Consider the following 56,031-nt stretch of genomic DNA (forward strand, 5'->3'; position numbering starts at 1 on the left):
GCCGAGGAGGTAGGCGGTGGCGACCACCGAGATCAGGGCCTGCTCGGCCCGGCGGCGGCGTTCGAGGAGCCAGTGCGGGAAGTAGCTGCCCTGCCTCAGCTTGGGGACGGCGAGCTCGACCGTGCCGGCGCGGGTGTCCCACTCGCGCGGGCGATAGCCGTTGCGGTGGTTGACTCGCTCGTCGCTGGCCTGCCCGTATTCGGCGTTGCAGAGGGTGTCGGCCTCCGCGGACATGAGCGCGTCGGCGAACGTCTTGACCATCGCGCGCAGCAGGTCCGGACTCGCCGAGGCGAGATTGTCTTCCGAGAGGGCGCGCAGGGGCAGACTGTCGGGTGCGGTCATCGTGCTGATCTCCTTCAAAGACTTGGTCGTCTTGAAAGATCAGCCGGTGGCCGTTCTCATATCCGGACATTCACTCCGACGCCGGGCCAAACGCCCGGATCAGGTGGGAGCCCGTACACCACTTCCCAGGACGCAACCCGGACGGTAGCCACCCACCCCGGTGAGCCACCGGTCAACCACCCAACGCAGGCGGGCTTAGCCGCGTCCGGGCGGCCCACCGAGGTGCCCGCCCAATAAGGCACCGGTCAACCGCGCAGTGCCAGGCGGAGCTTGGCCGCGTCCGCGCGGCCCGCCGCCGCGAACGGCGGCTACCCGCCCCGGTAAGGCACCGGTCAACCCCCCAATGCCAGCCGGGGCTTGGGCGCGTCCGTGCGGCCCGTCTGCGGGCGGCGGCTGCCTGCCCGGTAGGGCGCCGGCCAGACGGCGGACGGGCCCGTGTAGCCCTGCTCGGCGGCCGCGTGCAGGGTCCAGTGCGGGTCGTACAGGTGCGGGCGGGCCAGCGCGCACAGGTCCGTCCGCCCAGCCAGAATCAGGGAGTTGACGTCGTCCCAGGAGGAGATCGCGCCGACCGCGATCACCGGTACGCCCACCTCGTGGCGGATCCGGTCGGCGAACGGCGTCTGGTACGACCGTCCGAACTCGGGGCGTTCGTCGGCCACCACCTGCCCGGTCGACACGTCGATCGCGTCGGCGCCGTGCGCGGCGAAGGCACGGGCGATCTCCACGGCCTCGGCGGCGGTCGTACCGCCCTCGGCCCAGTCGGTGGCGGAGACGCGCACGGTCATCGGACGGTCCTCCGGCCACACTCCGCGGACGGCGTCGAAGACCTCCAGCGGGAAGCGCAGGCGCTTGTCCAGTGAGCCGCCGTAGGCGTCGGTGCGCCGGTTGGTCAGCGGGGAGAGGAAGCCGGAGAGCAGATAGCCGTGGGCGCAGTGCAGTTCGAGCAGGTCGAAGCCGGCCCGGGCGGCACGCCAGGCGGCGGCGGTGAACTGCTCACGGATGTCGGTGAGCTGGGCCCGGGTGAGCCGGCGCGGGATCTGGCCGTCCGGCCGGTAGGGCAGCGGGGAGGCGGCCACCAGCGGCCAGTTGCCCCGCGGCAGCGGCTCGTCCATGCCCTCCCACATCAGCCGGGTCGAGCCCTTGCGTCCGCTGTGGCCGAGCTGCACGCCGATCGCGGTGTCCGGGGCCTGCCGGTGCACGAAGTCGGTGATCCGCCGCCAGGCGTCGGCCTGCCGTCCGGTCCACAGGCCGGCGCAGCCCGGGGTGATCCGGCCCTCGGGGCTGACGCAGACCATCTCGGTCATCACCAGGCCCGCGCCGCCGAGGGCCCGGGCGCCCAGGTGGACGAGGTGGAAGTCGCCGGGAACGCCGTCGGTGGCCGAGTACATGTCCATGGGCGAGACGACGACCCGGTTGCGCAGGGTCAGTCCGCGCAGCCGGAACGGGGTGAACATCGGGGGTGTCCCGGGCGGGCAGCCGAACTCGCGCTCCACGGCGTCGGTGAAGCGGGGGTCGCGCAGCCGGAGGTTGCCGTGGGTGACGCGGCGGCTGCGGGTGAGCAGGTTGAAGGCGAACTGGCGGGGCGGCTGGCCGAGGTAGCGGTCCAGGTTCTCGAACCACTCCAGGCTGGCCCGGGCCGCGCGCTGGGTGGAGGCGACGACCGGTTTGCGCTCCTCCTCGTAGGCGGTGAGCGCTTCGGGCAGGGAGGGCTGTTCGTCCAGGCAGGCGGCGAGCGCGAGGGCGTCCTCGACGGCGAGCTTGGTGCCGGAGCCGATGGAGAAGTGGGCGGTGTGGGCGGCGTCGCCGAGCAGCACCAGGTTGCCGTGCGACCAGCGCTCGGTGACGACCGTGCGGAAAGTGGTCCACGCGGACTTGTTGGAGCGCAGCGGCCGCCCGCCGAGCGCGTCCGCGAAGATCTTGGCGCAGCGCTCGACGGACTCCTGCTCGTCCATGGTGTCGAAGCCGGCCGCGCGCCACACCTCCTCGCGCATCTCGACGATGACCGTCGAGGCGTCCGGCGCGTACGGATAGCCGTGCAGTTGCGCCACGCCGTGCTCGGTCTCGGCGATCTCGAAGCGGAAGGCATCGAGGGCGAAGTCGGTGGCCAGCCAGATGTAACGGCAGCGGTGGCCGGTCACCCGGGGCCGGAAGACGTGGGCGCAGGCCTCGCGGGTGGTGCTGTGCACGCCGTCGGCGGCGATGACCAGGTCGTACGTCCGCGACAGCCGCTCCGGGTGTGGCGCCTCGGTGCGGAAGCGCAGGTCGACGCCGAGCGCGCGGCAGCGTTCGTGCAGGATCCGCAGCAGGCGCCGTCTGCCGAGCGCGGCGAAGCCGTGGCCGCCGGAGGTGTGCCGGGTGCCCCGGTGCACGATGTCGATGTCGTCCCAGCGCACGAACTCCCGGCGCAGGGCCTCGTACACCACCGGGTCGGCGTGTTCGATGCCGCCGAGCGTCTCGTCGGAGAGCACGACGCCGAACCCGAAGGTGTCGTCGGGCGCGTTGCGCTCCCAGACGGTGATCTCACGGGCCGGGTCGAGCCGTTTCAGCAGGGCCGCGGCGTACAGGCCGCCGGGTCCGCCGCCGATGACCGCGACCCTCGTGGCACCGGTCACCCCCGGTCACCTCCCCCGCCACTTCGGGGGTCGCTTCTCGGTGAAGGCCGCGTGGAACTCGGCGTAGTCCTCGCCGTTCATCAGCAGGGCCTGGGTGGAGGCGTCCAGTTCGACCGCGGCGGACAGGGGCATGTCCAGTTCGGCGGTGAGCAGGGCCTTGGTCTGGGCGTGGGCGAGGGCGGGGCCGTCGGCCAGCCGGCGGGCCAGGGACCGCGCGGCCTCGTCGGCGCTGCCCTCGTCGGTGAGGTGGCTGATCAGGCCGATCCGCTCGGCCTCGGCCGCCCGCACCGGCTCGCCGAGCATCAGCAGCCGGGTGGCGTGCCCGAGCCCGACCACCCGGGGCAGCAGATAGGCGGCCCCCATGTCGCCGCCGGACAGGCCGACGCGGGTGAAGAGGAAGGCGAACCGGGCGGTGGGGTCCGCGACCCGGAAGTCCGCCGCCAGGGCCAGGACCGCTCCCGCCCCGGCCGCCACCCCGTGCACCGCCGCGATCACCGGGAACGGGCATTCCCGTACGGCCCGCACGACCTGTCCGGTCATCCGGTTGAAGTCGAGCAGCTCGGCCGTGTTCATGCTCAGGGTGGCGCCGATGATCTCGTCCACGTCGCCGCCGGAGCAGAAGCCGCGGCCCTCGCCGGCCAGTACCAGGGCGCGGACGGCCCGCTCGCGGGACAGTTCGGCGAGCAGGTCGCGCAGATCGGCGTAGGCGCCGAAGGTGAGCGCGTTGAGCTTGTCGGGGCGGGCGAGGGTGACCGTGGCGACACCGTCGGCGCGCTCGACGCTCAGATGGCGCCAGTGGGAGGTGCGGTCGGTGGAGCCGGTGAAGGGACTCATGACGTAGGGCCTCCTCGGGGGGACTGCCACGAACCGCTGCCGCGCCGGCCTCTGCCTCGACGGCTCTCCCCACCGAAGCTATCACTCATTCATGACTGTCGTCACGAGTACGCGATACAGTCGCGCCACTGTGACCGGTACCCGTCATTTGGTCACGGCTCGTCGATAGGGAGGTAACGACGGGAGCGGCCGTGGGAGGACGGCCGTCCCTCGGGGTAAGCCGACCGTGCCGGGCCCGGCGGCCCCGAGGACGAGGCCGCCGGAAGTCCCCGCGGACGGCCCCCGTACCATTCCCCTCGTTGAAAGCGGGACAACCTGGTGGTCATCACCGGGACGCCCCCCGCCACGAACGGACACACCTTGCACGAACCCCCTTCAGCCCCTGCCCACCCGTCGCCCGGCCATCGCCCCTCACGGAGGCACTTCGTGCCGCCCCTTCCGTCCTGGCGCGTCGCGCTGCCGCACTCGGCGGCCGCCGTGCCGGTGGCCCGCGCCCTGGTCCGTACGGCGCTGACCGAGCTGGAGCACACGGCCGACAGCGACACCGCGGAGCTGCTCACCGCGGAGCTCGTCGCGAACGCGGTGGAGCACACCACGGGCCGGGGTCCGATAGAGCTGGTGGTGGAGCTGCTGCCGACCGGCTGCCACGTCGAGGTGCACGACCCGGACCCGGACCCGCCCGGCGGGCTGACCCGGCCGGGCCTCACGGCCCCGGACCCCTGGCAGGAGCACGGGCGCGGCCTGTTGCTGATCCGCGCCCTCAGCTCCGCCTGCGGGCACCGCCCGACCGCGTCGGGCAAGGCGGTGTGGTTCAGGCTGTCCGTTCCGCCTCGGCTGCGCCCGGCGTGACCTCCGCGGCCCCGGCCCGCGCCGCCAGCCGGGAGTGCCGGCGTCCGTAGCCCACGTACACGAGCAGCCCGGCCACGAGGAAGCCGGCGAACTGGAGCCAGGTGGTCCAGCCGGTCTCGTACATCAGGTACAGGGAGCAGCCGACGCCGAGCACCGGCAGCACCGGGTAGAGCGGCACCCGGAAGGTGCGGGCGAGGCCCGGCTCGCGGCGGCGCAGCGTGATCACGGCGATGTTGACGACACCCATGATGGCGAGCGTGCCGATGGTGCACAGGTTGACCACGACGTCCAGCGACGCGAACGCCGCGGGGACCGCGAAGACCACGCCGACGATCAGGGTGCCGGCGACGGGCACCGAGGTGCGCGGCGAGACCTTCTGGAGGACGGGCGGCACGAGCCCGTCGCGGGACATCGACATCAGGATGCGGGACTGGGCGTACGTCACGGTCAGCACCACGGAGGCGATGGCGACGACCGCGCCGAAGGCGATGACGGCGCCGCCGACCGAGGAGCCGGTGACCGTGTTGACGACGTACGACAGCGCCGCGGGCCGGCCGCCGACCTGGTCGCCGCCGATGGCACCGGTCGCGGCGAGCGCGACCGCGCAGTACAGCAGGGTGACCAGGCCGATGCAGACGAGGATCGCGACCGGGATGTCCCGGCGCGGGTTCCTGGCCTCCTCGCCGGCGGTGGTGATCGCGTCGAAGCCGATGTAGGAGAAGAACGCGGCCGTGGTGCCCGCGCCGATGCCGCCGAGTCCGGCGGGCGAGAACGGGGTGAGGTTGCCGTGCTTGAAGGCGGAGAACCCGATGGCGCAGAAGGCGACGAGGATGACGAGCTTGAGCACGGCCATCGCGGCGGTCGCCCGGGCGCTCTCGCGCACTCCGCGCACCAGCAGCACGCAGGCCATGGCGATGACGAGGACGGCCGGCAGGTTGACGATCCCGCCGTCGCCGGGGCCGGCGGAGAGGGCGGCCGGGAGCTGCCATCCGGTGAGGCTGTGCAGCAGTTCGTTGACGTACTGGCTCCAGCCGACGGCGACCGCGGAGATGGAGATGCCGTACTCCAGCAGCAGGCACCAGCCGACCAGGAAGGCGGTGGTCTCGCCGAGGCCCGCGTACGCGAAGGAGTACGACGACCCGGAGACGGGGATCGCGCCGCCCAGCTCGGCGAAGGAGAAGGCGGTGAACACGCAGGTGATCGCGGCCAGGACGAAGGAGACGACGACGGCGGGACCGGCCTGGGCGACCGAGTCGGACAGGCCGACGAAGATGCCGGTGCCGACGATCGCGCCGATGCCGAAGCAGACGAGCTGGAACAGGCCCATCGTGCGCTTGAGGCCGTGGCCCGCGCGGTCGGCGCCGGACTCGGCGACGAGGAGGGCCGGGGACTTGATGCGGGGAGCGGACATGCGGGGGTGGTGCTCGTTTCTGGTGGTGCGGGGCGGCCTCGGGGATGCCCCCTGCCTGTGGGAGCTGGGGGGAGGTCGCGTTACGGCGGCGGAAGGGGTGGCTCCGGGCCGCGGGTCCTGTGGGCGGCCGGTCAGGCCAGGGTGGCGACCATGATCGCCTTGATGGTGTGCAGACGGTTCTCCGCCTCGTCGAAGACGACCGAGTGGGCCGACTCGAAGACCTCGTCGGTCACCTCCAGGAAGGTGCGGCCGTGTCGCTCGTGGATCCCGCGGCCGACCTCGGTGCCGAGGTCGTGGAAGGCCGGCAGGCAGTGCAGGAACTTCACGTCCGGGTTGCCGGTGGCGCGCAGCACGTCCATCGTCACGGCGTACGGGGCCAGGGCCTCGATCCGCTCGTCCCAGACCTCCTTGGGCTCCCCCATGGAGACCCAGACGTCGGTGGCGACGAAGTCGGCGCCGCGCACTCCCTCCTCCAGGGACTCGGTGAGGGTGATGCGCGCACCGCTGGAGGCGGCCAGCTCGCGGGCCCGGTCGACGATCCCCTGGGCGGGCCAGTGGCTCTTGGGGGCGACGAGCCGTACGTCCATGCCGAGCAGGGCGCCGGTGACCAGGTAGGAGTTGCCCATGTTGAAGCGGGCGTCGCCGAGGTAGGCGAAGGCGGTCTCGCGCAGCGGCTTGGCGCAGTGCTCGGTCATGGTGAGCACGTCGGCGAGCATCTGCGTGGGGTGCCAGTCGTCGGTGAGCCCGTTGTAGACGGGGACGCCGGCGTGCGCGGCGAGTTCCTCGACGGCGTCCTGGCTGTCGCCCCGGTACTCGATCGCGTCGAACATCCGGCCGAGGACTCGGGCGGTGTCCTTCACGGACTCCTTGTGCCCCATCTGCGACCCGGACGGATCGAGATACGTCGTCGAGGCGCCCTGGTCGGCGGCGGCGACCTCGAACGCGCAGCGGGTGCGCGTCGAGGTCTTCTCGAAGATCAGGGCGATGTTGCGGCCCCGCAGGTACGGCGTCTCGGTCCCGGCCCGCTTGGCGGCCTTCAGCTCGGCGGCCAGCCCGACCAGGCCGCGGAACTCCTCCTCGGTGAAGTCCAGCTCCTTGAGGAAGTGGCGGCCGGTGAAACCGGTCGGGACGTGCACCATCGGGGAGCTCCTGGGGACGGTGGGACGAGTGCGGACTATGGAAGTCTATACGATGTTCCACATTTATATACAGGACCTCGCCGGGGTCCGGGATGCGAACCGCCCGGGTCTGTTGAACTCTGGAAGTCGGGGCCCGTCTCGGCCTCCTGTGTCAGCTCAGCCGCCGGGACCCGCGCGGGCCTCCGCGTCGCCCGAGGATGCCCTGCGGGATTCTCTGCCCGATCGAGGTGGTACCCGTGGATCTCAGGATGTCGGTCGAAGACCGGGAAGAATTCCTTGCCGGCCTCCACGTGGGAATCCTGGGGGTGACCGATCCTCGGAACGGCGGTGGGCCGTTGCTGGTTCCGCTCTGGTACTCCTACCGCCCCGGCGGGCTGGTGGCGATCGAGACCGGGCGGCAGGCGCTGAAGGCCCGCCTCGTCCGCGACGCCGGGCGGTTCAGCCTCTGCGTGCAGGACGAATCGGCCCCGTACCGCTATGTGAGCGTGGAGGGGCCGGTGGTGGGCGTCGAGGATCCGGTGCCCCCGGCCGAGCACGAGGCGCTGGCCCACCGGTACCTGGACGCGGACGCCGCGACGGCGTACCTGGCGGCCAACCAGGAGCAACTGGCCGACGACATCCTCATCCGCATGCGGCCCGAGAGGTGGAGGACGGCCGACTTCTCCGCCTTCGCCGCGGAGTTCGACACCTAGTCCTCCGTGCGGCAGGTGCTCCACGTGCAGCACAGACGGGACATCCCATGGTCACTGACCCGATGACGCCTCCGGTGGCGCCGGCGTGGAACGCGGGCACGCTGTGGTACCCGCACGATCGCTGTCTGCACGAGCTGTTCGACTCCCGGGCCGCGCTGCGCCCCCGGGCGACCGCCTCCGTACAGCACGGCCGCAGCATGAGCTACGGCGAGCTGAAGGACCGCTCCGACGCGCTGGCCGCGCGGCTGCTCGGCTCCGGGGTGCGGCGCGGTGACGGGGTCGGTGTGTGCGGGAGCCGGTCCCTGGAAGCCCTGGTCGCCTTTCTGGGCATCCTCAAGACCGGTGCGGCGTACGTCCCGCTCGACGACGCCTCCCCACCCGGACGGCTCCAGGCGATGGCGGAGGACGCCGGGGTGCACACCGTGGTGACGCTGCCCGGCAGTGTCTGCCGCATCCGGCGGGTACGGACCCGCATCGCCCTGGACGGGTCGGCGCCGGCCGCGCCGGCCGCGCTCCCGCGGACCGGGGTACTGCCCGGGGACTGCGCCTACGTGATGTTCACCTCCGGCTCGACCGGCCGTCCCAAACCCGTGGCGGTCCCGCACTGCGGCGTGGTCCGGCTGGCCGCCTCCGATCTGGTGTGGCAGCGGCCGCGCCCCGGTGAGCGGGTGCTGCACGCCTACGGCCTCTCCTCGGACGCCTCCACGATCGAGATCTGGTCCACGCTGCTCGCCGGGGCCTGCGTGGTGATCGCCGATCAGGAGGAGTTGCTGTCACCGGCCGCCCTGGAGTCCCGGCTGCTGTCCGAGCGGGTCAGCATCGCCTACCTGACCACCGGGGTGTTCCACCACATCGGGCGCACCCGGCCGTCGGCACTGCGGTCCCTGCGGTTCGCCTCGGCCGGCGGCGAGGCGATGGACCCGGAGCTGGCCCGCGCGATCCTGGCGGCCTGCCCGGACACCACCGTGGTCAACTTCTACGGTCCGACCGAGAACAGCGTGGTCTCCACCGCGCACCTGGTGGACGGTCTGCCTCCCGAGGCGACGGCGGTGCCGATCGGCCGGCCGCTGGAGAACTCCACCTGCTACGTGCTGCGGGCGGACGGCACGCTCGCGGACGCCGGTGAGGAGGGCGAACTCCTCGTCGGCGGGGACGGGCTCGCGCTGGGGTACCTCGGCGACCCCGAGCTGACCGCCGAACGCTTCGTCGACAACCGCTTCGAGCCCGGCACGCGGCTCTACCGCACCGGTGACCGGGTGGTCCGGCGCGCGGACGGCGTACTGGAGTACCGGGCGCGGGTGGACCGTCAGATCAAGCTGCGCGGGCACCGCATCGAGCCGGACGAGGTGGAGGCGCGGCTGCGGGCGGACGACGCAGTCGGCGAGGCCGTCGTCGAACTGGAGGGCGACAGCCTGATCGGGTACGTGACACCGGCCCGGCCCGGCCGGACGCTGCCGCTGGACCGCATCCGCGGCGGGCTCACGGCATGGCTGCCCGCGGCCGCGGTGCCCGCGCGGCTGGTGGAGGTGGGGCGGTTCCCGGTGACCGCGGGGGGCAAGGTCGACCGCCGCAGGCTGCGCCTGCTGGCGGGCGCGGACGGGGCCACCGCCCCGGCGCCCGGCCACCGCCCCGTGCCGGGTCCTCAGGAGTCGGCGGCGCGCGTGTGGCAGGTGGTGCTGGGCGTGCACCCGGCGCCCGGGGACAGCTTCTTCGACATCGGCGGCGACTCCCTGCTGGCGGCCGAGACCGTCACGCGCACCCTGGCCGCCTTCGGCCTCGACGCCCGGCACGGCCGCACCCTGATCCACAGTCTGCTGCGCTCCCCCACCCTGGAGGACTTCGCGGCCGCCGTCACCGCCCTCACCTCCGTCGAGGGACGGCGGGCCGAGGCCGCCCCCGACGCCGGGGCCGTGGACTTCCGCGCCGAGGCGCGGCTGGGCTTCACCCTGCCGCCGCCGCGCGGTCCCGAGCCGGACTGGCGGCACCCCCGGGAGGTGCTGCTCACCGGCGCCTCCGGCTTCGTCGGCGCCTTCCTGCTGGACCGGCTGCTGCGTCGCACCGACGCCCGGGTGCACTGCCCGGTGCGCGGCCGCGACGCCGCGCACGCCCGGCAGAAGGTGATGCGGAACCTGGCCCGGTTCGGCCTCGCCACCACGGCCGCCGACCGCGTCGAGTGCTTCCCGGCGGACCTCGCCGAGCCCGGCCTCGGTCTGGAACCGGGCCGCGCCGAGGAACTGGCCGACGCCCTCGACCTGGTGATCCACGCCGCCGCACAGGTCAACTTCCTCTATCCGTACGAGGCGTTGCGCCGCGCCAACGTCGAGGGCACCCGACAGCTCGTAGGTCTGGCGGCCGAACGCGCCGTGCCCGTGCACTTCTTCTCCACCATCGCGGTGCTGGCCGGCTTCGGCACCGCCGGCGTACGGCACGTGGACGAGGACCTGCCGCTCGACCACGCCGACCAGCTCACCATGGGCTACGCCGAGAGCAAGTGGGTGGCCGAGGAGGTGCTGCGCGACGCCGCGTGCCAGGGCCTGCCGGTGGCGGTCCACCGGCCGTACGAGATCACCGGTGACCGGCGCACCGGCGCGTGCAACACCGACACCGCGATCTGCTCGCTGTTCAAGACGATCACCGAGACCGGGCTGGCCCCCGACATCCCGCTGCCGCTGGACTTCGTCCCGGTGGACTTCCTCACCGAGGCGGTGGTGCACATCGCCACCGCGCACCGCGCCGACCACCGGACCTACCACATGACCAACCCCCGCCCGGCGAGCCTGCGCGACATGCTCGACCGGATGGACGCGGGCGGCCACCGGATCCGGCGGCTCCCCTACGAGGAGTGGGTGGACGACCTCGTCCGCCATGTCGCGCGGCACCCCACGAGCCCCACCGCCCCGTTCGTCTCCCTGTGCGTGGATCGCTGCAAGCAGGCGGACATGTCCGTCAAGGAGATGTACTTCGAGGGCACCTTCCCGGCCGTGGGGCGGGCCAACGTCGAGCGTGACCTGGCCGGCACGGGGCTGCGCTGCCCGCCCGTCGACGCGGCACTGCTGGACCGCTACCTGGAGTACTTCTACGCCACCGGCTACATCGAGCGCCCCTAGCCGCACGTCTGCGGTCGAGCGCCCGTGGCCGACGCCACCTCAGCACAGGAGCGAGCATGACCCCATCCCCACCCGGCGCGCAGGCACCCGGCCCCGAGGCGGACGTCCTGGACTTCCCTCTCCCGCCGCCGGGCACCATGGGGCCGCCCGAGACGTGCGCGCGGCTGCGCGAGAGCCGTCCCGTGGCCAGGGTCGGGCTGCTGATGGACGCGACCGCCTGGTACGTCACCCGGTACGAGGACGTCCGGGCGCTGCTCGCCGACCCCCGGCTGATCAGGCCGACCATCAACGACTGGCCGCCCCGTCCCGGCCCGGCCGCCGACGAGGGACCCCGCCTGGTCACCATGGCGGAACTGGACGGCCCCCGGCACCTGGCGCTGCGCAGGTCCGTGGCCTCGGCGTTCAGCTCCGGAGCCGTCCGGGAGCGGCTGCCGCGCATCCGCGAACTCGCCGACCGGCTGCTGGAGGAGTTCGCGGAGGGCGGCCCTCCCGGAGACCTGGTGGCCGGGTTCACCGAGCCGTTCCCGCTGCTCGTGCTGTGCGACCTGGTGGGCATCCCCTCCGGGGACCGGGACTGGTTCCTGCCGGTCCTGGACTCGGCCCTCGACGGCATGGTGACCGCCGAGGAGGGGCGCAGGGTCACCGACCTGCTGCGCGCGTACGTGACCGAGCTGATCGCGCGGAAGCGGAGCCGGCCCGGCGACGACGTCCTGACCCTGCTGGTCCGCCAGTGCGAGGACGGGACGCTGACCGACGAGGAGGTGACGGCCTTCGGGCTGTCCATGCTCACGGTCGGCTTCGGCATCAGCGGCTTCTTCCTGGCCGACTCGGTGCACGCCCTGCTGCACCGGCCGGACCAGTGGGCCCGCCTGCGCGACCACCGCGACCTGATGCCGGGCGCGGTGGAGGAACTCCTGCGGTACATGCCGGTGATGAACGGCACCGTGCTGCTGCTGGCCACCGAGGACGTCGAGGTGGGCGGGCAGACCATCCGAGCCGGCGACGCCGTCATCCCGGTGCTGGCCTCCGCCAACCGCGACGGGAGCGTATTCGCCGACGCCGCCCGGCTCGACCTGTGTCGCGCGGACAACCCCCACCTCACCTTCGGCCGGGGGACCCACAACTGCGTCGGCGCGCACCTGGCTCGCGCCGAACTGACCGTCGGACTGGAGGCATTGCTCGACCGCTTCCCACAACTGCGTCCCGCCGAGGGGCAGGAACCCCTCTGGGACGACCAGTCCGTCACCAAGTCACCGCTGACCCTCCCGGTCGGCTGGTGATCCGACCCGCAGGCACCAGGGGAGGTCCACCCGTGGACACCACGCCGGAACCCGCCGTCGACGTGCCCGTCGTGCCCGACGTGCCCGTTATCGATCTGCCCCTCCCGCCGCCGGGCACCATGGGTCCGCCCGAGGAGTACGGCCGGCTGCGCCGGGAGTGCCCCCTGGCCAGGGTCAGGCTGCCGATCGGTGCCACCGCCTGGTACGCCACCCGCTACGACGACGTCAAGGAACTGATCGCCGACGCCCGGCTGATCAGGCCGAGCATCACCGACTGGCCGCCCCGCCCCGGCCATGTCCCCGGTGACGAACCGGGCCTGGTCACGATGATGGAACTGGAGGGCCCCCGGCACGCCGCCCTGCGCCGGGCCCTGAGCGAGCCGTTCAGCGTCCGGTCCGTGCGGAGCCGGTTGCCGCGCATCCGGCGGTCGGCCGACCGGCTGCTGGATCCGTTCGTCGGCAGCGACCAGCCCGGCGACCTGGTCGTCCGGTTCCTCGAGCCCTTCCCCGTCATGGTGATGTGCGATCTCGTCGGCATCCCCTACGAGGACAGCGACTACTTCCTGCCCAGGGCGGACGCCGCGCTCGGGGCCATCCTCACGCTGGAGGAGGGCCGCGAGGCCACCTCCCAACTGCGCGAGTACATCACCTCGTTGCTCGCCCGGAAGCGGCGCGAGCCCGGCGACGACATGCTCACCCGGCTCGTCGACGAGTGCGAGCGCGGCGCTCTGGACCACGAGAGCGCGGTGAACTTCGGGCTGTCCATGCTGGTCGCCGGCTACCGCACGAGCACCATGTTCCTGGCCGACGCCGTGCTGACCCTGCTGACCCTGCCCGGCGCGTACGCACGCCTGCGCGACCACCGCGACCTCATGCCGGGCGCGGTGGAGGAACTCCTGCGGTATGTCCCGGTGATGAACGGCGTCGTCGTCCTCCAGGCCGTCGAGGACGTCGAGTTGCACGGCCGGACCATCCGAGCCGGCGACGCCGTGCTGCCCGTGCTCGCCGCGGCCAACCGCGACGAGCACGTGTTCACCGACGCCGACCGGCTCGACCTGTGCCGCGCGGACAACCCCCATCTCACCTTCGGCCGAGGGGCGCACAACTGCATCGGCTCCCACCTGGCACGCGCCCAGATGACCGTGTGCCTGGAGGCCCTGTTCGACCGCCTCCCGAACCTGCGCCTGGCCGAGGGCCACCAACCCATCTGGGAGGACGAGTCACCGAGCAAGTCACCGCTCACCCTCCCGGTCCACTGGTGAGCGCCGCCAACTGATGAGCGGCTCCTTGCCGAAGTCACCCGCGGTCGGCCGGCTCAGGCCACCGGCTTGCCGTAGACGGCCATCTCGTAGATGGAGTACCCCCAGGTCGTGCGGCGCTTGACGCCCTGCATCCGGATGTAGGACACCGGCTCGTCGCCCGTCAGCCGGATGACGTCGGTTCCGCACTCGGCCGGGGCCATGGTCGCGGCGGTGGTCCAGTTGACACCGTCCGCGGAGGTCTCCAGCCGGTACCGCTCGGCGCACGCGGATTCCCAGGCGAGGGTCACGGCCGCGACCTTCGCGGGTGCGGCGAGCTTGATCTGCGCCCAGGCGTCGTCCTGGTAGCCGGAGGCCCAACGGGTGCCCATGTCACCATCGTTGATGTACCGGGCGGCCAGCCGGTCCAGGTCCTGCTCCACGCTGGACGCGGTCGCGGTGCCCGCCGGTGCCAGGTTCTCCGTGCCGCCCGCCACGTCCCACAGGCCGAGGCGCACATCGGCCTGGACGAGGAAGGCGTCCAGGACGCCGTCACCGATCTTCGGCTGGACGCTGCCCCAGGTGTTGCGGGCCGGTTCCACCCGTACGGCCGCCGCCTTGCGCTGGAGGTCGCGGGAGGTGGTGAGCAGTTGCTGCGCACGGTCCGCGTCGCCCGCCTGCCGGGCCGCGAGCGCGTCGGCCATGGCGACGGCCGCCCGCCCCCACTGCTCCGTCGCCTTCAGCCAGGGCTCCGCGTCGGCCACGAAGCCCGCCTGCACCGCTCCCCCGCGTATGACGGCGGGCGCGTCGGCGATGGCGGCGGCGTACTCGCGCAGCTCGGCCAGTGCCGCGGTGCGCCGGCCCGCGTCCCACTCCTGCCAGAACCGCTGGACTCGGGCGTCGAGCGCCGGGGCCTGCGGCTGCCACGGCCTCGCGCCGAAAGTGGGGGCGAGGTGGTTCAGATCGGCGAAGACGGCCAGTGCCCCGGTGGCCGCGCGGTCGCCCCCGGCGAGGTAGGACAGGGCGCGGGGCCAGTTCGACGCCGCGTCGTAGGCCCGGTCGTTCCAGGTGAAGTCGGCGGTTCCGAACACCGCGACCTTGCTGGCGTAGGGCTGGTTCATGGGGTTGGCGACAATGCCGCTGAGATGGTCGCCGAGCCCCGCCTCCCGCTTGTCGTAGGGCGCGAGCAGGAGCCGCCCCCGGGTGTTGCCGAAGTCGTTGACGGGATAGTTGTCCCAGACGAAGACCTTCCGGCCGAACAGCTTCGACACCGCGTCCGCCTGGCTGTTGGTGATGGAGGGCGGGACGACGTCGGTCCCGGTCCACATCACGACGACCTTCGGGTCCAGCGTGGCCCGCATGGTCTGCTTGTACGCGGTGTCGGTCAGGTCGCCGTACTCGGTGGGCACCATCTGAAGGGCCTGGGTGCCCTCGTGGGTGTCCACGAAGGTGCGCTGGACGTCGTTGAGGAGGTCCACCTGCGCCCTGGCGGCGGCTGCCTGGCCCGGTGCGCCGAACTTCTCCCGGTCGCCGTCGCAGTTCCACCGGGTGTAACTGATGTCGTCCAGCGGGATGGAGAAGGCCCGCCCGCCCAGGTCGTACACCGCCTGGAGCTTCGCCTTGAGCGCCGCGCGGTCCGCCGGGTCGGAGTAGCAGATGGACCCGCCCGGGGACACGGCGAAGGTGAACCGGACGTGGTTGGCGCTCGCGCGCCGCACCAGGGTCCCCAGCTCGGCGAGTTTGTCGGCCGGATACGCCTCGCGCCACTTGTCCCTGTGGTACGGGTCGTCCTTGGGTGCGTAGACGTAGGTGTTGGCCTTGACGTCGCCGTAGAAGTCCATCTGGTCCAGCCGCTCGGCGGCGGACCACGGCTCACCGTAGAAGCCTTCTATGGTGCCCCGCAGCGGCATCGACGGGTAGTCACTGACCTCCACGCCCGCGACACGCCAGCCGTCGTCGCTGCGGACGAACAGCTGCCGCAGGGTCTGCACGGCGTAGAACTGCCCGGCCGCGTCCGCGCCGCCGAGCGCAACCTGGCGCTGCGTCTCGCCCGTGCCGACCCGCAGCGCGTAGCCCTCCGCGTGCTGGGGGACGCGGGTGTCGCCGAGCGCCTTGGCGATGTCGGGTCTGGTGGCGGGACCGAGGCGTACGGTGAGCAGTCCCGCGGGGACGGCCCGGTCCGGGGTGACGACGTCGACGCGGTCGGCACCGTGGGCCCGCAGCTCGCGCACGAGACGGTCCCGGGCGGCGGTGTCCGTGCCGTCGTCGGCGACGACGACCACCCGCCCGGTGACGTTGGCGTCGGCCCCGGCACGGGAGAGGGACTGCGGGACGGGTGAGACGGCGGGCAGCCCCTGCCCCGGCGCGGGAGCGGGTTCGGCGTGGGCCTGCGGGACCAGTGCGAGGGTTCCGGCCGTCAGTCCGGCGGCCAGGAGGCAAGAAGTGAGCAGCGAACGGCGTTTCTTCATGGATGCGTCCAATTCCTCGGAGCGGAGCCACCGTTGGCGGCAGCCTTCGTCGGCGCCGCCGGTCCTGCCGGCGCGCCTGGGGACGGCCTTGCCGCACGGGTGGCCTGGACGGCGTTCCCGGTGGTGCTCAACAGCGCGGTGAGACAGGCGGGTTGACCGCCGGCCGCGCCGGCGCACGACAGATCGAGCCTCCTCACTCCTCTCCGGGGCAGCACTCACCGGAACCGCAGTGGACGATGACTTGCGGGCGTCACGCTCGCACAGGCAACCAGATGTTGTCTAGACCACTCGCACCGAGTCGTCCGCCGGAAGTGCCTTGCACCCCAGGTCGGAACCCCGATTCCAAGTACGCGCGGCGCGCTCCGCGGCGCGACGCGAGGGACAAGTCGGTGCGCTGGATTGATACATGCGGGTGTCCGTGTACGCGCCACGAGGGCGCCTACGGGCGTCCGGGCGGCGAAACCGGGGAGATCACCTTCATCCTCGGCACCAGCATCCCCAAAGGACCGTGGAAGGCGGACGTCACCCTGCGCAGCGGGCTCCTTGAGCACACCGCCACCGGGCGCCTCTCCTTCCCCGACGCAGGAGACGGGCGGCCGGTGCAGGCGATGATCGCCTCCGTCGGTTCCCACCGCGTGGTCTGGGCCGGGGGCGGCGCCGCCCTCGCGGCGCTCGGCCTGCGCAGACGCGGCCGGAACACCCCCTCCTGACCACATACGCCACAGCACCGACGGACATCCGTGCACACTCGTATCCTGCTCGCCACCGCCCTGCTCACGGCGGTCGTCCAGCCCACCCCGTCGCCCTCGGCCTCCGCGCCGACCACGTCCGTGGAGAGCCCCGGCGCGCCAAGCGCGACGGCGACGGGACCGGGATCCCCCGCCACGACCACCGCGCAGAGGTCGCCGGACGCGTCCCCGGCCTCGCCGGGGGCGAAGCCGCCCCCCACCCGTGCCCGGGCAGTCGCGGACCTGACGATCAGCGTGCCGGTCTCCGCCAACCTGGGCGCGGGCTCGCCCGGCAGCACGCACAGCGCGCAGCTGGGCACCGTCACCGTCACCGGCCACCAGGAGACCCAGTGGAGCGTCACCGTGACCGCCACGGCACTGACCACCACCGGCGGCACGATCCCCACCAGCGACATCGCGTACTGGTCGGGGCCCACCACCGGCGAATCGTCCCCTGGAACGTGCCGGCCCGGACAGAGCAGTGCCGGCAACCAGGTCACGCTGAGCGCGCCGCGCACGGCGTTCTCCTATTCCGGGCCGAACGGCAACGAGAGCTGCAGCTGGGACCCGACCGTGGTCATCACCGTGCCCGCCAACGCGGCCGTCGGCCAGTACACCGGCACCATCACCCACTCCGCCGCCTGACCACTCACTCGGCGTGGACCACCTCCCCCGCGACCAGGGTGAGCACCGACCGGGTGCCGGACACGTCCGTGTCCGGGGCGAAGAGGTCCCGGTCGAGGACGGCGAGGTCGGCGGCCATGTCCTCGCGCAGCAGGCCGACTTCGTCGTCGTTGCCGTTCACCCAGGCCGAGCCGGCCGTGTAGGCACGCAGGATGTCGGTCAGCTCCAGCCGTTCGTGCGGCACGAACGGGCGGTCGGCGCCCGGCCATCCGGTGTGCGCCGAGCCGGGCGGTTCGGTGCGGTGCACGGCGACGTGCATGGCCTGCCACGGGTCGGCCGTGGTGACCGGCCAGTCGCTGCCCCCGGCGAGCCGGGCGCCACTGTCCAGGAGCCGGCGGAAGGGGTACTGCCGGCCGGCCCGCCCCTCGCCCAGCAGCGGATTGGTCAGCTCGTCGGTCTGCTGGTGGTGGGTCGCCCACAGCGACTGGACGTTGGCCGTCACCCCCAGCGCGGCGAAGCGGCCGATGTCCGCGTCGTCGACCAGCTGCACATGGGCGATGTGGTGGCGCCGCTCGCGCGCTCCGTTGGCAGCGGCCGCGGCCTCGACCGCGTCGAGGCACTCGCGCACCGCCCGGTCGCCGATCGCGTGGAAGTGCACCTGGAAGCCGGCGGCGTCCAGACGGGTCACCGCCTCGGCGAGCAGCGCGGCCGGCACGTTGGAGTGGCCGAGGTTGCCGGTGGCGCACCCGCAGGAGTCCAGGTACGGCTCCAGCAGGGCTCCGGTGCCGTTCTCCAGGACGCCGTCCTGCATCACCTTCACGGCACCGGCCCGGAAGCGGCGGCCGGGCTCGCCGCGCCGCGCCACCAGGTCGTCGAGCTGTTCCGGGCCGCGGTCGCGGTCCCACCACAGGGCGCCGGTGACCCGGGCCTTCAGCAGTCCCTCCGCGTCGGCCCGCCGGTAGGCGGCGAGCGTGTCGCCGGCCCCGCCGTACGCGCCGACGATGGCGTCCTGCCAGCCGGTGACGCCGTACCGGAAGAGGTGGGCCTGCGCGTGGCTCAGCGCCGCGAGCTGGTCCTCGACGGTGTCCGGCGGGAGCAACCGGGCCACCAGGTCCATGGCGCTCTCGTGCAGCACCCCGGTGGGCCGGCCGGCCGCGTCGCGCTCGATCCGCCCGGCCGGCGGGTCGGGGGTGGCCGCGTCGATCCCGGCGCGCTCCAGCGCCACCGAGTTGACCCACGCCGAGTGGTGGTCGGCGTTGGGCAGGAACACCGGCCGGTCCGGCACGGCCGCGTCCAGCGGCTCCCGGGTGGGCCAGCCGCCGGGGAAGCAGTCCATGCTCCAGCCGCCGCCGAGGATCCACGGCCGGCCGGGGTGGGCGGCCGCGTACTCCCGGACGGCCGTGAGGCAGCCCTCGGCGTCGGTGGCGCCGGTGAGGTCGCAGCGCAGCGCCTCCAGGGCGCCCCAGACCGGGTGGATGTGCGCGTCCTGGAGGCCGGGCACCACGGTCCGGCCGGCCAGGTCGAACATCTCGGACGGGCGGCCGGCGGCCCGGCGCACCTCGGCGTCGGTGCCGACGGCCGTGATCCGGCCGCCGGCCACGGCGACGGCCGTCGCGTGCGGGCGCCGCGGATCGCCGGTCCACACCCGGCCGCCGTGCAGGACGAGGGTCATGCGCCGGTCCCGTGGGTGCGCACCACGTACACCTTGCGGAGGGTCTCGTGGACCTGCCAGGTGCCGCGCCAGCCGGCCGGCATCGCCAGGGTGGCGCCGGGACCCAGCTCGACGTCCTCACCGCCCTCGGTACGGACGGTGGCGGATCCGGTCAGCACCTGGCAGACCTCGTCGTAGCCCTCGCGGGTGGCGGTGAAGTGGCCGGGGTCGCACTCCCAGACGCCGACCTCGACCAGTCCGTCGGGGGACTGCCACAGGGTGCGGGTGGTCTCCCGCTGGCCGGTGGTGCTGGTCGGCTTGGGCGTCGCCGGGGGCAGGTCGGCGCTCGCCGCGTCGGCGAGGAAGGCGACGGCGGGGACGAGGGTGCTGGCGGTGGTGGCGGTGGTGGCGGTAGCGCCGGCGGTTTCCATCGGGGCTGCTCCTTTCAGCGTCCGCTGATGACGTTGGCGACGCGTGCGATGACGGAGGTGCGCTCCAGACCGGAGTTCTCGTGCCGGTCGGCGGCGCGGTAGGCGACGTAGAGGCTGCGCACGCCGAGCCAGCGCAGCGGCTCCGGCTCCCAGCCGCGCACCTTGCGGCCGACCCAGGGCAGACGGGTCAGGTCGGTCTTCTGGCCGAGGATCAGGTCGCGCAGGGTGCGGCCGGCGAGGTTGGTGGTGGTCACGCCGTGCCCGACGTAGCCGCCGGCCCAGCCGAGGCCGGTGTCCCGGTCCAGGTGGACGGTGGCGCACCAGTCGCGCGGCACGCCCAGCACGCCGGACCAGGTGTGGTCGATCGCGACGCCCTCGGTGGCCGGGAAGTGCTGCCTGAGGATGGCCTGGAGCTGCGCCTGGGTGGCGTCCCGGGTCTCGCCGCGCTGGTCGACGTGGGAGCCGAACATGTACGGGATGCCGCGCCCGCCGATGGCGATGCGGCCGTCGGTGGTGCGCTGGATGTAGCAGTAGGAGTTGGCCTCGTCGCCGATGAGTTCGGCGCCGCGCCAGCCGATCTCCTCCCACACGGAGGCGGGCAGCGGCTCGGTGACGATCATGCTGCTGTTCATGGGCAGCCAGACCCGGCGGTGGCCGCGCAGTCCGGCGGTGAAGCCCTCCAGCGCCCGGATGACGTACGTCGCCCGGACGGTGCCGTGGGTGGTGACCGCCTCGCGCGGGCGGATCTCGGTGACCTCGGTGCCCTCGTAGACGGCGACGCCCATCCGCTCCACCACGTCGGCCAGGCCCCGGACCAGCTTGGCGGGCTGGATGCGGGCGCAGTGCGGGCTCCACTGGGCGTAGCGGGCGCCGGCGATGCGGACCCGCTCGGCGAGCCGGTCCGCGTCGAGTTCGACCAGGTCGTCCTCGCCCCAGCCCTCGGCGCGCAGCGTCGGCAGCCCTTCACGCAGCCGCCGCTCCTGCGCGGCGTTGGTGGCGACGTGCAGCAGTCCGTCCTTCTGGATGTCGGCGTCGATGCCCTCCTCGGCGGCGACCCGGATGACCTCGTCGACGGAGGAGAACATCTCCCGCTGCAGGGCGACGGCCGGCTCCCGGCCGTGCGACTTCGCGTAGCGGCGCATCTGGCCGGGCGGCTCGGCGCTGAGCCAGCCGCCGTTGCGGCCGGAGGCGCCGAAGCCGGCGAACTCCTTCTCCAGGACGGCGATCCTGAGGTCGGGCTGGGCCTTCTTGAGGTAGTAGGCGGTCCACAGGGAGGTGTAGCCGCCGCCGACGAGTGCGACGTCGACGTCCAGGTCGCCGGGCAGGGCGGGGCGGCGGGCGGGGACGCCGCTCTCCCGGAACCAGAAGGAGACGTCGCCGTTGACGAAGGTGGGGCTGGTGGCGGGGGTGGTGCTCATCGTCCGCTCTCTTCCGCGGCGGCGACCGGGATCCGGTCGCCGGAAGTGGGTGGGTGGGTGGTGCCGGAGGGGTCGTCGAGCAGGACGCCCCGTTCGACGTCCCAGACCACGGTGACCTCGTCGCCGTGGCGGACGCCGGACAGCCGGTCGGCCTGCTCGCGGGCGAGCAGCACGGTGCCGTCGGGCAGGGCGAGTTCGAGCTTGCGGCCGGAGCCCAGGTAGATCTCCTGGGTGACACGGGCGGGCAGCGCGTTGGCCGCGGGGGCGACCGGCTCGGCGGCCGGCTGGACCCGCAGGTGCTCGGGGCGGACCACGACGGCGGCCGCGCCGCCCTCGGGACGCCGTCCGGCGACGCGTACGGTGCGGTCGCCGACCCGCAGGCAGGAGTCGTCGCCGTCCGGCTCGACGCGTCCCCGGACGGTGGAGGACTCGCCGAGGAACTCGGCCACGAAGAGGCTGCGGGGCTTTTCGTAGAGTTCGCTCGCGGTGCCGACCTGCTGGATGCCCCCGTCGTCGAAGACGGCGATGCGGTCCGACAGGACCAGCGCCTCCTCCTGGTCGTGGGTGACGAAGACGAAGGTCGAGCCGACCTCCTGGTGCACCCGCTTGATCTCCAGCTGGAGGGATTCGCGCAGCTTCTTGTCGAGTGCGCCGAGCGGCTCGTCCATCAGCAGCACGCTCGGCTCGTACACCACGGCCCGGGCCAGGGCGACCCGCTGCTGCTGACCGCCGGAGAGTTCGCGCGGTCTGCGGTGGCCGTAGCCGCCGAGCCGTACGGTCTCCAGGGCCGCCTCGACCATCTCGGCGCGGCGGGCCTTCGGCACCTTGCGCTGTTTGAGCGGGAAGGCGACGTTCTCCGCGACGGTCATGTGCGGGAAGAGCGCGTAGTGCTGGAAGACCATGCCGATGTCGCGCCGGTGCGGCGGCAGGTCCTGCATCTGTCTGCCGCCGATGGTCAGCGTGCCCGAGGTGGCGGCGGTGAACCCGGCGATGATGTTGAGGGTCGTGGTCTTGCCGGAGCCGCTGGGGCCCAGCAGGGTCATGAACTCGCCCGGTTCGATGACCAGGGAGACGTCGTCGACGGCGACGGAGTCCGCGTACTCCTTGCGCACCTGCGCCAGTTCGATACGGGCTCCGCGCGCCTTGATGAGGCTGGTGTCAGCGGACACGGTTCCTCCTGGCGGTGGCGAAGGTGGCGGCCATCACGAGCACCGTGGTGAAGACGATGATCAGGGTGGCGGCCGCGGCGATGGTGGGGTCGGTGTCCCGGGTCACGCTGGCGAACATCTGGACCGGCAGGGTCTGCAGGTAGGGGCTCTGGATGAACAGCGAGACCACGACCTCGTCGAAGCTGGTGACGAAGGCGAACAGGGCACCGGAGACGACGCCCGGGGCGATCAGCGGCAGGGTCACCTGCCGAATGGCACCCCAGCGGGTGGCGCCGCAGATCAGTGCGGCGTCCTCGAGGCGCCGGTCGAAACCGCGCAGGCTCGCCGTCACCGGGATGATCACGAACGGCAGGGCCAGCACGGTGTGGGCGGTGACGAAGCCGAGCAGGGTGCCCAGCAGGTTGTACTGGAGGAAGAGCGCGTACACGCCGATGGCGACCACCACGGTCGGCACGATCATGGGGGCCAGCAGCAGCCCGTACGACGCCTTCACCCAGCGTGAGCCGGACCGGGTGAGCGCGATCGCGGCGGCGGTGCCCAGGACGGTGGCCACCACCGCGACCAGGGCGCCGACCTGGAGCGAGGAGAACAGCGCCTCGGTCCACCGGGGGTCGGTGAAGAAGTTGGCGTACCAGCGGGTGGACCAGCCGCTCGGCGGGAACACCAGGGACGCCTTGTCGGTGAAGCTCAGCGGGATCACCACGAGCGTCGGCGCGATGAGCCACAGGCCCACCAGCGCGCTGAACGCCCACAGCGCGATCCGCGCGGGTGCGGTCCTCATCGGGCACCTCCCCGCTTGCGGGTGAAGCGCAGGACGACGCCGACCAGTCCCAGCAGGACCAGCGTCACCGCCAGCAGCACCACGCCCATCGCTCCACCGCGGCCCCAGGCGAGCAGCCCGTTGACCTGGGTGAAGATCTGCTGCGAGATCAGCGCCTGGTCGGGCGAGCCCAGGAGGGCCGGGGTGACGTAGAAGCCGAGCGAGGTGATGAACACGGTCAGCGCGCCGGCTCCGACGCCGGGCAGCGACAGCGGCACGAAGACCCGCAGGAACGCGGTGGCCGGGCGCGCCCCCATGCCCTGCGCGGCGTCGAGGAGCCGGCGGTCGATGCCGCTCATCACCGCGTACAGCGGCAGCACCATGAACGGCATCAGCACCTGCGACATGCCGATCACCACCCCGGCGTTGGTGCGGATCAGCTGGAGCGGGCCCAGCCCCACGGTGCCGAGGATCTGGTTGACCACGCCGCTGTCCTGGAGCAGCACCACCCAGGCGAAGGTGCGCACCATCAGGCTGGTCCAGAACGGCAGCAGCACCAGCAGGGTGAGCCAGATCCGCGCCCGGGCGCCGACCACGGTCATCAGGTAGGCGTACGGGTAGGAGAGCACCAGGGTCACCAGGGTGACGACGGCGCCTACGGCCAGCGTGCGCACCAGCGTGGCGAGGGCGACGTCGCTGGTGAAGAACCAGGAGTAGTTGCCCGCGCCGGGTGTGGGCTCGCTGACGCTGCGCCAGGCCATCAGGCCCAGCGGCACCAGGAAGAGCACGGCCAGCAGGACCAGCGCGGGCAGCAGCAGCCATCCCCACCGGCCGCCGGCGCCCTTGCGGGGCCGGCCGCCGGTGGCCGGGGAGGCGATCTCGATCAGGGCTGTCATGGGTTACCGGGCCAGCCAGTCGGACCACTTCTGGATGATCTGCTCCTGGTTCTTCGCCCACCAGGCGTTGTCGACCTCGAGTGCCTGGGCCTGCCGCTCGGAGGTGGTGGTCAGGTACTGCGTGGCGAGCGTGTCGAGCTTGGGCTTTGCGTCGGTGTTGATCGGCGAGTAGGAGGTCAGCTCGGTGAGCTTGGCCTGCTGGGTGGCGCCCAGGTAGTAGTTGATCAGCGCCATGGACGCCTCGGGGTTCTTGGCGCCGATGGGGACGGCGAGGGAGTCGGAGACCGGCAGGAACTGGTTCCACTGGGGGGCGAAGTGGGCGCCGTTCTTGACCGCCGAGTAGGCGCGGCCGGACCACACCATGGCCATGGAGACCTCACCGGACTCCAGCAGTTGCTGGGAGCGGGCGCCGGTGTCCCAGAAGACCAGCGAGGAGCGGACGCTCGTCAGCTTCTTGAGGGCCCGGTCGACGTCCAGCGGGTACAGCTGGTCGGGAGCGACCCCGTCGGCGATCAGCGCCGCCTCCAGCGCGCCCGGGGCCGCGTCCGACGCGAAGCCGGGAATCGCCCGCTTGCCGGGGTACTTCTTGGTGTCGAGGAAGTCCGCCCAGCCCTTCGGCGGGTTGTCGCCGAACTTCTTCTTGTCGTACATCAGGACGACGCCGTAGCTCATGGCCGGCACGGAGCACTTGTCCTCCGTGCCCTTGGGCAGCTTGGAGGTGTCGACGATCTTGCTGTCGAGCGGCATGAACATCTTGCCGCACTGGCGCTTGGCCCAGAGGGTGTCGGCGTCCACCACGTCCCAGGTGATGTTCTTGGCGTCGACCTGGGCCTTGACCTTGGTGTAGTCGGTGGGGCCGTCGGAGAGCACCTTCGCTCCCGACTCGGCGGCGAACGGCTTGACGGCCGCGGCCTCCTGGCCGTCCTGGTAGATGCCGCCGTAGGAGGCGAAGGTGAGGGTGACGCCGTCGAGCGCGCCCTTCTTCACCTGGCCGGCCACGGCCGGTCCGGGGCCGAGGTCGACGTCGGCGGCGGCCGGGCCGGTGCCGGCGCAGCCGGTGAGGGTCAGCAGCAGGGCGCCGGCGGCAGCGGCACACCCCATGATTTTACGTGATATTCCGGGCATGACTGTCTCCAAGAAGGACGGTGAAGACACAAGGGGACCGAGAGGGCACGGCGCGGAGGCGCACGGCGGCGGGCCCGCGCGGGCATGGCGCGGCGGTGCGCCGCGCGGCGGAGGCGCGGTGAGGAGGTGCGGCGGCGCCGCGGGCAGGAGTGGTGAGGAGTACGGGTGGTGAGGGGTCTGGGCGGGGCGGGATCAGTCCGGCGTCGGCGGGCTGATGATCCAGAGGATTTCGGCAGGAGCCCCGTGGCGGTTGACCACGCGGTGCGGCGCCGAGGAGCGGTATTCGATACTGTCGCCGGCCTCCAGGTCGTGGTCCTGGCCGTCGAGTTCGACCCGCACGGCGCCGCTGATCACCAGGAGGATCTCCTGGGAGTCGCCATGGGTGTAGGCATCGTCACCCGTCGATGCCCCCGGGTCGAACTCCCCCGCGTACACCTCCAGATGGCTGAGCGGACGCTGCGAGATGAGGAACTTGCGACTTCCCGGGGCGGTTTGCAGCATCGGCCGGTCGGCCCGCCGCACCACCCTCGGACCCGGCGCGCTGTCCTGGTCGAACAGATCGGCCACGGTGAGGCCGAGCGCCGCGGCGATCCGCCGCAACATTCCGATGGAGGCGTTCGCCTGCCCGCGTTCCAGCTGGCTGAGGAACCCGGGGCTGGCCTGGGCGGCCTCCCCCAGAGCCCGCAGGGACATCCGCCGCATCGTCCGGTACTCCCGGACACGGACCCCCAACGCCGCGTCGGCGGCGGCGTCGGAGAGGTCCGGCAATGAGCGATCAGTCATAAGTGAACACCTGATGCGTCTTCAGCGAACACTTTGTTCGCTGACGTGATACGGACCGTACGCTCAGGTGACCTGCCGCACAAGCCCCTCCTTCCGCCGTCACCGGAACGTGATCCCGTCACGGGCTGGTGCTGTGACCGGAAAGGTTTGCCGGGAAGCTCGCGGCGTCCGGTGCCGGGGGCACCTCCCACGCCGTTCAGGCAGTGGGGGAGCATCGCAAGGCGGAGCATGACCCGCGTACTGGACGTACTCGGGTGATGCGACAACGCGACTGGGGGTCCCCCCTGCTCGAAGAGCTTGGGGGAGCCGTACCGGGCGTCGCGAGCCGGTGAACCTTTCCGGTCACAGCACTAGACGGCGTCCCGCTCGACCGGGCAGCTCATGCAGCGCGGGCCGCCCCGGCCCCGGCCCAGTTCGCTGCCGGGGATCTCGATGACCTCGATGCCCTGCTTGCGCAGATGGGTGTTGGTGGTGACGTTGCGCTCGTAGGCGACGACGACGCCGGGTTCGACGGCGAGGACGTTGCAGCCGTCGTCCCACTGCTCGCGCTCGGCCGCGTGCACGTCCTGGGTGGCGGTCAGGACCCGGATCTCACTCAGCCCCAGCGCGGCCGCGATCGCACGGTGCATATGCTCCGCGGGATGGTCGGTGACCTTCAACTCCTTGTCCTCGGAGCCCGGTTCGATGGTGTACGAGCGGAGCATGCCGAGCCCGGCGTACTGGGTGAAGGTGTCGCCGTCGATCATGGTCATCACGGTGTCGAGATGCATCACGGCCCGCCGCTTGGGCATGTCGAGCGCGACGATCGTCCGGGCCGATCCGGCGGCGAACAGCTTGTGCGCGAGCATCTCGACGGCCTGGGGCGTGGTCCGCTCGCTCATGCCGATGAGCACGGCGCCGTTGCCGATCACGAGCACGTCCCCGCCCTCGATGGTGGACGGGTAGTCGGCCTGCCCCTCGGACCACAGGTGGAACGTCTCTCCCCGGAACAGGGGGTGGTAGCGGTAGATCGCCTCGAAGTGGACGGTCTCGCGCTGCCGGGCGGGCCAGCGCATGGCGTTGATGGACACGCCGTCGTAGATCCAGGCGGAGGTGTCACGGGTGAACAGGTGGTTGGGCAGCGGACCGAGCAGGAAGTCGTCCAGTTCCATGGCGTGGAAGCGCACGGACGTCGGCTCCTCGTGGGCGGCCAGGAACTCCCGCTTGGTCATGCCGCCGACGAGGACCTCGACCAGTTCGGCGACGGGCAGGGCCTCGAAGGCGGCCCGCAGGTGATCGGTGGCGAGCGGCCCGTACTCCTTCTCGTCGAAGACGCGGTCCAGGACGAGCGAGCGGGCCGACGGGATCTCCATCGCCTCGGTCAGCAGATCACCGAAGAGGTGCACGGCGACCCCGCGGTCGCGCAGCACGTCGGCGAACCCGTCGTGCTCGGCACGCGCCCGGCGCACCCACAGCACATCGTCGAAGAGGAGGGCGTCCTTGTTACTGGGGGTGAGCCTTTTGAGCTCGAGATCGGGCCGGTGCAGGATGACGCGGCGCAGCCGCCCGGCCTCGGAGTCGACATGGAATCCCATGCCTCCATCCTGACCAACGGGGGCCGGTTTCACCCTCCGCGCACCTGTTTCCACGACCTCCTTTTCTCGTCACCTTGACGAGAGGCAGGAACCCCTACGGCACTCGGGGAAGGGACCGCCGGGGCCCGGGAGCGATCCCCCGGGCCCCGGCGGAAGGCCCCCTCACAGCCGGGGGTCCACCGGCTCCGACTCCAGCGCCAGCACGCCGAACACCGCCTCGTGCACCCGCCACAGCGCCTCGCCGTCGGCCAGGCGGTCCAGGGCCTCCAGACCGAGGGCGTACTCGCGGATCGCGAGGGAGCGCTTGTGGTTGAGGAAGCGGCCGCGAAGACGGGCGAGGGTGTCCGGGCGGGTGTACTCGGGACCGTAGATGATCCGCAGGTACTCCCGGCCGCGGCACTTGATGCCGGGCTGCACCAGGCGGCCCTCCTTGCCGCGCACCAGAGCGGCCAGCGGTTTGACGACCATGCCCTCACCGCCGCGGCCCGTCATCTCCAGCCACCAGTCGACGCCCGCCCGCACGGACTCCGGGTCGGCCACGTCGACGTACAGGCGGCGGGTGGTCTGCAGCAGACCGGTGGCGTCGTGCTTCACGAGCCGGTCGATCAGCGCCAGTTGCCCGTCGTGCGGCAGCCCGGCCAGGCTGCGGCCCCGCACGGCGAGGATCTGGAACGGCGCCAGGCGGACGCCGTCCAGACCCTCGGTCGGCCAGCAGTAGCGGCGGTAGGCGTCCGTGAACGCTGCCGCGTCGGCGGCCCGTTCGCGCTGACGGCCCAGCAGGTCCGTCACGTCGACACCGCGCGCCGCGGCGCCCTCCAGGGCGGCCAGCGCGTCCGGGAACACCGCACCGGAGGCCGCGCCGACCGCGGCGTACTGCGAGCGCAGCAGCCCGGACGCCTTCAGCGACCACGGCATCAGCTCGCAGTCGAGCAGCAGCCAGTCGGTGTCGAGGTCCGCCCACAGGCCCGCCTCGGTGACCGCCGTGCGCAGCCGGCCGAGTATCTCCTCGGTGACGGACGGGTCGTCGAAGAAGGGGCGGCCGGTGCGGGTGTAGAGGGAACCGGTCGGGCCGTCCACTCCGAACCGCCCGCGTGCCGCCTCCGCGTCCCGGCAGACCAGGGCCACCGCCCGCGAGCCCATGTGCTTCTCCTCGCACACGACCCGGTCCACCCCGTCCTCCCGGTACTGGGCGAACGCCTCCTCCGGGTGCTCCAAGTAGCCGTCAACCCTCGACGTCGCCGTCGGCGCCATGGTGGGCGGCAGGTACGGAAGCAGCCGCGGGTCGACGGCGAAGCGGCTCATGACCTCCAGAGCCGCCGCCGCGTTCTCCTCGCGCACCGCGACCCGGCCGGCGTGCCGGGTCTCGACGGCCCGGCGGCCGTGCACGTCACCGAGGTCCAGCGGACGCCCGTCGTGCCCGCCGGGTGCCTCGGTGCGCAGCGGCCTGGCCGGCTCGTACCAGACCCGCTCGGCCGGTACGTCGACCAGCTCCCGCTCCGGCCAGCGCAGCGCGGTCAGTTTGCCGCCGAACACCGCGCCGGTGTCCAGGCAGATGGTGTTGTTCAGCCAGGTGGCCTCCGGGACCGGGGTGTGGCCGTAGACCACGGCCGCCCGGCCGCGGTAGTCCTCCGCCCACGGGTAGCGCACCGGCAGGCCGAACTCGTCCGTCTCCCCGGTGGTGTCGCCGTAGAGCGCGTGCGAGCGCACCCGGCCGGAGGTGCGGCCGTGGTACTTCTCCGGCAGACCGGCGTGGCTGACCACCAGCCGCCCCTCGTCGAGGACGTAGTGGCTGACCAGGCCGTCGATGAACTCCCTTACCCGCGCCTTGAACTCCTCGCTCTCCTCCTCCATCTGCGCGATGGTCTCGGCGAGTCCGTGGGTGGGCTGGACCTTGCGGCCCTTGAGGTGGCGCCCGTACTTGTTCTCGTGGTTGCCCGGCACGCACAGCGCGTCGCCCGCCTCGACCATGGACATCACCCGGCGCAGCACACCCGGGCTGTCCGGGCCGCGGTCGACCAGGTCGCCGACGAAGACCGCGGTACGGCCCTCGGGGTGCGCCCCGTCGGCGTAGCCCAACTTGGCCAGCAGCGCCTCCAGTTCGGCGGAGCAGCCGTGGATGTCGCCGATGATGTCGAACGGGCCGGTGAGGTGGGTGAGGTCGTTGAAGCGCTTCTCGGTGACGACCGAAGCGTTCTCGACCTCGTCGACTCCGCGCAGCACGTGCACCTTGCGGAAGCCCTCGCGCTCCAGGTGCCGCAGCGAGCGCCTCAGTTCGCGGGTGTGCCGCCGGATCACCCGGCGCGGCATGTCGGCCCGGTCGGTGCGGGCCGCGTTGCGCTCGGCGCACACCTCCTCCGGCACGTCGAGCACGATGGCGATGGGCAGCACGTCGTGGCTCTTCGCCAGGTCGATCAACTGGCGCCGGGCGTCCTGCTGCACGCTGGTGGCGTCGACGACGGTGCGGCGGCCGGCCGCCAGGCGCCTGCCGGCGATGTAGTGCAGCACGTCGAAGGCGTCGCGGGTGGCGCCCTGGTCGTTCTCGTCGTCGGAGACCAGGCCGCGGCAGAAGTCCGAGGAGAGGACCTCGGTGGGCTTGAAGTGGCGCCGGGCGAAGGTGGACTTGCCCGAGCCGGAGGCGCCGACGAGGACGACGAGGGAGAGGTCGGTCACGGGCAGGACGCGTCCTCGTCCTGTGGGGCTCTGTGTCTCGGTCATGCCGCCTTCGCCTCCTTCACACTGTTGTCCTTGTTGCCCTTGTTGTCCGTGGCGTCCTTGGTGTCCTTGGTGTCCTTGGTGGTCCCGAGGGTGAAGACGGCCATCTGGGTGGGCGGTCCGACCTCGGGGTCGTCGGGACCGATGGGACGGAACTCGACGTCGTAGCCGTGGCTTTCGGCCACGGTGTGCGCCCACCGGCCGAACTCTTCGCGGGTCCACTCGAAGCGGTGGTCGCCGTGCCGGGCGTGCCCGGCGGGGAGGGTCTCCCAGCGGACGTTGTACTCGACGTTCGGAGTGGTCACGAGGACGGTGCGGGGGCGGGCGGCGCCGAACACCGCGTACTCCAGGGCGGGCAGCCGGGGCAGGTCGAGGTGCTCGATCACCTCGCTGAGCACGGCGGCGTCGTAGCCCTTGAGCTGCTTGTCGGTGTAGACGAGCGAGCCCTGCCGGAGCCTGACGCGGGCGGCCTGCCGCTCCCCCATCCGGTCCAGCTTCAGCCGCCGGGCGGCGATGGTGAGGGCCCGTACCGACACGTCGACGCCGACGATCTCGGTGAACCGCACGTCCCGCAGCAGCGCCTGCACCAACTGGCCCTGCCCGCAGCCGAGGTCGAGGACCCGGGTGGCACCGCGCTCGTGCAGCGCCGCGACGATCGCGTCCCGCCGTCGCACGGCCAGCGGCGTCGGCTTCTCCTCGGTCTCGGTCTCCTCCGCCACCGCGTTGTCGAGCTCATCGACCCCGCTGTCGTCGGTCTCGGCCAGCCGCACCAGCTCCAGTCGCTCCATCGCCTCCCGGGTCAGCGACCAGCGGCGCGAGAGGTAGCGGCTGGTGATCAGCTTCTGCTCCGGGTGGTCGGGCAGCCAGCCCTCGCCCGCCCGGAGCAGCTTGTCGACCTCGTCGGGTGCGACCCAGTAGTGCTTGGCGTCGTCGAGGACGGGGAGCAGGACGTAGAGGTGGCGCAGGGCCTGGGCCAGGGTCACCGCCTCCGACTCCAGCACGAGCCGGACGTAGCGCGAGTCGCCCCACTCGGGGAACTCCGCGTCCAGCGCGACCGGTTCGGCGCTGACCGTCCAGCCGAGCGGTTCGAACAGACGCTGCACGAGGGCGGGGCCGCCGCGGGCCGGGAGCGCCGGTACCTCGATGCGCAACGGGCGCTTCCGGGCCGGGAGTTCGGGCCGCGCGTGACACACCCCGCGCAGGGCGCTGGAGAACACGGCGCTCAACGCCACGGCGAGCAGCGAAGAAGCCGCGTAGGGGCGGTCGTTGACATACTGCGCGAGCGCCGCGTCGGGGGCGCCGCCGCGTCCCTTGCCCTTGCCCCGCCGGACCAGGGCCACCGTGTCGACCTCCAGCAGCAGCGCCGCCGTGCAGCGCTGATCGTCCGCCTCGGGGTAGAGGACGTGCGCGGTGCCGTAGGAGGTGGAGAACGCCTGGGACTTGCCCGGGTGCTTGTGCAGCAGGAAACCGAGGTCGGTCGCGGGGTGTTCGGGCGTGCCGGTGGTGGTGATGGTCAGGAACATGCGGAGGGCCTCTCCGGCTGGATGGACGGCTGCGGTGCCGTGTACGCCAAAGCCCCCGAGGACGGTGATCCCGGGGGCCCGGCAGGACGACGCCCTCACCTTCGCACAGGCGTCCGGACCTGTGCCTTCCAATATTCACCGGCCACCACCCCACGTCCGGGGCATCGTTGTCGGGAAACAGGAAAAGAGGCGAGACGGCCGGCACCGCGCTGCACGAGGCGGCGCTGAGCGCCTCGGTGGTGTGCCTGCGGGAGGGCGAGCCGTGGGCGTGACGCCCGGCCCGCCCCCACCTCCGGCCCGCCCTCACCACCGGGCCGCCCTCACCACCGGCCCGCCCGGACCGCTACGAGAGCTGCGACTGCACCTGGGTGGAGATCAGTTCCAGGTGGTCCAGGTCGGACAGGTCGAGGATCTGGAGGTAGATCCGGCCCGCGCCGATCCCGGCGTAGCGGCCGATCTTGTCGACGACCTCGGCCGGTGAGCCGGCCAGGCCGTTGGCCTTCAGTTCGTCGACCTCACGGCCGATCGCGGCGGCACGGCGGGCGACCTCCTGGTCGTCCCGGCCGACGCAGACGACGAGGGCGTTGGAGTACGTCAGGTCGTCGGGGCGCCGGCCGGCCGCCTCCACGGCGGCCCGGACCCGGCCGAACTGCCGCTCGCTGTCCTCGACGGAGGCGAACGGGACGTTGAACTCGTCGGCGTACTGGGCGGCGAGGCGCGGCGTGCGGGTCGCGCCGAGCCCGCCGACGAGCACCGGGATCTTCGCCTGTGCGGGCTTCGGCAGCGCGGGCGAACCGGTGAGCTCGTAGTACGTCCCACGGAAGTCGAAGGTCTTGCCGGCCTCCGTCGCCCACATCCCCGTGACGATGGCCAGCTGCTCCTCCAGGCGGCCGAACTTCTCCTTCGGGAAGGGGATGCCGTACGCCTTGTGCTCCTCCGCGAACCAGCCCGCCCCCAGGCCCAGTTCGACCCGGCCGCCGGACATCCGGTCCACCTGGGCGACCTGGACGGCGAGCACGCCGGGCAGCCGGAAGGTGGCGGCCGTCATCAGCGTGCCGAGCCGGATGCGCTTGGTCTCGCGGGCGAGTCCGGCGAGCGTGATCCAGGCGTCGGTGGGTCCGGGCAGGCCGTCCACGTCGCCCATGTGGAGGAAATGGTCGGAGCGGAAAAAGGCGTCGAACCCCAGGTCCTCGGTGGCCTTCGCCACGGTGAGCAAGGTGTCGTAGGTCGCCCCCTGCTGGGGCTCGGTGAAGATGCGAAGATCCATGCCCTCCATCCTGCACGCCGGCGGGCCCACCGGCGCACGGGCCTCACCGGGGCCCGCCGCCCTCCGCCCCCGGTCGGGTCAAATCGCCTCCCGCTCCGGCGGCGCCTCCTCCCGCGCGGCCAGTTTCCGCACCATCTCGCGGACCCGGTCCCGGGCCTCGTCCGCCGCGTCGATCGCCTCCATGCACTGCCAGTACGTGGCCTCGTCGGCGGCCGAGCTCGCGACGCCGACGAGCGCGATGCCGGCCTCGCCGAGCAGGGCGTCCAGACACAGCAACGCCTGCCGGGCGTCGTCCAGTTCGGTGAGCCGGGCCGCCCGTAAGTCCTCCGGATCGAGGTCCGGCGCGTCGAGGACCCCGCAGCCTCGGCCCGCCAGTTCGGTCAACCCCAGTGCCTCGCCCCGTAGTTCGGGTGGTCCGGAGACGGCGAGGCGGCTGCCGATCGCCTGCGCCAGGGCCTGTGCCTGCCACACCTCGGTCAGGATGGCGGGGGCCTCACCGCTCCCCGCCAGGGCACGCCTGCTCGCCAGGATGAGCCGCACCGCGTCCATGCGCTGCCCCCGTCTGTCCCGACGTGCTGTTCGCACGTCTGCCCGAACTCCCTTGTTCACTACCCAGAGTGAAGGCGCCTGGGGCGAAAAGCCAGAGGAAGACGGAAATCTGCGGACAACAAATCGGTTTCGGCCGGATGAACGATTTCGGAGAGTGACAACGGAGGATGGGCTTCCCCCTTCACTCCCCCGGTTCGCCCGGCTCCGCCGATTCCCGCCATCCCCCGGGTTCCCCTGATTCCCCCGGCACCGGAAACCGCCGCTCGTTCCGGTCGATCTTCGCCGCCAGCGCCGCCAGCGGATCGACGCCGAGCACCTCGCACAGTTGCAGCAGATACGCGAGGACGTCCGCGACCTCGTCGCGCACACGGTGCGCGGTCTCGGGATCCGCCATGACGCCGGCCGACTCCTCCGGGGTCAGCCACTGGAAGATCTCGACCAGTTCGGACGCCTCCACGCTGAGTGCGGCGACCAGGTTCTTCGGCGTGTGGTACGGCTGCCAGTCGCGCGCCGCGGCGAACTTCGCCAACCGCCGCTGCAACCCGGCCAGATCCGGATGCTCGGATTCCTCAGTCACGCCACCAGGTCTACCACCCGCGGCGCCCCCACCGGCGCGGCCCCCTGCTCACGGCGCGACCCGCGGACTCACAGGCAAGGCCCCCGGGCTCACCCGCCCGGAACCGCCGCACCCGGCATGAGTCCGCTCACCTCGGTGCCGGGCGGCGTGAGCAGGAACACGTTGCGGTCGACGCGGTGCATCCCGCTGCCCAGTCCGAAGACGACGCCGGTACTGAAGTCCAGGACCCGCTTGGCGACCTCGCCCTCGGCGCCGGTCAGGTCGAGGAGGACCGGGATGCCCGCCATCAGGGTCTCGGCGACGTCCCGGGCGTCCGCGAACACGTTGACCCGCAGGACGACGAAGCGGCGGCGCGCCTCCGTCGTCGCCTCCGGTGGCACGCGGTGGTTCACCGCGGACGGCCAGGCGTCGCGGCCGCGCAGCGGAACGACCTGGGCGAGCCCCTCCCACTGCTCATCGGTGACGTCGTGACTGTTCACCGGCTCCCCCTGCACTGACTCGCTTGCCTCACCTGCACCAGCCAATTCTTACGCGACGTCACCCTTTCGGCCCAACAGCGACACGGTGCGCGACAGGAGGTCACGAGAGTGTCCGAAAGAGACATCATCTCAACAGATATAGATCGGTCATGACGCGCGAGTTGACCGTTTCCCACCCGAAAGAGGCTTCTTACCGCGCTCACACCGGACTCTTCACCTCCCGTCGCACTCCGCTCACCGGATCCGATTAGGTTCGTGTGTCGTGCACTTGGCAGAACAAGAGCTGGTGGCACCCGGTCGGCGGACACTGTCGGCGGTGTCCGCCCCGGAACCCCCGGCCCAGTGGCATCGCGTCCTGACGCTACTGGCCGTCGTGAGTCTCTTCATCGGTACCCGGGCGGTGTGGACGCAGGCCGCGTCCCGTCTGCTCCCCGTCGCCGGCGTCATCTGCCTGTGCTACGTCTCGATCCTGGTCTGCGGGGTGCTGACCCTGGTGGTCCGCCGCACGAGGTCCCTGGCCCGCGTGGACCTGTGCGTGCTGCTGACCGCGGTGACGCTCGCCGTGTGCGCGTGGCTCATGAACCACGCGGGCGGCGACGAAGCGGTCCTCACCGCGCAGGCGGCGAGGGAACTGGTCGCCGGCCACACGGTGTACGGGCAGCCGTGGCCCTGGCTCTTCCACGGCCCCGTGCCCCTCACGCCCACCGTGTACGGCGGCTACGACTACACCTACGGCTACCCCCCGCTGGCGGTACTGCTGACCGCGCCCCTGCTGTGGCTCGGGCACGGCGGCGCCCCCGCGACGGCGGTGAGCACGGGCGCACTGATCGCCGGCACGGTGATCCTGTGGCGGATGCTGCCGCCGCGGTGGCGCTCGGCGGCCACCATGGTGTGCCTGGGCTTCGGCCTCCTGCCGCCCTACGGGCGCCTCGGCTATCCGGCGGTCCTCGCCCTGGCGCTGCTGATCCCGGTGGTGGTGCGCTGGCCGCGGATCGGGCAGGGCGGACGGCTCGGCGCGGCCGGACTGGCCCGGGCCGCGTGCTTGGGCGCGGCGTGCGCGGCGCAGCAACTCCCCTGGTTCGTGACGCCGTTCCTGCTGGCCGGGATCTACGCGGTGCGCCGCGGCGAACTGGGCCACCGGAAGGCTCTGTCGGTGCTGCTCCGAGTGCTCGGGGCCGCCGTCACCGCATGGCTGCTGATCAACACGTACTTCATCGCGAGCGAGCCGGGCGAGTGGCTGCGCGGCATCGCGCTGCCACTGACCCAGGGCGCGGTGCTGCACGGACAGGGCCTGGTGGACGTGTCCCTGTACTTCACCGACGGCAGCGACCGGCTGGACTGGTACTCGCATGCCAGTGCACTTCTCGCCGCGGCCCTGCTGGCCGTGTTCGTGCTCTTCGTACGGCGGCTGGGCCCGGCGGCGACCGTCCTGCCCTGGTGCGCCTTCTTCCTGGCGACGCGCTCCCAGGACGGCTACTACCTGATGATGACGCCGCTGTGGCTCGCGGCCGCCGTCACCGCGCCGGCCTCCGAGTTCGCGCGGGCCTGGCAGCCCCGGCCGCGCCCGCTGTCGGGACCGCGCCGGCGTCCGGCCCGGATCGCGGCGGTCGGGCTCCTGGTCCTCCCCGCGCTGGTCAGTGCGACCGTGGCGGTGACGGGCAGGCCGCCGCTGGCCATGCGGGTCACGGCGGTGCAGTGGTCCTCCGCCACGCACGTCTCCCGGCTGACCCTCCAGCTCACCAACACCGGCGGCGATCCCCTCACGCCCCACTTCATCCTCACCAAGGGCAAGGGCATGGGCAGGTTCTGGTCGCTGGCGAAAGGTCCGGCCACGATCCCGGCACACTCCACCGCCCGCGTCGAACTACGGGCGCCCCGCAGTGGGTTCACGGTCCCCGGTCCCCATGTCCGCCTCCGTCTGCGCGCGTTCACGGCCACCCCGCAGACGCTGTCGAGCCAGGACGTCTCGCTGACGGCGCCGAAGAAGGGGTGAGCGCGCGGAGGCCCGCTTCCGGTGGCCCCCGCGCGCGCTCGCGCCGGCCGCGAACCGCCGGTGGCGCGGCGGCCGTGGTCCGACGCGCCACCGGACGACTAACTCGTACTGCAGGAGACCGTCGGCCAGGTCCAGGTGCCGTTGGTCTGTATGGTCACGCCCCAGTTGTTGCCGTTGCCGTTGGGCTTGGCCACCAGCACCTGCGAACTCGGATAACTCGCGCTGATGTTCCAGGTCGCGATGATCTTCTCCGGCGACGGAACGTTCATCGTCACCGTCCAGTTGCTGGAACCGCTCACCGACACATTCAGGTTGTACCGGTCACTCCACTGCTGCCCCGCCGACAACGTCGCGGTACACCCACCGGTGCCACCACCACCGCCACCACCACCGCCGGAGCCGCCTCCGTCGGGGGCCACGGCGCGACCGGTCTGCGGGGAGATCATGCCGGAGCACAGGCCCTTGGAGGCCAGGGTCTGCGCGATGCGCGGAATCGCGGCGAGCGTGTTGGCGGGCCACTCGTGCATGAGGATGATCTGGCCGTTGCCGAGTCGGGAGACGGCCTGCACGATCGCGTCGGTGCTCGCGCCGTTCCAGTCCTGCGAGTCGACGTCCCAGATGATCTCGGTCAGGCCGTACTTGGCCTCGACCGACTTCAGCGTCGAGTTGGTCTCGCCGTAGGGCGGCCGGAACAACTTCGGCGTGCCACCGCCCGCGGCGGCGATGGCCTGCTGGGTCCGGGAGAGTTCCGAGTCGATCTGCGACTGGCTCTGCTGGACCAGGTGCGGGTGGGTGTAGCTGTGGTTGCCGACCCACATGCCGGCGTCGACCTGGGCCCGCACCTGGGCCGGGTAGGAGGCCGCGAACTGGCCCTCGTTGAACATCGTGGCCCGCAGCCCGTTCTGCTTCAGCGCGTTGAGCAGGGCCGGGGTGCGGTCGTTGGACGGGCCGTCGTCGAAGGTGAGTCCGACGTACCCGTTGCAGCTGGCCGCGTACGACGGAGCGGCGTCGACGGTGAGGGAGCCCGCCACGGCCAGCGCCGTGACGGCCAGTCCGGCGACCAGGGACCGCAGTGACGCAAGTGGTGTGGTTCTCATGCGGCTTGGGACCTTTCTGAAGGAGTCTTCGGTGTCGGCCGGGTCAGCTCGCGCTGCAGGAGACCGTCGGCCAGGTCCAGGTGCCGTTGGTCTGTATGGTCACGCCCCAGTTGTTGCCGTTGCCGTTGGGCTTGGCCACCAGCACCTGCGAACTCGGATAACTCGCGCTGATGTTCCAGGTCGCGATGATCTTCTCCGGCGACGGAACGTTCATCGTCACCGTCCAGTTGCTGGAACCGCTCACCGACACATTCAGGTTGTACCGGTCACTCCACTGCTGCCCCGCCGACAACGTCGCGGTACACCCACCGGTGCCACCACCACCGCCACCACCACCGCCGGAACCGGCGTCGCCCACGGTGATGTTGGAGTTGCCGCTGCTCTGGTAACCCTCGGTCGCCATGATCATGTAGTTGAAGCTGCCCAGCTTCATTCCCTTGCCGGCCCAGGCGTCGAAGTGGTTGCCGGTGGTGATGGTTCCACCGGTCTTCTTCGACTGGCGGACGCTCCAGTACTGGTCGAAGGTCCGGGTGCCCTCGATGGAGGGAGCGTTGACCCGCGTCGTCTTGTAGATGTCGTACGTGCCGCCGTCGCTGGTGACGGTGCCCATGTACGTTCCGGTGGGCCGGTAGGTGCCCCAGTTGTCGACGACGTAGTACTCGACGAGCGGGTTGGTCGTCCACCCGTAGAGGGCGAGGTAGGCGTTGCCGGACGGGTTGAAGCTGCCCGAGTAGTTCACGCTCCTGCGTCCGCCGGTGCTCCAGCCCTTGCCGGCGACGAAGTTCCCGGTGTTGCTCCATGAGGTGCTGTAGTTGCCGCCGGACCCCATGTTCATGGAGACGGTGCCCGGACTGTCGGTCCAGAACGAGTAGTAGTAGCCGTTGTTGGTGCCGGTCTGGTTCGAGTTGACGACCGTGTCGGCACTGGCGGTGCCCGGCAGTGTCATCGCGGCCATGACAACCAGGGCAGCGGCGCAGAGACTCCTGATGAACCACGTGAAGCGACCGCCTCTGCGGCCGTTCGCCTGGACGAGCGTGTTCATGTCCGTGCTTCCTCCTCGTGAAGGTGGTGGGGGGCGGGCAGCACGACAGGACCTCGCGGAACGGCCGGCTGCCAGGAGGTGACGCAGCGGTGAGAAGTGTTGAGCCGGGCCCGTCGGGTGTCAACAGTTTCGGTCGGAATTTCGAAACGTTCGCTCGGGCCCGCAGCCGCACGGAGGCATGTTTTACCTGTTCAGAGCCATAGTTGTCGGAACCATCCAGGAACGCCCGACGAGACACTGAAGCTCTAGATCAACTTCGGGGCCGACCATTTCGAAAGTTTCGAGGATGCCGGCCCACTCGCTATGACCCGCCCCGGTCCCCAGACGCACGCACCGGCAGGTGACAGTCCGTCAGGTGGCGGGCCGCACCGGCCGCGCCGACTCCGCGGACCAGGATCGCGCCCCCGCGCTCCGGGCCGTCCGGGGTGGCCTCCAGGACCCTGGCCCGTACGGCACCGGACCCGATCTCCACCAGCACGGTGCGCGCCCCGGCGGGGTCGGGGAGGGTGACCTCCAGCGAGGCGTCCGGTTCGGTCCGGGCCACGGCGGCGCACCACACCGCGACCGTGGCCGGGTCCCAGCCGCCCGGCACCTCGACGGGCACGGTGGCGGCCGGGCCCCGCAGCGGCAGCCGGCCCGCCGGCCGCGCACCGCGCTCGGCGACCGCCCGCCACAGCGTGTCCAGGTCCGCCGCGTGCACGGTCCGGCCGACCCGGTCGCCGAGCAGGTATCCCGCGGACAGCCAGGCCCGGACCCGCAGTCCCGATCCGGGCCCCAGGAGCCGTTCGGTCCGCGCCGCGCGGGCGGCCAGGACGGCACGGCCGGGCGGGGCCAGGACGTCCTCCCAGCGCGGTACGGAACGGCCCGCTCCGCAGGCTCCGCACATCGTGGCTCCCTCCTGTCAGGGCGTCAGGGCATCAGGGCATCAGGGCATCAGGGCATCAGGGCATCAGGGCATGATGTCGCCGCTGTTGGGCCCGAGGGTCTGCCCCACGTAGAGGTTGCCGCCCGGATCACTGGCCAGCAGCACGGCGGTGGGGGCGACCTCCGCCGGGACCCCGAACCGGCCGAGGGGCAGCTCGGCCTGCTTGGCCTGCTTCCAGTCCTCGCTGATCCCCTCCACCAGCGGGGTGAACACCGGGCCCGGAGCGATCGCGTTGACCAGTACCCCGTGCGGGGCGACCTCACGAGCGAGGGCCTTGGTCAGTCCGATGACGCCGGCCTTCGCCGCCGAGTAGTGCACCAGGCCCTCGCCCCCCTTGATGCCCAGCTGGCTGGCGATGTTGACGACCCGTCCGCTGCCTCGGGCGACCATGTGCGGGACCGTCCACCGGCAGCACAGGAACACGCTGCGCAGATCGATCGCGATCATCTCGTCCCAGGTCTCGACGTCCATCTCGACCAGCGGGACCTCGGTGAGGATCCCCGCGGAGTTGACCAGGACGTCGGGTACGCCGAGCGAGGACACGCAGCTGTCCACCATCTGCCGGGTCTGCTCCGCGTCGGCCACGTCGACGACCGCGGTGGCCGTCTCCGTGCCCTGCGCCGCGTAGCGCTCGGCGAGGGCGGCGAGCCGGTCGGCGTCCCGGTCGGCCAGGAAGAGCCGCGCGCCCTCGGCCGCGTAGGCGTCGGCGATGGCCGTGCCGATGCCGCTCGCCGCGCCGGTCACCAGGGCGACCTGATCCTGGAGGACTCCCATGCCGTTCACCTTTCCGCGTTGTTCCGTGTGCTGCCGCCGCGCCGTCATTCCGGCCACCGGACCGTCAGACCGCCGTCCACGACCAGCTCCTGGCCGGTGATGTACGCGGCGTCGTCGCTGGTGAGGAAGCGGATCGCGCGGGCGACCTCGTCGGCGTGGCCCACCCGGCCCGCCGGGATGCTCCGGCCGGCCCGCTCCAGCCCGGCGCGGCCCAGCGAGTTGGCCTCGTCGAGCGACTGCGGGGTCTCGATCAGCCCGGGGATGACGGTGTTGACGCGGATGCCGCGCGGGGCGAGTTCGGTCGCCAGCGACCGGCACAGCCCCAGCACCCCGCTCTTGGCGGCGGCGTAGTGGGCGTGGTCGTCCCAGCCGTACACCCCGCCGGCGATGGAGGAGACCGCCACCATGGCACCGGGGCCGGTCATCACCGCGGCGGCGGAGCGGAAGGTGCGCAGCACACCGGTCAGGTCGACCGAGAGCATGTCGTTCCAGGCGTCGTCGTCGAGTTCCGCCAGGGCGGCCCGGCGCAGCACACCGGCCCCCGCGACGGCGATGTCCAGCCGCCCGTACGTCTCGACGGCGGCCCGGGCCAGGGCGTCGACCTGCGCGCTGTCCCGGACGTCGACCGCGACCGCGGTGCACCGGCCGCCGGCCTCCTCGACCAGCCGGATCGTCTCGTCGGCGCTGTGCGGGTCCTTGGGGTAGTAGCCGACGACGCTGTCGGCCCCGGCGCGCGCGTACGCCACGGCCAGGGCGCGGCCGATGCCGCTCGCGCCGCCGGTGATGACGGCCACCTTGCCGGCCAGCCCGTCGTCGCGGGCCGGTGCGATGTGCTCGCTGGAGGACATGTTCTGCCTTTCGTGGGAATCCCGGTGCGTGGCGGGTGCGGGCCACCACGCACCGGGAAGCGGGGGAAGAGAGAGGGGGAGGGACGGCTCAGGCCGCGGACACCGCGGCCGCGGGGACGGGCTCGTCGTCCGCGTCCTGGCTGACGTTGCGGGCGCCGAGCATCAGGACGCCGGAGAGGAACATCCCCAGGGCGCCCGCGAGGAACGCGGCCATGGTGGCGCTCGCACCGAGACCGATGATCGCGCTGAGCACCGCCGAGCCGACGATCGCGCCCACCGGGCCCATGACGTGGGCGGTGTTGGAGCCGATGCCCCGGACCCGGGCCGGGAACGACTCGCCCATGTAGAACACCATGGCGGAGTAGGGGCCGAGGAGGAAGAAGAGCCCCAGGGCGTACATCGGGATGACGTACGCGCTGCTGTTCGGCCCGAAGAGCATCGCCGTCATCACGATGCCGCCGATGCTCCAGCCGACGATGATGGTCGTCCGTCGGCCGATCCGGTCGCCGAGGTAGCCGTGGAAGAGGTAACCGAGGAAGCCGGCCATGTTGGCCAGGATCAGGACGACCAGCGCGCTGGAGAACGAGACGCCCTTGCCGTCGGTGAGGATGGTGGTGCCCAGCACCGAGAAGACCTGGATGCCCATCCAGTTGAACAGCCACGCTCCGGACAGGCACAGGGTGTGCCGACGCAGGTCCGGGGCGAAGAGCTGGCGCAGACCGGACTCGTTGTCCCGGCTGATGTCGAGGCCGTACAGCCCCGCCAGTCGGGACGCGTCGGCGTCGCGCCCGTCCTTGCGCAGTTCCCGCGTCCGCTTCAGGGCGACGAAGGAGGGCGACTCACGGAGCCTGGACCCGGCGATGACGATGACCACCACCGGGAAGGTGGCGACGAGGAAGATCCAGCGCCAGCTCATGACCGGCAGCAGCACGGCGGCGAACGCCGCCGCCAGGAGGGCGCCGACCGGCCAGCCGCTCTGCACCAGGCTGAACATGAAGCCGCGGCGCCGGCTCTTGCCGTACATCTCGTTGAGGTAGACGCCGTTGACGACCTCCTCGGAGTAGCCGAGGCCGGAGATGGCCCGGACTCCGATCAGCGAGGCGGCGCCGCCGACCACCGCCGTGAGGCCGGAGGAGAGCGCCGCACCCGCCGTGGTGAAGATCAGGCTCGGCTTGCGGCCCCAGCGGTCCAGCATCGGCCCGACCAGCAGCGAGACCACGAAGGTGCCGACCGTCACCCCGGTCGCGATCGCCGTGGCCTCACCGGTGGTCCAGCCGAAGGTCTCGGAAATCTTCGGCAGCAGGGTGCCGAAGAGCACGAAGTCGTAGACCGAGAAGACCCAGGCCAGGAAACAGACCACGGTGGTGGTCGTGATGGTGCGCCGGCTGAGGGTCGGGGGGCCCTTGAAGAGGACCTCGTCCGAGGGAGCGCCGGTGCGCGGCCACTCGGTCTCGTCGACTATTTCCTGGTGCTGCACGGTGGTCATCTGCTCTCACCCTTCTGACGCGGGTTGCGGGCGGCGAAGTCGTCCGCGATCTGGTCGAAGGTCACCCAGCGGACGCCTTCGTGGGAGTTGATGTGGTCGATCAGCCGCTCCAGCATCAGCAGCACCTGCGGGCGGCCGGCCACGTCGGGGTGGATGGTCATGGTGAAGGCGGCGTGGTCCATCTCCCGGTGCACCCAGTCGAACTGGTCGCGCCACATCTGCTCGATGTCACGGGGGTTGACGAAGCCGTGGCTGTTCGGGCTGGCCTTGATGAACATCATCGGAGGCAGGTCGTCGAGGTACCAGTTCGCCGGGATCTCGATGAGGTCCGTCTCCCGCCCGCGCACCAGCGGCTTCATCCAGGTCTCGGCCGGGGCGCTGTAGTCGATCTTCGTCCAGGAGTCGCCGACCCGCACGTAGTACGGCTCGAAGTCCCGGTGCATCAGGGAGTGGTCGTACTTGATCCCCCGCTCGAGCAGCAGCTCGTTGGTGACCGGGCTGAACTCCCACCAGGGGGCCACGTAGCCGGTCGGGCGGCGGCCGGAGCGGGTCTCGATCAGCTCGATGCAGCGGTCCAGGACCGCTGACTCCTGTTCGCGGCTCATGGCGATCGGGTTCTCGTGGCTGTAGCCGTGCACGCCGATCTCGTGGCCGGCGGCGACACAGGCGTCGAACTCCTCCGGGAAGGTCTCGACGGAGTGGCCGGGCCAGAAGAACGTCTGGGTCAGGCCGCGGCGCCGGAACAGCTCCAGCAGGCGCGGCACGCCGACCTCGCCCGCGAACAGCCCGCGGGAGATGTCGTCGGGCGAGTCCTCGCCCCCGTAGGAGCCGAGCCATCCGCCGACGGCGTCTACGTCCACACCGAAGCCGACGAGGATTTCCTTGGTCATCGACATCTCCTTGTTCTTGATGGGGTTGCTGTGGGTGGGCTCTTGATGGGGTTGGTTGCAGTGGGGGGATCGGGAGGATCGGGGGGTCAGGAAGTCGGGACGGGTCGGAGAGCCAGGAGGTCAGGCGGTCAGGAGCCGGTGTCGGACGACGGGTCCCGTCCGGCGAGCCAGGCGCGGACGAGTGCGTCCGGCGACCGGCCGGGTACGGCGCTCGCGGCGGCCAGCAGCAGCCGGGCCTGCCAGGGGCTGAGGTCGCCGGCGAAGATCGCGCCGACCCTTTGCAGTTCGGCGCCGCCGCCCGCGTAGAGGGGTTCGACCGGGCCGGAGTGCACCCGTGAGCAGATGAGTACCGGGTGGCCCGCCGCCACGGCCTCGGCGACCGCCTCCACCAGCTCCGGCCCGGCGTTGCCCGCGCCGACCGCCGCCACCACGACCCCGGCGGCGCCCGCGGCCAGGCTCGCCCGGACGAACAGCCCGTCCGCACCGGGGTAGGCGGGCACCACGTCCACCCGGGGCAGCCGGGGCAGGTCGAGGTCGAAGGGCAGCCGCGGGCTGGGTCTCGGCTGCCACAGCGGGACAACGCGCCGACCCACCACGCGGAGCGCCGGTCCGCGTCCGGGCGCGGTGAAGGCGTGCGCCGACATGGTGTCGCTCTTGCGTACCCCGCGGGCGGGGAAGGCGAAGCCGTCGAAGACCAGCAGCGGGCCGTGCCCGCGCGCGGCGTCGTCGGCGGCCACGGCGAGGGCGTCGCCCAGGTTGCCCGGGCCGTCGGCTGCGCGGTCGTCGAACGGGCGCTGCGCGCCGGTCAGCACGATCGGCCGCGGGTCGTCGAACGCCAGGTCGAGCAGGAAGGCGGTCTCCTCCATGGTGTCGGTGCCGTGCGTCATCACCACCCCGTCGGCGCCGTCGCGCAGTGTGCCGCGCACCTCGCGGGCCAGCGACAGCAGGTCGGCGGTGTCGAAGGCGTAGCTGCCCCGGGTGACCACGTCCCGCACGCTCACCTCCGCGCCGTCCGGCAGCGGACCGGCCGACGCGACCAGTTCTTCCGCGAGCACGGTCGCCCGGCGGCCCTCCGCCCCGGACCGGCTCGCGATGGTGCCGCCGGTTGCCACGACCTGGATACGACGCATGGACCCTCTCTCCGCAATCGATTGCGCAGAGGCTATGCAAACGATTGCGTCCGGTCAATGGGTGGCCGCACACTTGTCTGGCCGGACGGTTCGGGGATGTGCGAAGCTCAAGGGCGCGACGCGGGGGCGCCCACGGGTTCCGACAGGAGTCCGGCGGAACCCGAAGCCCCTCGATAAGCACAGAAAAGCGCTGAGAAGCACCGAGACGAACCGAAAAGAGGGGCAGCGAGCGTGGATCGCCAGGGAGCGCGGGCGGGGGCAGGCACACACACCGGTCGTGCCCCGGTCACACTCGCCCAGATAGCCCGGCAGGCGGGGGTCCACGTCTCCACGGTGTCCCGGGCGCTGAGCCCGGACGAGAGCGTACGGGGCGGGGTGGCCACCGACACCGCCACACTGATCCGGGCGCTCGCCGAGGAACTCGGCTACCAGCGGGACCCGGCCGGGGCGGCGCTGCGCACCGGCCGCTCCCGGATGCTGGGCGTGCTCGTCCCGAGGCTGACCGACATCGTGCTCGCCACGATCTACGAGGGCATCGACGCGGCCGCGGCGGCCGCCGGCTACCACACGGTGGTCGCCAACACCGGTGACGACCCGGAGCTGCAACGGCGCCGGGCCGACGCGCTGCTGGCCCGGCGCGTCGACGGCCTGGTACTCGGCGACGCCCGTTCCGACTCCGACCTCGTCGCCGAACTGGCCCGCCAGCACATCCCGTTGGTGCTGGTCTCGCGCCGGCTGCCGGGCCGGATCTCGGTGACCACCGACGACGTCCTCGGCGGCCGGCTGGCCGCGGAACACCTGCTGGAACTCGGCCACCGACGGGTCGCGGTGGTGGCCGGAGAGCCCTACGCCAGCACCGGCGTGGAGCGCACCCAGGGCTTCCTCGACGCGTGCGCCGAGGCGGGCCTGCCGGTACCCGAGAGCCACGTCGTACGGTCCCGCTTCGACGTGCCCGGCGGCCGGGCGGCGGCCGAGCGGCTGCTGGCCCTGCGGCCGCGGCCCACCGCCGTCTTCGCGGTCAACGACTTCGCGGCGATCGGCGTGATGGCGGCGGTCCGGGACGCGGGCCTCACGGTGGGCCGGGACGTGGCGATCGTGGGCTACAACGACGTCCCGCTGGCGGCGGCCCTCCCGGTGTCCCTGACCTCCGTGAGCTCCCCGATGTACCGGATGGGGGAAGTGGCGGCGACGACGCTGGTCAACATGCTGAACGGCAAGCCGGGCCGCTCCCGGCGGCTGCGCCCCGCCCTAGTGGCCCGCGCCTCGACCCTCGGCGGCACCCCGCTCACCCCGGAGGGGTGACGCGGCCAAAGCCCCCGCCTCGGGGACGGGCCCCCGGCCCGCGACCGTGCTCCCCCGCTGCCGCAGCACTCCCGCCGTGGCGGCCGCGACCACGCAGCAGGCCACGGGGAGGAAGAAGGTCAGGTTCAGCGGGACCAGGCGGGTGAGCCAGCCGATGACGGCCGGTCCCGCGAGCATGCCGAGGTATCCGAGTCCGGCGACCTTGGAGACGTTGGCGCCGGCGGCATCGGCGTCGGCGTGACCGGCGGCGCTGAAGAGTTGGGGAACGCAGCCGGAGAGCCCCGCGCCGAAGAGCGCCCAGCCGGCCAGGGCGAGCGGAATCCAGGGCGACAGGGCGGCCGCCGCCATGCCGACGGCGGCGACCGAGGCGCCGTAACGCAGGATCGCGGCGGGGCCGAAGCGGGCCGAGACGCGGTCGGCGAGCAGGCGGCCGATGGTCATCGTCGCGGCGAACGCGCCGTAGGCGAAGGCCGCCGTGCTGTCGGAGGCGCCGAGGACGGTCCGCAGGTGCAGCACGCTCCAGTCGTTGGCGACCCCCTCGCACAGCATGACCATCAGCGCGAGGACGGCCAGGATCCAGATACGGGTACGAGCCGGGGCCGCCTGCCCGGCCGGTCCGCCGGACTCGGTCCCGGCATCCGCGGCCGGTCCCGCGGCGGTGGGCAGCAGGCCCGGCGCGGCGCACACGGAGACCACCACTCCCAGCACGGCCGCCGTGCCGAGCGTCGCCGCCGGGGTCCAGCCCGCGCTCGCGACGGCCGCACCCGCGAGGGCGGCCACCACGCCGCCGACGGAGAACGTGGCGTGGAACGCGGACATCACCGGGCGTCCGTACGCCTTCTCGACCTGGACGGCGTGGGCGTTCATACTCACGTCCAGGCAGCCGTTGGCGAACCCGAGCACGATCAGGGCTCCGCCGAGCATCCACGGCTCGGAGGCCAGTCCGGGCAGCGCGAGGGCGGCACTGCACAGGACACCGGAGGCGGGCACGACGATCCGGGTGCCGAGGCGGTCGGCGACCGGGCCGGCCAGCTGCATCCCCACGAAGGCGCCCGCCCCGAGCAGGAGCAGGAAGCCGCCCAGGACGGCGTGGCTGACGCCGACCCGGTGCTCGATGGGCGGGATCTGCACGATCCACATCCCCAGCAGGGTCCCGTTGAGGATGAAGTACGTGAAGGTCGCCAGACGCGCCGCGCGAAGTGTTCGCTCCATGGAGCGAACGTATCGAACATGAACCTTGTTTGAAAAGCGCCGCTTCTCACAGTGTTCCTGTTTGCTGGCGCATGGTGTTCAATCGCCGCATGGGGAACACGGGCCGTCTGAGGCAGATCACGGACGCGGTGCGGGAGGCGGGCAGCCTCGGCGTCGGCCAGTTGGCCGAACTCACCGGGGCCTCGGAGATGACCATCCGCCGCGATCTGGAGGCCCTGGCCACCCAAGGTGTGCTGGAACGCTTCCGGGGCGGCGCCCGGACCCTGCTGCTGCGCGGCGAGGAGCCCCCCTTCCCCCTGCGCGCGCAGGAGGGCACGCGGGTCAAGCAGCGCATCGCCGCGGACGCGGCCGCGATGATCGCCGACGGGGAGACGGTCGTCCTCGACAGCGGCACCACCTGCCTGGAAGTGGCCAGGGCACTGCGCGGCCGGCGGGTGACCGTGATGCCGCTGTCGCTCCAGGCCGTCGACGCGCTCGCCGACAGCCCCGGGCAGACCACCCTCCTCGTGCCCGGCGGCCGGCCGCGTCCGGGCGAGGGGGCCCTCACCGGACCCCTGACACTGGCCTCGCTGGCGGCTCTGCGCTTCGACACCGCTGTCATCGGCTGCTGTGGGCTGACCGCACAACAGGGCCTGACCGCCTACGACTTGGACGACGCGGCGGTGAAGCGGGCCGCGATCGACTCCGCCCGGCGCGTGCTCGCCGTGGCCGACGGCGCCAAACTGTCCCGTACGGCGCACGCCTTCGTCGCGCCGGTCTCGCGACTGCACACCCTCGTCACCGACGATTCCGCGCCACCGGGCGAGGTCGACGCGATCCGCGCCGCGGGCACGGCCGTCAACACCGCGCGACAGGAGTGAAGTTGACCAGCCGAGTCACTCTCGTCTCGCCCGCGACGAGCCCGTCGCTGCGGCAGGCCCGGTTCGACGACGGCGACTCGATCGACGACGGCGGGACGGCCAGGGCCCGTTCGGCTGCCGGGTCACTTCCCGCGGCCGCCCGCGTGCTCCTGTCCCCGAGCGCGCGCTGCCGGGAGACCGCGTCGGCGCTCGGCCTCGACGGCGTGGCGGTACGGGAGTTGGCCGGTCTGGACGCGGGCCGCTGGCGGGGCCGGACCCTGGAGGAGGTGATGGCCACCGAGCCGGAGGCGGTGGGTCGCTGGCTCGCCGACCCCGACCGCGCGCCGCACGGCGGGGAGTCGGTGCGGGACGTGTGCGAGCGGGTCGGGCGCTGGCTGGACAGCGCGCGGGACACCGACGGCCGTACGCTCGCGGTGGTCGAGCCGGAGGTCGTACGGGCCGCGGTCGTCCATGTGCTGGGCCTGCCCGCGGCCGGCTTCTGGCGGCTGGACGTACCTCCGTTGACGGCAACGGAGTTCAGTGGACGGGCCGGCCGCTGGAATCTGCGGCTCGGACAGCCGCTGGCGGCACCCTGAGGAACGCGACAGGGCCCCCGGACGGTTCCGAAGGGCCCTGTCGTGCACCGAAGGGGTCAGTGCGCGGCCGGGACCGCGCGCCCGGTCGTGGCCGTCACCGGCCTGGGGTTCAGTGGACGGGCCGGCCGCTGGAATCTGCGGCTCGGACAGCCGCTGGCGGCACCCTGAGGAACGCGACAGGGCCCCGGACGGTTCCGAAGGGCCCTGTCGTGCGCCGAAGGGGTCAGTGCGCGGCCGGGACCGCGCGCCCAGTCGTGGCCGTCACCGGCCTGGGGTTCAGCATTCGCCCGGCCAACTCGCCGAAGAGCAGCCCGAATCCGCCCCACAGGACGGTCTGCGTGGCCAGGGCGGAGAGCCGGAACCGCCACAGCAGGGTGGCCGGGAAGTCCGCCGGCACCTCGTTGACGGTGGGCAGGAAGGCGTACGCCAGCCCGATCACCACGGCGAAGGCGGCCACCGCGGCCACCGTCGCGTACCACGTGCCCAGCGCGGGCGCGAGGCGCTTGCCCAGGATGGTGGCGGCGATCGCGAGGAGGATGCTGAGCAGCATCATCAGGAAGTACAGGGTCGTGCGCTTGCCGATGGTGTCTTCCTGGCCGACCGCGGGCGGGTTGGCCGGGTACTTCAGGAACGGCACGACGTACACGGCCAGCAGCGCGCAGCCGGACAGCAGCAGCGCGGTCGCCCGCGGGGAGAAGCGGCCCACGCGGCCCAGTGCGAAGCAGAAGGCGAGCGCGGCGATGCCGCCGAAGGCGACCCCGTAGACCAGGACGCCGGTGGCGAGACCGGCGGTGGACTGGAGGGAACGGGAGACGACTTCCACCTCGTCATGAGAGTGGGAATGGGAATGGGAGTGCGCCTCCTCGAGGCCGATCGCCTTGTCGACGAACGGCTCCCCGAGGAAATAGGCGACGGCCAGGGCGAGCACACCGGCGGCAAGGCCGGCGAGCATGCCCCGTACCAGAAGGTTTCTTACCGTTGCGGAGTTCATGAGCGTGCGGTGTCCCTCGCCTCAGTGGCAGGGGAAACCGAGCAGGTGGCGGGCGTCGTGCACCCACTCGTGGACGTCCGTGCCGCTGAACACGGAGGTGGCGCCCTGCTCGGCGCCGACGAAGTAGAGCAGGACCAGCATGAGAACGCCGAAGAAGACCGCCCAGGGAGCTATCGCCTTCAGCGGCAGCGTGGCGGGAACGGCGGGGGTGGCGGTCGGCTGAGCGACGGTCTGCGCCATGGCAGAACCTCCTCTGGGAGTTCGCGTCCCATCTCGGTGGTGCACAGGACGACAGCCACGGGTCTGACTCACGAACACCCCGGGGGGCGTTCGCATACAGTGGCGCGACCGTGCCGGATTCCCACCGGCTTCCGTCGTGCCGTCGTCGATATCGCACAGACGGTATCGCGTGCCGCGCGCCCGGCCAAGACCGCGACCACGGACGTGATCTTCTCCACCGAGCCGCCTCCACCTGCTCACGGATCACCTCACCATCAGCGCGGCGGGCCCCGGCAGCCGTGTATCAGACACTCCGGCGCTGTGGCAGGATGCGCGCGGGCAAGCTCCGCGCCACCGCCCGCCGCGCCAGTCGATCCGCACGCACCACCCCGGAGGGACGAGCCCCGTGCTCACGTCGTACGCCGCCCACTTCGACACGCCCGCCGGGTACCTGGACTTCGCACGCTTCGGGCCGCCCTCCCGGGACGCCGTCACCGCCACCGCACGCGCCCTGGAGGCGTCCGCCCGCGCCGACCACACCACCGTGGACGCCCTGATGCGCGCGGAGGAGACCGCGCGGGACACGGCCGCCCGCCTCGCCGGCACCGACGCCCGGCACACGGTGCTCCTCCCGAACGCGTCCACCGGTCTGTTCCACGCCGCGCTCGGCATCAGAGAGGGCGTGGTCCTCGCGCCGCGCTCCGACTTCCCCGCCAACCACTACCCGTGGCGCCGCTCCGCGGATCTGGGCCGGGCTACGCCGCGCTGGATCGACCCCGCACCCGGCTCCGGAGTCACCCCCGATCTGGTCCGCGCCGCGCTGACCGACGACGTCGTGGCCGTGTCGGTCAGCGCCGTGGACTTCCGCACCGGGTTCCGTGCCGACCTGGCGGCGCTGCGCGAGGCGATCGGGCCCGACCGGCTGCTGATCGTGGACGCCATCCAGGCGTTCGGTGTCGCCTCCCTGCCCTGGGACGCCGCCGACGTGGTGGTCGCGGGCGGCCAGAAATGGCTGCGCGCCGGATGGTCGACCGGCTTCGCCACGCTGTCCGACCGCGCCCTGGAATCCCTGGAGCCGGTCCTCACCGGCTGGACGGGCGTCGAGGACGTCGGCCTCTTCGACGGAGCGGAGCACCCGCCCGCCCCGGACGCACGGCGGTGGTCGATCACCAATCTGAGCCCGGTGACGGCCGCCGCGTTCGCGGCCGCGCTGGACCTGGTCGAGCGGCACACCGTCGCCGCGATCGAATCCGCGATCGCCACACGGATCGCCGAACTCACCGAGGTCGTCGAGGCGTGCGGCGGCCGCGTCCTCTCCCCCGCCGACCCGGCGCGGCGCGCGGGCATCCTCTCCTTCACCCTGCCGGACCACGATCCGTGCCTCGTCGCCAAGGCGCTGCACGCCGAAGGCGTCACCGCGACCGTGCGCACCGACTCGCTCAGGCTCTCCCCGCACGCCTCGACCCCGGCGGAGGCAGCCGAACGGGTCGCCACCGCACTGTCGTCCCTGGGGAGTTGAACCCGCGGGTCGGCGACACCTTGAACCCGCGGGTCGGCGACCTCCTTTCCGTCAGGCGGGGGCGGGCTCGGGCTCTGCCTGGGTGGTGAGCCGGCCGGCCCGGGCGAGCGCCGCGACCGAGGCGGCGCAGACGAGTCCGGTGGCGGTCAGGGCCGTCCAGGTCATCCAGAGGGCATGGTGCCGCTGGGCGAAGTCCCACAGCGCGCCGGTGACGAGGTTGCCCAGGGTGATGCCCAGGCCGGAGACGGTGTTGTAGAGCCCGTAGTAGGTGGCGACCAGGCGGTTGCCCGACAGGGCGACGACGGTGTCCATCTCGAACGGGTAGACCACGGCGGAACCCACCGCGAGCAGGACCACCGCGGTCACCAGCGCGACCAGCGCGGCTCCTGAGGAGCCGTGCGGGGCGAGCGCGAGCGGCAGGAAGGCCAGCCCCATCACGGCGAGTCCCCGCACCAGCGCCTGGCTGGGTCGCCACCGCTGCTTGGCCCAGCCGGTCAGGCGCAGTTGGCCGACGACGGCCACCGCGGCGGAGACGATGAAGAGCCCGCTGGTGACCGCCGTGCCGTTCGCCCCCAGGGCGTCGGCCGCCGCCAGCGGGAGGGCCAGGTACACCTGGAAGGTGAGCACGTAGGAGCCGATCATGGCGGTGGCGAAGAGCAGGAAGGGGCGGTTGGACACGACCGTCCGCCACTGCGCGAGCACGCTCTCCTGCCGGTCCGTGTCCGCCGTGTGGCCGCGCCGGGCGGGCAGGGCGCGCCACTGCAGCACGGTGAGGACGGCGAAGATGCCGGCGGCGGTCGTGCACACGAGGCGGAAGTCGGCGGCGAGCAGGGCGAGCCCGACGAGTGGGCCGAGCAGCATGCCCGCCTGGTAGTGGACGTTGAAGGCGGCGAAGGCGTCCACGCGCCGTTCGCCCGCCTCGACGGCGAGGTAGGCGCGGACGGCGGGGTTGAACAGGGCACCGGCGAAGCCGGTGGCGGCGGAGGCGGCGATCAGTGCGGGGAGGTTGTCGACCCAGCCGAGCAGGCCGAAGCCGGCGGTGCGCAGCAGGCAGCCGGCCATGATGGGGATTTTGTAGCCGAGACGGTCGGCGAGCGTGCCGCCGATGAGGAACATGCCCTGCTGGGAGAAGTTGCGCACGCCCAGCACGAGCCCGACGGCCCAGGCGGCGAGGCCGAGTCCGTCGGACAGGTGGGCGGCGAGGTAGGGCATGAGCATGTAGAAGGCGAGGTTGATGGCGAACTGGTTGGCCATCAACAGCCGTACGGCGGGCGGGAAGGAGCGGGTCTGCCGCCACAGGTCGTTCATCGCCCGGCCCTCGCGAGTTCCGTGGCACCGTCGCCGGCGGCGAGCGGGTCGACGACACGGGTGCAGCGGGTCCAGCGGGAAACGGTCCGTTCGCCCGGATCACCGATCTCCTCCGGGTCGTCGGCGGGCAGGTGGCCGAGGAGGCCGTGCTCCCGGCAGTACGTGTCGTCGAAGACGGTGCCGACATAGCGTTGCGGGCCGTCGGGGAAGACCGCGACGATCCGCTCCTCGGCGGGCAGGGTGCGGGCCAGCCAGCGGGCGACGAGGGCGACGGCGCCGACGCTCCAGCCGCCGGTGGCGTAGTGGTCGCGGGCCAGGAGGCGTGCCGCCCACACCGCCTCGGGCGCGGCGACCCAGTGGACCTCGTCGAACAGGTCGTAGGCGACGTTGCGGGGGTGGATGCTGGAGCCGAGTCCGCGCATCAGGCGGGGCGCGGCGGGTTGCCCGAAGATCGTCGAGCCGGTGGTGTCCACCCCGGCCACGCGCAGCCCCGGGAAGAAGCCGCGCAGTACGGAGCCGATGCCGGCGGAGTGGCCGCCGGTGCCGACGGAGACGACGAGGCTGTCGATGCGGCCGAGCTGGGCGACGAGTTCGTGGGCGAGCGGGGCGTAGGCGGCGACGTTGTCGGGGTTGTCGTACTGGTCGGGGCACCACGCGTCCGGGTGGGCGGCGAGCAGTTCCTCGACCCGGTGGCGGCGGGCCTCCTGCCAGCCGCCGACCGGGTGCGGGGTGGTGACGACGTCGACTTCGGAGCCGTACGCCGTGAGCAGGCCGGTCATCAGCGGTTCGATCGCCGGGTCGGTGACGACGGTGACGGGGTGGGCGAAGGTGGCGCCCGCGAGGGCCAGCCCGAGACCGAGTGTGCCGGAGGTCGACTCCACGATCCGGGCGCCGGGCAGCAGCCGGCCGCGTTCACGGGCGGCTCGGACCATGTGCAGGGCGGTGCGGTCCTTGATGCCGCCGGGGTTGTGGCCTTCGAGCTTGGCCCAGAAGCCGCGCCCGGCGGCCGTGAAGGGCTCGCCGATCCACAGCACGGGGGTGTCGCCGACCAGTCCGGCGGGTGTGCGCATGGGGCGTTTGGTGTCGGCCAGGAGCTGGGCCGGGCAGGCGGGGACGGAGGTGCGGATGGGGTGGTTCATGGCGTGCTTCTCCTGCGGCCGGGACCGTGAACGGCCGCCGGTCGTGTGGGGGCGGGAAGAGGGCGGGACCGATCGGCTGCCGTTCCCCGCGTCGGGGGCGGGGCTCGGCAGCGGGGCCGATCAGGTCCGCCACACGCCGAAGAGGGCTCGCGCGTGCCCGGGCGAGGTGTTGCCGGGTTCGGGAGCGGCTGTGGGGGTTCGCGCCGGGAGCGGCGCTGCCGGGGTGTGGTCGGCGGTCAGGACGTCGTGGACCGCGGGGTGGGCCGGGGAGGCGTCTCGCGGGAGTTGCGCCGTCGGCTCCTCCCCGTCCCAGCAGTGCACGCCGCTGTCGTGTGCGGGGGCCGAGGTCCGGACGTCCGCCCGGTGCTGGCCCTGAGGTGTCTGTCCGTAGGCGGCGGAGGCCACGAGCGGGGTGTCCGCCCGTGCCGCACCGGTCGGTGTCGGGCCGTGGGCGCAGGCCAGTACGTGCATGAGCGCGGCCAGCAACAGCACGAGCACCGCTCCGGTGCGTGACGCGGAGCGGCGGCGGCGGAAGATCGACCCGGCCAGCATGAACACAAACAGTAGTCGGTCACGTACGTAAAGTTCTTGTCAGAGGTCGGGGGCCGACCGGGTTCCGCTGCCGTCGCGCGGCTCGGTATCAACGCCCTGGTCGCGCGCTCGGGCACAGGGCGCACTCGGCCCATACCGTCTTGCCGGGGCCGAGGCGGTCCCGTACGCCCCAGTCGACGGCGAGCGCGTCGACGAGGAGCAGGCCACGACCCCCGTCCTGGTCCGGGCCGGGGGCCATGCGCGCCGGCCGGGCGGGGTGGGTGTCGGTCACCTCGATCCGGACGATGTCCCGGCCCTCCTCGAAGGACAGGGCGAGGGCGAAGTCACGCCCCGGGACACGGCCGTGGAGAACGGCGTTCGCGGCGAGTTCGGCGACGACAAGGACGACGGTGTCGTGCGCTTCGGTCCCTCGGGGTTGTCCCCACTCGGTGAGCTGGTGCGCGGCGAGCAGCCGGGCGAGACGGGCACCGCGCCGGGTCGCGGAGAAACGCTGCGTGAACGTGCGTGCGGAGGTGGCGGATTGGCGGTTCAGGGCTGGCATGCGGGCCAGCTTGCCGACAGTTGACAGGTCGTCGGCAGGGCCGCCGCTGATACAGATCACGCTGTATCGGTGCACGCGCTGGACTGGGTCGGTCGCCGTGCGTGAGCATTGATCGGTCTGGCGTGGCGCAGCCCGGACGGCGAACAGTACGGCACGGGTACGGCCCGGTGGCACAGGGGAAGGCGGCTGCGATGACGACGGACAACGGTGGCGGAGTGGGCGGGGGCTGCGAGCCGGAACTCTCCGACAGTCTGAAGACCTTCGGCGCGGTCCTCAAGGCCCTGCGGGAGGAAGCCGGCCTGACACAGGAGCAGTTCGCTCCGCTGGTGCGCTACTCGCCCGCGTACATCGCCAAGATCGAGCAGGGGAAACGCTTCCCGCCGAAGGAACTGCTGAAGCGGTCGGATGAGGTCCTGGGCGTGGTCGCGGCGCGAGTGCTGGGGGCCGCGGCGAAGAGCCTGACGCGGAAGGCGGGGCTGGCGTCCTGGTTCCGGCAGTGGGCGGGGATCGAGGAGGAGGCGATCTCGCTGTACGCGTATGAGAGCCGGGTTGTCCCAGGCCTGTTGCAACCTGAGTCGTACATCCGCGCGATCTTCGACCGGTACCTGCCTCCGCTCACGGAGGAGCAGTCCGAACGGCAGGTGGCAGCACGCCTGGCCAGGCAGCAACTTCTCGTCGAACGCCCCAACACCTCGTTCAGCTTCGTCGTCGAGCAGGCACTCCTGGAACGCCGCATGGGAGGTACGGCCGTCACGAAGGTCCTGCTCGACCACCTCATCGCGGTCGGCCGGTACCGCAACGTGGAACTCCAGGTCATGCCGTTGCTCCAGGAGGAACACTCCGGCTTCGAGGGCGAGATGTACCTTGCCGAGACAGCCGAACACCGATGGGCCGGTTACGTCGAAGGCCACGGCACCAGCATGCTCATCAGTGACCCGAAAGCTGTAAGCCAGATGCTCCAGCGCTATGGCAAGATGCGCTCGCAGGCTCTGAGCCACCAAGCCACCGCGAGCCTGCTGGATCAGATGCGAGGAGCGCTATGAGCACCAGCGAGCTGACCTGGTTCAAGAGCAGCTACAGCGGCGGCGGCGGCGACAACTGTATCGAGGTCGCCCTGCGCCCCGGCGTCGTTCTTGTCCGGGACTCGAAGGACACCCAGAGGCAGTCCCTTGCCGTCTCCCCCGACGCCTGGTCGGCGTTCACGGCACTGGCGGCCGGCTCGCGCCTCTGAGCTTCCGGCCAGGCGCCCTTCGCCACCGGCTCCGGCATCGCCACCCACTCCACCTCAGCCGCCGAGCCAGGCAAGTGCGGCCACCGTCATGGCGCTGACGCCGGTGTCCAGGGTGGGTTGGACGACGGGGGCGAAGGCAGGGCTGTGGTTGACCGGGAC

The 56,031-nt window shown here is 72.2% G+C and carries 51 protein-coding genes and 1 riboswitch (1 of these 52 only partly in view); of the genes, 14 read left to right on the plus strand and 37 right to left on the minus strand.

From position 1 onward, the window contains the following. The 3 genes from ACFY3J_RS16400 to ACFY3J_RS16410 all read right to left on the minus strand — a co-directional run. On the minus strand, positions 1-342 hold a 342-nt coding region (locus tag ACFY3J_RS16400), incomplete at its 3' end, for a transposase (RefSeq protein WP_390841083.1). 332 nt (positions 343-674) lie between these two features. Continuing rightward, positions 675-2,954: a bifunctional salicylyl-CoA 5-hydroxylase/oxidoreductase gene (locus ACFY3J_RS16405; RefSeq protein WP_390841084.1), complete on the minus strand. Its 2,280-nt coding sequence runs from the start codon at positions 2,952-2,954 to the stop codon at positions 675-677. A 6-nt stretch (positions 2,955-2,960) separates the two neighbouring features. Continuing rightward, positions 2,961-3,788: an enoyl-CoA hydratase family protein gene (locus ACFY3J_RS16410; protein WP_384177212.1), complete on the minus strand. Its 828-nt coding sequence runs from the start codon at positions 3,786-3,788 to the stop codon at positions 2,961-2,963. Between the two features lie 360 nt (positions 3,789-4,148). Between ACFY3J_RS16410 and ACFY3J_RS16415 the strand changes: the two genes are divergently transcribed. Beyond that, the gene (locus ACFY3J_RS16415; protein ID WP_384177214.1) at positions 4,149-4,637 is read left to right on the plus strand and encodes an ATP-binding protein; all 489 of its coding nucleotides are present in this window, start codon (positions 4,149-4,151) and stop codon (positions 4,635-4,637) included. Here the strand turns inward: ACFY3J_RS16415 and ACFY3J_RS16420 are convergent. Both ACFY3J_RS16420 and argF read right to left on the minus strand, forming a co-directional pair. Continuing rightward, entirely contained in the window at positions 4,600-6,048 is a 1,449-nt protein-coding gene (locus ACFY3J_RS16420; RefSeq protein ID WP_384177216.1) for an amino acid permease, read from the minus strand. The genes ACFY3J_RS16415 and ACFY3J_RS16420 overlap by 38 nt on opposite strands. Before the next feature lie 131 nt (positions 6,049-6,179). Next, the gene (gene argF / locus ACFY3J_RS16425; RefSeq protein ID WP_390841085.1) at positions 6,180-7,187 is read right to left on the minus strand and encodes an ornithine carbamoyltransferase; all 1,008 of its coding nucleotides are present in this window, start codon (positions 7,185-7,187) and stop codon (positions 6,180-6,182) included. 305 nt (positions 7,188-7,492) lie between these two features. On the opposite strand from argF, the gene ACFY3J_RS16430 reads away from it, so the two are divergent. Genes ACFY3J_RS16430 through ACFY3J_RS16445 form a run of 4 tightly spaced genes read left to right on the plus strand, consistent with a single transcriptional unit; the run spans position 7,493 to position 13,528 of the window. Further along, positions 7,493-7,879 (plus strand): pyridoxamine 5'-phosphate oxidase, encoded by a 387-nt coding sequence (locus tag ACFY3J_RS16430; RefSeq protein ID WP_384177220.1) that lies wholly within the window; start codon positions 7,493-7,495, stop codon positions 7,877-7,879. A 47-nt stretch (positions 7,880-7,926) separates the two neighbouring features. Continuing rightward, positions 7,927-10,986, plus strand: a complete 3,060-nt coding sequence (locus ACFY3J_RS16435; RefSeq protein WP_384177222.1) for an amino acid adenylation domain-containing protein — start codon at positions 7,927-7,929, stop codon at positions 10,984-10,986. Positions 10,987-11,042: 56 nt separating this feature from the next. Beyond that, a complete protein-coding gene (locus ACFY3J_RS16440; protein ID WP_384177224.1) occupies positions 11,043-12,266 on the plus strand; it encodes a cytochrome P450 in 1,224 nt (407 codons plus the stop codon). A gap of 32 nt (positions 12,267-12,298) precedes the next feature. Further along, positions 12,299-13,528, plus strand: a complete 1,230-nt coding sequence (locus ACFY3J_RS16445) for a cytochrome P450 (RefSeq protein WP_390841087.1) — start codon at positions 12,299-12,301, stop codon at positions 13,526-13,528. 53 nt (positions 13,529-13,581) lie between these two features. Here the strand turns inward: ACFY3J_RS16445 and ACFY3J_RS16450 are convergent, their stop codons facing one another. Further along, positions 13,582-15,972 carry a beta-N-acetylglucosaminidase domain-containing protein gene (locus ACFY3J_RS16450; protein WP_390841088.1) on the minus strand — a complete coding sequence of 797 codons (2,391 nt, stop codon included), beginning with the start codon at positions 15,970-15,972 and terminating at the stop codon, positions 13,582-13,584. Between the two features lie 389 nt (positions 15,973-16,361). On the opposite strand from ACFY3J_RS16450, the gene ACFY3J_RS16455 reads away from it, so the two are divergent. Together ACFY3J_RS16455 and ACFY3J_RS16460 are read left to right on the plus strand one after the other, a co-directional pair. Next, complete coding sequence (locus ACFY3J_RS16455; protein ID WP_390841089.1) at positions 16,362-16,682, plus strand: hypothetical protein; 321 nt, start codon at positions 16,362-16,364, stop codon at positions 16,680-16,682. A 30-nt stretch (positions 16,683-16,712) separates the two neighbouring features. Continuing rightward, positions 16,713-17,345 (plus strand): hypothetical protein, encoded by a 633-nt coding sequence (locus tag ACFY3J_RS16460; RefSeq protein ID WP_390841090.1) that lies wholly within the window; start codon positions 16,713-16,715, stop codon positions 17,343-17,345. 4 nt (positions 17,346-17,349) lie between these two features. Here ACFY3J_RS16460 and ACFY3J_RS16465 read toward each other — a convergent pair whose 3' ends face one another. The 15 genes from ACFY3J_RS16465 to ACFY3J_RS16535 form a co-directional block, all read right to left on the minus strand. Next, complete coding sequence (locus ACFY3J_RS16465) at positions 17,350-18,996, minus strand: amidohydrolase (RefSeq protein WP_384177234.1); 1,647 nt, start codon at positions 18,994-18,996, stop codon at positions 17,350-17,352. Then, the gene (locus ACFY3J_RS16470; RefSeq protein WP_384177236.1) at positions 18,993-19,406 is read right to left on the minus strand and encodes a cupin domain-containing protein; all 414 of its coding nucleotides are present in this window, start codon (positions 19,404-19,406) and stop codon (positions 18,993-18,995) included. The genes ACFY3J_RS16465 and ACFY3J_RS16470 overlap by 4 nt, the downstream gene beginning before the upstream one ends. Positions 19,407-19,420: 14 nt before the next feature. Beyond that, positions 19,421-20,824 (minus strand): NAD(P)/FAD-dependent oxidoreductase, encoded by a 1,404-nt coding sequence (locus ACFY3J_RS16475; RefSeq protein WP_384177238.1) that lies wholly within the window; start codon positions 20,822-20,824, stop codon positions 19,421-19,423. Further along, positions 20,821-21,993, minus strand: a complete 1,173-nt coding sequence (locus ACFY3J_RS16480; RefSeq protein WP_390841091.1) for an ABC transporter ATP-binding protein — start codon at positions 21,991-21,993, stop codon at positions 20,821-20,823. The genes ACFY3J_RS16475 and ACFY3J_RS16480 overlap by 4 nt, the downstream gene beginning before the upstream one ends. Continuing rightward, on the minus strand, positions 21,983-22,774 hold the full coding sequence (locus ACFY3J_RS16485; protein WP_384177242.1) for an ABC transporter permease: 792 nt from the start codon (positions 22,772-22,774) through the stop codon (positions 21,983-21,985). Before ACFY3J_RS16485 ends, ACFY3J_RS16480 begins: the two co-directional genes overlap by 11 nt. Beyond that, the gene (locus ACFY3J_RS16490; protein WP_384177244.1) at positions 22,771-23,649 is read right to left on the minus strand and encodes an ABC transporter permease; all 879 of its coding nucleotides are present in this window, start codon (positions 23,647-23,649) and stop codon (positions 22,771-22,773) included. The genes ACFY3J_RS16485 and ACFY3J_RS16490 overlap by 4 nt, the downstream gene beginning before the upstream one ends. 3 nt (positions 23,650-23,652) lie before the next feature. Beyond that, a complete protein-coding gene (locus ACFY3J_RS16495) occupies positions 23,653-24,750 on the minus strand; it encodes an ABC transporter substrate-binding protein (RefSeq protein WP_390841092.1) in 1,098 nt (365 codons plus the stop codon). A 216-nt stretch (positions 24,751-24,966) separates the two neighbouring features. Next, complete coding sequence (locus ACFY3J_RS16500) at positions 24,967-25,557, minus strand: helix-turn-helix domain-containing protein (RefSeq protein ID WP_384177248.1); 591 nt, start codon at positions 25,555-25,557, stop codon at positions 24,967-24,969. Between the two features lie 350 nt (positions 25,558-25,907). Beyond that, positions 25,908-27,131 carry an arginine deiminase gene (locus ACFY3J_RS16505; RefSeq protein ID WP_390841093.1) on the minus strand — a complete coding sequence of 408 codons (1,224 nt, stop codon included), beginning with the start codon at positions 27,129-27,131 and terminating at the stop codon, positions 25,908-25,910. Between the two features lie 162 nt (positions 27,132-27,293). Beyond that, positions 27,294-29,846 (minus strand): polynucleotide kinase-phosphatase, encoded by a 2,553-nt coding sequence (locus ACFY3J_RS16510; RefSeq protein WP_390841094.1) that lies wholly within the window; start codon positions 29,844-29,846, stop codon positions 27,294-27,296. Then, positions 29,843-31,366, minus strand: coding sequence for a 3' terminal RNA ribose 2'-O-methyltransferase Hen1 (locus tag ACFY3J_RS16515; protein WP_390841095.1), 1,524 nt, complete (start codon positions 31,364-31,366; stop codon positions 29,843-29,845). Before ACFY3J_RS16515 ends, ACFY3J_RS16510 begins: the two co-directional genes overlap by 4 nt. Positions 31,367-31,709: 343 nt before the next feature. After that, positions 31,710-32,633, minus strand: a complete 924-nt coding sequence (locus ACFY3J_RS16520; protein WP_384177269.1) for an LLM class F420-dependent oxidoreductase — start codon at positions 32,631-32,633, stop codon at positions 31,710-31,712. Between the two features lie 78 nt (positions 32,634-32,711). Then, the gene (locus ACFY3J_RS16525) at positions 32,712-33,182 is read right to left on the minus strand and encodes a DUF6099 family protein (RefSeq protein ID WP_384177415.1); all 471 of its coding nucleotides are present in this window, start codon (positions 33,180-33,182) and stop codon (positions 32,712-32,714) included. Positions 33,183-33,363: 181 nt separating this feature from the next. Beyond that, positions 33,364-33,759 carry a nucleotide pyrophosphohydrolase gene (locus ACFY3J_RS16530; RefSeq protein WP_384177271.1) on the minus strand — a complete coding sequence of 132 codons (396 nt, stop codon included), beginning with the start codon at positions 33,757-33,759 and terminating at the stop codon, positions 33,364-33,366. Positions 33,760-33,848: 89 nt separating this feature from the next. After that, a complete protein-coding gene (locus tag ACFY3J_RS16535; protein ID WP_384177273.1) occupies positions 33,849-34,238 on the minus strand; it encodes a cell division protein SepF in 390 nt (129 codons plus the stop codon). Positions 34,239-34,554: 316 nt separating this feature from the next. Here ACFY3J_RS16535 and ACFY3J_RS16540 point away from each other — a divergent pair, with 316 nt between their 5' ends. Further along, on the plus strand, positions 34,555-36,231 hold the full coding sequence (locus tag ACFY3J_RS16540) for a hypothetical protein (protein ID WP_390841096.1): 1,677 nt from the start codon (positions 34,555-34,557) through the stop codon (positions 36,229-36,231). A 98-nt stretch (positions 36,232-36,329) separates the two neighbouring features. On the opposite strand, the gene ACFY3J_RS16545 is transcribed toward ACFY3J_RS16540, so the two are convergent. The 8 genes from ACFY3J_RS16545 to ACFY3J_RS16580 form a co-directional block, all read right to left on the minus strand. Beyond that, positions 36,330-37,328 (minus strand): polysaccharide deacetylase family protein, encoded by a 999-nt coding sequence (locus ACFY3J_RS16545; protein WP_384177277.1) that lies wholly within the window; start codon positions 37,326-37,328, stop codon positions 36,330-36,332. A gap of 43 nt (positions 37,329-37,371) precedes the next feature. Continuing rightward, entirely contained in the window at positions 37,372-38,370 is a 999-nt protein-coding gene (locus ACFY3J_RS16550; RefSeq protein ID WP_384177279.1) for a glycoside hydrolase family 11 protein, read from the minus strand. 301 nt (positions 38,371-38,671) lie between these two features. Further along, entirely contained in the window at positions 38,672-39,256 is a 585-nt protein-coding gene (locus tag ACFY3J_RS16555) for a hypothetical protein (protein WP_384177280.1), read from the minus strand. 63 nt (positions 39,257-39,319) lie between these two features. Next, entirely contained in the window at positions 39,320-40,069 is a 750-nt protein-coding gene (locus ACFY3J_RS16560) for an SDR family NAD(P)-dependent oxidoreductase (protein WP_384177282.1), read from the minus strand. 44 nt (positions 40,070-40,113) lie between these two features. Next, a complete protein-coding gene (locus ACFY3J_RS16565; protein ID WP_384177284.1) occupies positions 40,114-40,917 on the minus strand; it encodes an SDR family NAD(P)-dependent oxidoreductase in 804 nt (267 codons plus the stop codon). A gap of 88 nt (positions 40,918-41,005) precedes the next feature. Then, positions 41,006-42,403 (minus strand): MFS transporter, encoded by a 1,398-nt coding sequence (locus ACFY3J_RS16570; RefSeq protein ID WP_384177286.1) that lies wholly within the window; start codon positions 42,401-42,403, stop codon positions 41,006-41,008. Beyond that, positions 42,400-43,293: a polysaccharide deacetylase gene (locus ACFY3J_RS16575; RefSeq protein ID WP_384177288.1), complete on the minus strand. Its 894-nt coding sequence runs from the start codon at positions 43,291-43,293 to the stop codon at positions 42,400-42,402. Before ACFY3J_RS16575 ends, ACFY3J_RS16570 begins: the two co-directional genes overlap by 4 nt. Before the next feature lie 128 nt (positions 43,294-43,421). Beyond that, a complete protein-coding gene (locus ACFY3J_RS16580) occupies positions 43,422-44,423 on the minus strand; it encodes an asparaginase (protein WP_384177290.1) in 1,002 nt (333 codons plus the stop codon). 231 nt (positions 44,424-44,654) lie between these two features. Between ACFY3J_RS16580 and ACFY3J_RS16585 the strand changes: the two genes are divergently transcribed. Beyond that, on the plus strand, positions 44,655-45,725 hold the full coding sequence (locus ACFY3J_RS16585; RefSeq protein ID WP_384177292.1) for a LacI family DNA-binding transcriptional regulator: 1,071 nt from the start codon (positions 44,655-44,657) through the stop codon (positions 45,723-45,725). Here ACFY3J_RS16585 and ACFY3J_RS16590 read toward each other — a convergent pair. Beyond that, positions 45,672-46,937: an MFS transporter gene (locus ACFY3J_RS16590; RefSeq protein ID WP_390841097.1), complete on the minus strand. Its 1,266-nt coding sequence runs from the start codon at positions 46,935-46,937 to the stop codon at positions 45,672-45,674. The two genes, ACFY3J_RS16585 and ACFY3J_RS16590, sit on opposite strands and share 54 nt — an antisense overlap. 89 nt (positions 46,938-47,026) lie before the next feature. On the opposite strand from ACFY3J_RS16590, the gene ACFY3J_RS16595 reads away from it, so the two are divergent. Beyond that, entirely contained in the window at positions 47,027-47,797 is a 771-nt protein-coding gene (locus ACFY3J_RS16595; RefSeq protein WP_390841098.1) for a DeoR/GlpR family DNA-binding transcription regulator, read from the plus strand. Positions 47,798-47,799: 2 nt separating this feature from the next. Further along, positions 47,800-48,372: a histidine phosphatase family protein gene (locus ACFY3J_RS16600; protein ID WP_384177298.1), complete on the plus strand. Its 573-nt coding sequence runs from the start codon at positions 47,800-47,802 to the stop codon at positions 48,370-48,372. 223 nt (positions 48,373-48,595) lie between these two features. On the opposite strand, the gene ACFY3J_RS16605 is transcribed toward ACFY3J_RS16600, so the two are convergent. Both ACFY3J_RS16605 and ACFY3J_RS16610 read right to left on the minus strand, forming a co-directional pair. Beyond that, on the minus strand, positions 48,596-49,363 hold the full coding sequence (locus ACFY3J_RS16605) for a CbtA family protein (protein WP_384177300.1): 768 nt from the start codon (positions 49,361-49,363) through the stop codon (positions 48,596-48,598). Between the two features lie 21 nt (positions 49,364-49,384). Beyond that, a complete protein-coding gene (locus ACFY3J_RS16610) occupies positions 49,385-49,603 on the minus strand; it encodes a CbtB-domain containing protein (RefSeq protein ID WP_141357464.1) in 219 nt (72 codons plus the stop codon). Positions 49,604-49,639: 36 nt separating this feature from the next. Then, positions 49,640-49,782, minus strand: a riboswitch (cobalamin riboswitch). A gap of 206 nt (positions 49,783-49,988) precedes the next feature. Here ACFY3J_RS16610 and ACFY3J_RS16615 point away from each other — a divergent pair. Continuing rightward, a complete protein-coding gene (locus ACFY3J_RS16615; protein WP_384177302.1) occupies positions 49,989-51,101 on the plus strand; it encodes an aminotransferase class V-fold PLP-dependent enzyme in 1,113 nt (370 codons plus the stop codon). 51 nt (positions 51,102-51,152) lie between these two features. Here the strand turns inward: ACFY3J_RS16615 and ACFY3J_RS16620 are convergent, their stop codons facing one another. From ACFY3J_RS16620 to ACFY3J_RS16635, 4 genes are all read right to left on the minus strand, one after another. Beyond that, a complete protein-coding gene (locus ACFY3J_RS16620) occupies positions 51,153-52,409 on the minus strand; it encodes an MDR family MFS transporter (protein WP_384177304.1) in 1,257 nt (418 codons plus the stop codon). Continuing rightward, positions 52,406-53,548, minus strand: coding sequence for a PLP-dependent cysteine synthase family protein (locus ACFY3J_RS16625; protein ID WP_384177307.1), 1,143 nt, complete (start codon positions 53,546-53,548; stop codon positions 52,406-52,408). The genes ACFY3J_RS16620 and ACFY3J_RS16625 overlap by 4 nt, the downstream gene beginning before the upstream one ends. A 120-nt stretch (positions 53,549-53,668) precedes the next feature. Beyond that, positions 53,669-54,100 (minus strand): hypothetical protein, encoded by a 432-nt coding sequence (locus ACFY3J_RS16630; RefSeq protein WP_384177309.1) that lies wholly within the window; start codon positions 54,098-54,100, stop codon positions 53,669-53,671. A gap of 88 nt (positions 54,101-54,188) precedes the next feature. Continuing rightward, on the minus strand, positions 54,189-54,641 hold the full coding sequence (locus ACFY3J_RS16635; RefSeq protein WP_390841099.1) for an ATP-binding protein: 453 nt from the start codon (positions 54,639-54,641) through the stop codon (positions 54,189-54,191). A 191-nt stretch (positions 54,642-54,832) separates the two neighbouring features. Between ACFY3J_RS16635 and ACFY3J_RS16640 the strand changes: the two genes are divergently transcribed. Then, complete coding sequence (locus ACFY3J_RS16640) at positions 54,833-55,684, plus strand: helix-turn-helix domain-containing protein (protein WP_384177313.1); 852 nt, start codon at positions 54,833-54,835, stop codon at positions 55,682-55,684. Next, the gene (locus tag ACFY3J_RS16645; RefSeq protein WP_384177315.1) at positions 55,681-55,872 is read left to right on the plus strand and encodes a DUF397 domain-containing protein; all 192 of its coding nucleotides are present in this window, start codon (positions 55,681-55,683) and stop codon (positions 55,870-55,872) included. Before ACFY3J_RS16640 ends, ACFY3J_RS16645 begins: the two co-directional genes overlap by 4 nt. Positions 55,873-55,926: 54 nt before the next feature. Here ACFY3J_RS16645 and ACFY3J_RS16650 read toward each other — a convergent pair whose 3' ends face one another. Further along, positions 55,927-56,031, minus strand: the 3' end of a protein-coding gene (locus tag ACFY3J_RS16650; protein ID WP_384177317.1) for a M20 family metallopeptidase. Its footprint extends 1,152 nt past the window's final position; the window shows 105 of its 1,257 coding nt (coding positions 1,153-1,257); the start codon falls outside the window, past its right edge; its stop codon occupies positions 55,927-55,929.

It is taken from the genome of Streptomyces sp. NPDC001231 (assembly GCF_042896885.1).
GTDB lineage: Bacteria > Actinomycetota > Actinomycetes > Streptomycetales > Streptomycetaceae > Streptomyces.

Bases quoted from the DNA above. Each gene is read 5' to 3' on its own strand.
- ACFY3J_RS16635 (WP_390841099.1), bottom strand. From the start codon at position 54,641: ATGCCAGCCCTGAACCGCCAATCCGCCACCTCCGCACGCACGTTCACG.
- ACFY3J_RS16555 (WP_384177280.1), bottom strand. From the start codon at position 39,256: ATGTGCGGAGCCTGCGGAGCGGGCCGTTCCGTACCGCGCTGGGAGGAC.
- ACFY3J_RS16510 (WP_390841094.1), bottom strand. From the start codon at position 29,846: ATGACCGAGACACAGAGCCCCACAGGACGAGGACGCGTCCTGCCCGTG.
- ACFY3J_RS16505 (WP_390841093.1), bottom strand. From the start codon at position 27,131: ATGGGATTCCATGTCGACTCCGAGGCCGGGCGGCTGCGCCGCGTCATC.
- ACFY3J_RS16490 (WP_384177244.1), bottom strand. From the start codon at position 23,649: ATGACAGCCCTGATCGAGATCGCCTCCCCGGCCACCGGCGGCCGGCCC.
- ACFY3J_RS16495 (WP_390841092.1), bottom strand. From the start codon at position 24,750: ATGGGGTGTGCCGCTGCCGCCGGCGCCCTGCTGCTGACCCTCACCGGC.
- ACFY3J_RS16560 (WP_384177282.1), bottom strand. From the start codon at position 40,069: ATGGGAGTCCTCCAGGATCAGGTCGCCCTGGTGACCGGCGCGGCGAGC.
- ACFY3J_RS16550 (WP_384177279.1), bottom strand. From the start codon at position 38,370: ATGAACACGCTCGTCCAGGCGAACGGCCGCAGAGGCGGTCGCTTCACG.
- ACFY3J_RS16590 (WP_390841097.1), bottom strand. From the start codon at position 46,937: ATGGAGCGAACACTTCGCGCGGCGCGTCTGGCGACCTTCACGTACTTC.
- ACFY3J_RS16575 (WP_384177288.1), bottom strand. From the start codon at position 43,293: ATGACCAAGGAAATCCTCGTCGGCTTCGGTGTGGACGTAGACGCCGTC.
- ACFY3J_RS16470 (WP_384177236.1), bottom strand. From the start codon at position 19,406: ATGGAAACCGCCGGCGCTACCGCCACCACCGCCACCACCGCCAGCACC.
- ACFY3J_RS16605 (WP_384177300.1), bottom strand. From the start codon at position 49,363: ATGAACTCCGCAACGGTAAGAAACCTTCTGGTACGGGGCATGCTCGCC.
- ACFY3J_RS16610 (WP_141357464.1), bottom strand. From the start codon at position 49,603: ATGGCGCAGACCGTCGCTCAGCCGACCGCCACCCCCGCCGTTCCCGCC.
- ACFY3J_RS16520 (WP_384177269.1), bottom strand. From the start codon at position 32,633: ATGGATCTTCGCATCTTCACCGAGCCCCAGCAGGGGGCGACCTACGAC.
- ACFY3J_RS16465 (WP_384177234.1), bottom strand. From the start codon at position 18,996: ATGACCCTCGTCCTGCACGGCGGCCGGGTGTGGACCGGCGATCCGCGG.
- ACFY3J_RS16595 (WP_390841098.1), top strand. From the start codon at position 47,027: ATGGGGAACACGGGCCGTCTGAGGCAGATCACGGACGCGGTGCGGGAG.
- ACFY3J_RS16410 (WP_384177212.1), bottom strand. From the start codon at position 3,788: ATGAGTCCCTTCACCGGCTCCACCGACCGCACCTCCCACTGGCGCCAT.
- ACFY3J_RS16645 (WP_384177315.1), top strand. From the start codon at position 55,681: ATGAGCACCAGCGAGCTGACCTGGTTCAAGAGCAGCTACAGCGGCGGC.
- ACFY3J_RS16475 (WP_384177238.1), bottom strand. From the start codon at position 20,824: ATGAGCACCACCCCCGCCACCAGCCCCACCTTCGTCAACGGCGACGTC.
- ACFY3J_RS16420 (WP_384177216.1), bottom strand. From the start codon at position 6,048: ATGTCCGCTCCCCGCATCAAGTCCCCGGCCCTCCTCGTCGCCGAGTCC.
- ACFY3J_RS16525 (WP_384177415.1), bottom strand. From the start codon at position 33,182: ATGGACGCGGTGCGGCTCATCCTGGCGAGCAGGCGTGCCCTGGCGGGG.
- ACFY3J_RS16625 (WP_384177307.1), bottom strand. From the start codon at position 53,548: ATGAACCACCCCATCCGCACCTCCGTCCCCGCCTGCCCGGCCCAGCTC.
- argF (WP_390841085.1), bottom strand. From the start codon at position 7,187: ATGGTGCACGTCCCGACCGGTTTCACCGGCCGCCACTTCCTCAAGGAG.
- ACFY3J_RS16500 (WP_384177248.1), bottom strand. From the start codon at position 25,557: ATGACTGATCGCTCATTGCCGGACCTCTCCGACGCCGCCGCCGACGCG.
- ACFY3J_RS16545 (WP_384177277.1), bottom strand. From the start codon at position 37,328: ATGAGAACCACACCACTTGCGTCACTGCGGTCCCTGGTCGCCGGACTG.
- ACFY3J_RS16630 (WP_384177309.1), bottom strand. From the start codon at position 54,100: ATGCTGGCCGGGTCGATCTTCCGCCGCCGCCGCTCCGCGTCACGCACC.
- ACFY3J_RS16485 (WP_384177242.1), bottom strand. From the start codon at position 22,774: ATGAGGACCGCACCCGCGCGGATCGCGCTGTGGGCGTTCAGCGCGCTG.
- ACFY3J_RS16440 (WP_384177224.1), top strand. From the start codon at position 11,043: ATGACCCCATCCCCACCCGGCGCGCAGGCACCCGGCCCCGAGGCGGAC.
- ACFY3J_RS16515 (WP_390841095.1), bottom strand. From the start codon at position 31,366: ATGTTCCTGACCATCACCACCACCGGCACGCCCGAACACCCCGCGACC.
- ACFY3J_RS16565 (WP_384177284.1), bottom strand. From the start codon at position 40,917: ATGTCCTCCAGCGAGCACATCGCACCGGCCCGCGACGACGGGCTGGCC.
- ACFY3J_RS16620 (WP_384177304.1), bottom strand. From the start codon at position 52,409: ATGAACGACCTGTGGCGGCAGACCCGCTCCTTCCCGCCCGCCGTACGG.
- ACFY3J_RS16435 (WP_384177222.1), top strand. From the start codon at position 7,927: ATGGTCACTGACCCGATGACGCCTCCGGTGGCGCCGGCGTGGAACGCG.
- ACFY3J_RS16570 (WP_384177286.1), bottom strand. From the start codon at position 42,403: ATGACCACCGTGCAGCACCAGGAAATAGTCGACGAGACCGAGTGGCCG.
- ACFY3J_RS16580 (WP_384177290.1), bottom strand. From the start codon at position 44,423: ATGCGTCGTATCCAGGTCGTGGCAACCGGCGGCACCATCGCGAGCCGG.
- ACFY3J_RS16450 (WP_390841088.1), bottom strand. From the start codon at position 15,972: ATGAAGAAACGCCGTTCGCTGCTCACTTCTTGCCTCCTGGCCGCCGGA.
- ACFY3J_RS16640 (WP_384177313.1), top strand. From the start codon at position 54,833: ATGACGACGGACAACGGTGGCGGAGTGGGCGGGGGCTGCGAGCCGGAA.